Origin of the sequence: Uliginosibacterium sp. 31-16, from assembly GCF_030730865.1 — a bacterium.
Lineage (GTDB): Bacteria > Pseudomonadota > Gammaproteobacteria > Burkholderiales > Rhodocyclaceae > Uliginosibacterium.
In genome coordinates this window covers 1-56,900 of sequence record NZ_JAVALZ010000007.1, presented here as the reverse complement: position 1 = coordinate 56,900, position 56,900 = coordinate 1, and the positions used below count along the sequence as shown (strand labels likewise).

Here is a 56,900-nt window from a genome sequence, read left to right as displayed (position 1 = left end):
TCGGTTTTGCACTCGGCTGTGCAGCAGGCTGCCTGAATCACACCCTGCTTGCCGTACTGGGCGTATCCGCACTGATCGCCGCCTCGCCCATGGCCTTCAAGACCCTGCAATGGGCAGGTGCAGCTTATCTGGTCTGGATCGGCTGGCAATCATTGCGTCAGAGTTTGGGGCGAAACGCCAAAGAGCAGTCAAACACTGAAAATGACGGCCACTTCCTCCCACATTTCAAGCGTGGCCTGATCGCAAACGCCATCAATCCAAAGGTGGCACTGTTCTTCCTGGCTTTCCTGCCCCAGTTCGTGCAATCCGGAAGCTGGGGCCTTCCCCAGCAATTGGGCGTACTCGGAATCCTGTTCACCCTGATCTCGGCTCTGGTGTTCTGCATGCTGGCAGCCAGTGCTGGCGGGATCGGCAGCTGGCTCAAACGCAGCCCGCGCGCGCTTCCCTTGCTGCAGGGCGCTACCGGCCTGCTTTTCATGGCACTGGCACTCCGCCTAATACTGACGGATGGCGTGGCGCCCCCGCCAGCTCGGCCTGCTTGAAATAACGGTAGAAGTCATCCGAACCGAGTGGCCGACTGAACAGAAAACCCTGAGCCTCACGGCATCCCTCTACCCGCAGGAAAGCCAGCTGCGCTTCGGTTTCAACCCCCTCAGCCAGAGTCGTCATTTTCAGGTTCTTGCCCAGCTGGATAATGGTATGCACGATTGCAGCCTCATCCGCATCCTCGACCACATCACGCACGAATGATTTGTCGATCTTGAGCTTGTCTATCGGAAACCGCTTCAAATAGGCTAGGCTGGAATACCCCGTTCCGAAATCATCAATCGCCAGCTGCACACCAAGATGTTTGAGACGTTTCAAGGTCTCCAGAATCGCATTGGCATCTTCCACGAGAATGGATTCGGTCAGCTCCAGCTCCAGGCAGTAACCCGGCAACCCGGTTTCCTCAAGAACCTGGCGCACGGTCTCGACAGGATCACTGCGTTTGAACTGCAGAGCCGACATGTTTACCGCAATCAACATGTCCGGCAAACCGCCTTGTCGCCAGGCCTGCGCTTGCCGGCAAGCTTCGCGCAGCACCCATTCGCCGATCGGAATGATCAGTCCGCTCTCCTCGGCGACCGGAATGAAGCGCGCCGGAGCGACCAATCCAAGTTCGCTGTCGCGCCAGCGCACCAGCGCCTCGGCTCCGGTGATGCGACGCGTGCGCAGATCCACCTGCGGCTGATAGTGCAGCAACAATTCATTGCGCTCCACGGCACCGCTCAAACGCGTCTGCAAGGCAAAGCGTTCATGCGCATCGGCATTCATCTGCTCGGCAAAGAAGCGGAAGGCATTCCGCCCGGCCCCCTTGGCGTGATACATCGCCGTTTCAGCCTTGAGCAACAGATCGTCCACATTGCCCGCATCCACCGGATACAGCGCCACGCCCATTGACGCGGTCACGATCAGACCACGTCCTTCCAGTTCAAAAGGCCGGGCCAGTTCAGTCAGCATGCGTTGAAGCTTGCCACCCAGCTGTTCAGTCGCCACATCCTCGGGGATCAGCAGGATGAATTCATCTCCCCCCTGGCGACAGAACGTATCCGTCTCCGCAAGGCACGCCCTCAGGCGCTCGACCACGGCCAGCAGCAGGCGGTCTCCCGTAGCATGCCCGAGTGAATCATTGATCACCTTGAAGTGGTCGAGATCCACCATCACCATAGCCACGCGGCTACCATCCCGCGCAGCTCTTGTAATGGCCCGCTCGGCACGATCCTGGAGCAGGGCTCGGTTGGGCAGCCCGGTCAGCGCATCGTGGTTGGCCACATATTCAAGTCGTTCCTCGAAAGCGCGCTTTTCCGAATAGTCCGACAGGATGGCCACAAAGTGTGAGATGTTGCCCGCATCATCCTCGACCGCACTGATCGCCAGCCAGGCCGGAAATACCTCACCGTTTTTCTTGCGATTCAGAATGTCACCATGCCAGCGCCCGTTCTCCAGCAGATTGCGCCACATCCCTGCATAGAAGGCATAACTGTGCCGACCGGAACTGAACATGTTGGGCGTTTTGCCCATCACCTCATCCTGCGTGTACCCGGTAATCCGGCAAAAAGCATCGTTGACCGAAACAATGCGGTTATCGGCATCGGTCACCATGATGCCTTCGGCAGAATCATTGAACACAGCCTCTGACAGACGCACCTTGGCTTCGGCCTGTTTCAGCGCCGACAGGTCCACGTCCAGACAATACATTTCCTTTTCGCCCAGCGCATTTTCCAGCATCACATGGCTTGAATACACTGGCACCCGCGAACCATCCCTGCGCATCAGGAACAGCTCGCCAGGCGGGATCGCCACACCATGCCTGACCCAGTCAAGCATGGCCGCCTTCACTCCTTCACGCATTTCCGGCGGGATGATCAGATCTTCAAGCAGATGCCCCAGCGCCTGACGCTCGGGAAAACCGTACAGCCGTTCGCTGGCCGCATTCCAGAAGATCACCCGCCGTTCAGTCGTATAGCCCTGCACCGCAATCGCCGGGATGCGCTCGAAGAGCGACCGGAAACGCAATTCGCTGGCTCGCAAACCATCCAGAATCCGCTCGATGCGTGTGCGGCTGCGCCATAACACCCAGAACAGCCAGCCCGTCGTAGCCAGAACGAAAAACCAGCCCTTCCAGGCTTGCGCATGACTCAGCAACTCCTGATCATCAATCAGTCCGGAAAGAACCCGATCCGACAGGCCAAGCCACAGCACCGAAATGACGAAATACGCCACCACCACCTGCAACGCGTGGCGCACGGATACGGAGTCGAAAAATCGCCGGACTCGATGCATGAAGAACTCCATCAAGGCGGAACAGGGTTCGACCACTTCCGGCATGGGGCACCGAGAGCGGCACAAGTACTATGGATGCAGTACAGCTTGGCCTAACCTGATGTTTAGTCGACAAGCCCGGAGCCGGACGCCTGCTTTTGCCCGATGGAAGTTCCATTCATCTGACTTTGCCCGTCGGGGCAGCGCCATTCGGGGCATGTCTGGAATCCCGCACTGGACTTGCCTGTGCCAGCAGGCTACGTGCACAGCGCCGCCCCATGCGGCTCTCCAGCCGGGCCCTCAACATGGGGAGGTTTGCCTAGCGCCCGCGCTTGGTGCATGCTCGCGACCTCGCTCCGTTTCCCGGCCGATTCAATGCAGATCCATACCACCATTGCCAGCTTGCGTACCGCCCTTGCGGATGCCCGCTGCACCGCCTTCGCCCCGACCATGGGCAATCTTCACGCCGGCCACATCAGCCTGATGCAGGCCGCCCGCGTCCACGCCGATACCGTGGTCAGCAGCATCTTCGTCAACCGCATACAGTTCGGACCCAACGAAGATTTCGACAGTTATCCACGCACCTTTCAGGCTGATTGCGAACAACTTGAAGCGGCAGGCGTTGACCACCTCTTCGCTCCTGCCGAAGCCGAGCTCTACCCGGTGCCGCAGCACTATTTCGTACTGCCGGCCAGCGCCCACGACAACCTTCTCGAAGGCGCACTGCGCCCGGGGCACTTTCAGGGCGTAGCCACCGTTGTCACCAAACTCTTCAACATCGTCCAGCCGCAAGTCGCCCTGTTCGGCAAGAAGGATTACCAGCAGCTGATGGTGATCCGCAGCATGGTGCAGGAACTGAACATGCCGATCGAGATCATCGGCTGCGACATCATGCGCGCCGCCGACGGCCTCGCCCTGTCCTCGCGCAACGGCTATCTGAGCGTCGAGCAGCGCACTGAAGCCCCGCGTCTTTACGCCACATTGCAGAAAGTGGCCGCCGCAATCACCGCCGGTCGCCGGGATTTTTCTGCCATCGAGCAGGAAGCCATGCATAGCCTTGCCGCACACGGCTGGCAGCCTGACTACATCACCATCCGCCAGCGTCACGACCTGCAGGTCCCGCAGGATGACGCTGCGCTGGTCGTACTGGCGGCTGCCCGCCTGGGCACAACCCGCCTGATCGACAATCTGGAAGTCGGCTGAGCCACGTTGCGGCGGCACAACGTCCGCCGCAACATCGGCATTCCGGGCTAGAATCGGCCCGGGAGGCATCTTGCCGGGGGGAGACACAAGGCAGGTGTCGCAAGGATCAGGGCGAACCAAAAACGACGAGCATGCCGACTCAGCCAATCCGCCTCATCTGCTTCACCGCTGCCATGCTTTTTGCATCCAGCCAGGGGCTGGCTGCGCCACGTGAAGAAAAAATCCTGAATCTCGATCCGCTGCTGCATGCAACAGATCCCGATGCTCCCTTGCCACTGATTCAGTTCGATCTGGTCGAAGACGACGCCCCGCTGGCTCTCAGCCCGGCCATACCACTCGCCGAGCAACCCACGCTGCAGCCTTACGCGCTCATCAATGAGCCGCCGTCAGCGGTCGCCCCCCCCGCATCGAGCAGCCCGGTTCCAGCCACAGGCCTGCGCGCTTATCTTGAAACCGGCCTGCGCGCCCTGTGGCTGCTGACCGCCCTGCTGCTCGGCCTGCACCTGCTGCGCGAATGGAGTCGCGTCATGCGGGTGCGCGTGCGCCGCCCGCCCCGCAGCATCGCCATGGAGCACGCCCCCTGGCCCACGATTTCCATCCTCATCCCGGCGCGCGGCGATGCCGCCGCCCAGAGTCGTCAGCTTGACGCCCTGCAGTGCTGCTTCTTCGACTACCCCGTCGAGCGCATCCATTTCGTTCCCATGTTCGACCCGGCCGATGCCGAAGTCATCAGCGCCGTGGCCCGTCTCACCCAGGCCTTTCCGGAACGCGTGCACCCGCTGCCGATGATGGGCGGGCGCAACACCACCCTGGCCAGTGCCCTGCATGCCGCGGTCGCCACCTCGATTGGCAGCGCGCTGATCGTGCTTGATCAGGAAGCTCCCCTGCCACAAGCCTGGCTGCGCCAATCCGTTACCCCGCTGCTTGATCCCGCCATCGGCGCAGTGCTCAGCCGTGCCATCCCCGCCCAGACCGAAAGCGCACTGGGCGCCCGCCTGGCACTCCTCGGCGATCAGGCCGACACCCTGATCGCCACGCAAAGTGACGCGCTGAGTCTGCTGCTGTGCGGCAAGGCCCGCATCCGGGCACTGCGTCGCCAGGCCGTCAAGAGTCTCGACACCCCGGACCTGCAGCACGCCCCGGACGGCGCCGGCATCGTTCTCGGTCTCACCCGCATGGGCTGGCAATCACGCCTGCTCGGCGAGATCGTGCATTGTGGCGCCGAAGACTCGCCCGACCTGATCAAATCGCCACGCATGCGCATCTCGATAGCCTGGCAGAGCATGCGCATGGCGTCCCTGCTGCTGAACCCTCGCATCCCGCTGGGAGCCCGCTTGCAAGGTGGCGCGGCCTTCTTCTCGGCCGCCCTGCCGTTGATCTGGCTGGCCAGCCTGCTCTGTGGCATCGCCCTGTATTTCGTCGGCGCCCCGCTCAGCGCCGGCCTCGCCATGGCCCTCTGCGCCGCCACCAGCTTCGATCCGCACGGGCATCCCGGCCCCGCCTTCAGCATGGCGGCGGCCGCGCGCATGGCCGGCATACGCACCGAAATCCGGCTGCTGCCCTTGTCCAGCTTCAGCTTTGTCGATCGTCTGGTCGATGGTCTGCGCGTTCTGCTGTGTGCCCGTCTGGAACGTCCAGCGCCCCCTGCCCATCAGCCCCCCGCCATCCTCGAAGCAAAAGCCGGAGCCTCCACATGACTCCGGATCAGTTCCTGCTCAGCTTCGCCGGACTCGCTGTCCTGTGCCTGCTGCTGCCCGTGCTGCCGCTGCTGCGCACCCTGTCACGCGGCACCCCGCGCGCCACCCCGCTCGAGCAATTGCCCGAGGCGCCCGCGCGTGTCGACGAATTCCGCCGCATGGTGCGCGAGCAGTTTTCCCACCTGCTGCATCTGGCGCGCGACAGCGGCCCGATTCGCGGCGCCAACGAAAACGGCCGTCCCTTCATCGTACTCGGGGTCTCCAATCATCTCGCCGAACAGTTGCCCCCCGGCTCACGCCGCCTGCGCAGCCTCGTACTCGCCGCCGGCCACCTCGACATCCCGGGGGAATTGATCTGTGACCGCGAGATCTTCGCCGAAGGGCGCATCAACGTCGCTCACAACGCGCTGGTCAAGAGTGCCCTGTCGCAGCGCGACATCGCCATTGGCCGCCGCGCCCGGGTCACCCGCTGGGTCCGCACCGAGCGTCGTCTGGATGTCGCCGAAGCCGGCCAGCTCAAGGGCTGGGCCAGCGCCGCGCAGGAAATCGCGCTGGCCCGCCGCGTCCAGTTCGAGCAGCTGCTCGCCCCGCGCATCGTCTTTGGCCGCCTGCCTGAAGATGCCCAGCGGCCGCATCAGCTCGATACGGTTGCCCGCTTCGACCCGCCACAGCGCAGCAACGGCCAACCCGGCAACGGTCGCAACCTGAAGATCCCCGCCGGCCACACCGTCAAGGCTGACCTGCTCGTCTCCGGCCGGCTGGTCATTGGCGATGGCTGCCGCATCATCGGTGACCTGCGTGCCGACAAATCCATCGTCATCGGCCAGAACGTCATCGTCGAAGGCGCCGCCTACGCCGACGGTCCGATCAGCATCGGCCCCGGCTGCCAGATCAACGGACCGGTGTATTCCCGCAGCGAAGTCCAGCTGGGCCGTTGCTGCGAAATCGGCTCGCCTGCTCACCCCTCGACACTCGCCGCCGACACCCTGCTGATCAGCGAAGGCTGCATCGCCCATGGCAGCGTCTGGGCTCTGCGCCGGGGCGAAGTACTTGATGAGCGGAGCCCCGCATGAACACCGAAGAAACCATCCAGGTCATCGCCACCGCCCCACCACCGCGCAGCCTTTATCAGCGCCATCAGCACCTGCTGCACGGGCGTCTGGCCCAATTCCTCGGCGCCCTGCTCATTGTCAGCAGCCTCAGTGCCCTGCTCTGGCACCTGCTTCCGCTGATCTACCGCTTCTGGAATCACAGCCTAGGTCAGCTCATCACCAACCTCGCCCTGGAAGATGCCCGGCTGATCACCAGCACCATCATCGTGCCGGCCTGGAGCAATCTGGAGGCTGCCGCCATCAGCCTGCCGCTGACACCACCCAACCTCGCCGACCTCGCCTCGCACATGACCGGCGCGGGCCTGCTCTACCTCCTCGCCGGCTATCTGCACGCCCCTTTCCGCGCCCCGCTGCGCCTGCTCGCCGTCTTCCATGGCGCATGCGTACTGTTCAGCCTCGCCCTGCCCGACGGCCTGGCCTACAGCGTGGAGGACCACACCCGCACCCTGAGCATTTTCACCCAGGGCCTGCTCCTGCTGCTGCCCGCCGTCATGGCCTGCACCCACTACATCGTCGAGCGCAGCAACGAGCGCCGCATCCTCGCCACCCTGCTGATCGCCACCTACCTGATCGCCGCCCTGCCGATCAAACTCCTCGCCCACGCCCTGCTCATCCAGGCCGCCAGCAATCTCGCCATGCCCACCCTGTTCCTCGTCTTCGGCCCCGCCTTCGACATCCTCGCCGTCACCGCGCTGTATGCCTGGGCCGTGACCTGGCGGCATGGGCCGCAATATTGATCCGGCCCGATTTTGTTTGAACTTTGCGCCTCCAAAACCGTTCGTGCCGAGTGGCCGGCAAAGCCGGCTGTATCGAGGCTTAGCCCCGCCCTCGATACACGCCCTGCGGGCGCACTCGGGCCGAACGGACTTCAAACTTCACCAGGCCGGATCAATAAGAGGCGGTTCACGATCTGTAGCGAGAGGCAGTCAGCAGAGTGAAGAGCAGCGCATGAGCCCTGATAACGGCCTCGCAGCAAGATCATGAACATCCTCTAAGAGCGTTGAGCTGCAGGGGCATTTAAAGATGACGCCCTGCTCTGCCGCACGGGACGGGCATTCCGGGCACGGCATGCCGAAGAACAAGGCAGGGAGCGGCTCTGCAGACACCCAACAAAAAAGACGCCTCAGCGTCTTTTTTGTTGTTGAACGTGCAGCCTACTTCGCCGCACCCGGCCCGGTATTGTGGTATTCGCCCAGATAGGGCCTGGCTGCCGTGCCATATTGCACGGGGTTGCTGCTGCTCCAGTCGGCCCAGGGTGGGTTCTTGATCTCCGCGCCCAGGTAGGATTCGCGCACGATCATCTTGCCGATGGTGACGCCCGCGCTCGACGACTCCGGCCACTGGCGTGCCAGCGAAACCGTTGCCGCGCCCGCATCAACCGCAAACGTGCAGCCGGTGAACAGGAAACCATAGGGATGCGTGCCATAGGTGCTGGGCGCGCCGATGGTGCTGCTGTTCTTGCGCACACGGGTGAAATAGATCGTGCTCTTGTCGAACACCGCGGTACCGCGCCCGAAGATGAAATCGGTATCGCCCTCGATATAGCTGCTGGCGAAGTAGCTGCGTGCCACCACATTTGCTGCGGTCGACTTCACGTAGAGCGTGTCCTGATTGGCGATCAGGCGGGTTTTGTAAAACAAGGCCCGGTCGCCTACCACCATCAGCGCGACCGCCTGGGTTTCCCCATTCACGGATTCGCTCCAGGTGTTCTGGATCGTCAGGTTGATGGCCTCGAAGTTATCCGCATTCACAACGAACATCGACGAGCAGGTCGTGCCGATCGCGCCGCTTTTCGTGGCACAGGCATCGTAGGTGGCCTTGATCGAGCTGGGCGTGCTGCTGGTGAAGACGGCACTGCCCGGATTGGCCAGCGCGGCGAATTGCGCGCCGGTCTGCTTGGCCCCTGTGGCAAGCGCAATCACGGTTTCCTTCGGATCGGAGCCCCCGCCGTAGAGCGTGACCAGAAGCCCTTTGGGCACGATCACCAGTTCGTTATACGTGCCGGGCATCACCTTGATGTACTGCCGCGTAGTCTTGCCTGCCAGCGTCGCGGCGGTGATGGCGGCCTGAACGCTGGAATAGCTGGCGCCACTTTTTGCGACCAGATAATCCGGCGTGGCCGGCGTGTTGATGACCGTGCTGCGCGGGTTCCAGTTGTCCGTCACGAGGCTGCCAACGGTGCCGCTGGCAGCGAGAAACTGGGCAACATCGTATTGCGCGGCCACGCTATCCGAGAGCTGCGGGCGCGTCGCTGTGCTAGCCGGCCAGCCGCCCGAAGACGAACTGCTCGAACTCGATGAAGAGCTGCTCGACGACGAACTGGAACTGCTGCTGGAGGAGCTTGAAGAGCTCGACGAGCTGGATGAACTTGATGAACTGCTGCTGGATGACGAGGAAGAGCTCGACGAGCTACCTGAGGAAGACCCCGCCGAGCATTCATTCACACCGCCTGCAATACGCCCGCCAAAGGTCGCTTCGCTGCACGCGAAGCTGCCCGTAAGCGTCTTGTAGAAAAACTTGTCGGCACGGCCGAAGGCGACATTCGTCGCACTGGCAACCGAGCAGGTTTTGCCCTCGGTGCAGATCGTCACATAGCCCGCCGGCCGGTTGGCCGCCTGCGCACCGCCCGCCAGCAAGGCGGCAAGCAGCCCGAGCGCCATCATTTTCTGATTCATTGGTTTGTCTCCTGAGGGTTCCGGCTTGGCGGCGAGATTGCCGCGTACCGTGTCAGCACCTGCCATGAAGTAGCACAGGACCCCATCAACTTAGACCAACGCCATACGAAAGGCCAATACCGGTTGTCAGGGCGCCACGAACACCGCACACCCCCACACGGCCCGAACAAGCCACGACTCCGGAGACCTGTGAATCAAAGGGGGCAGGCGCGAATCAAATCAGGGAGGTCCGTCGAGATTGATGCAGGAGGCAGCCGGGCATGCGTGAGCGCCGATGAACCTCTGCGGGAATTCGAGCCGGAGCGCCTTTCCCGCCCCACCTCCAGCGCCATGCCTTTCAGGCGATTGACGCCCTGCGGAGCATGCCGGATGATTGGAGCTGTTCTGTCGTTCTGGAAGCTTTCGGCCAGGAGCGGACAGTCGTTGAGCCAAGCCAAAAGCGGACACTGGTAGGGGCTTAGGAGTAGAGCGACACCGCATTCATGACGGACTGCTTAACGATATTACCCGCCTTCCGAGTTGAGCCCCGTAGCGGGCTTTAATGCAAAGCATCTAAACCGTCGAGGACGTAGAGATGGTGAATAGCGAACTTCTGAACGTGCTTCGTTATAAAAGCGAAGGCGTCGATTTGGACTTTAAGCGTGAGCAGTATCCCTTCGCTAATGGAAGCGATCCTCAAAAAGCCGAGATGCTGAAGGATATCTTGGCTATAGCCAACGCATGGAGAGATGGAACAGGCTACATTCTGCTCGGGTTCAAAGATAATCGTCCGCACCCAGCAGAAGTGGTTGGCATCTCAGAAAGCGTTGATGACTCCAGGCTGCAACAGTTCGTTAACAGCAAAGTAGAGCCGAAGTTGATGTTCCGCTATGAAGAGCATCTGTATGAAGGAAAAACAGTCGGAATAATCGTAATTCCAAAGCAAAAACGCCCTTTCTCTCTTACAAAGGACTATGGCGGCCTGAGGCGGCATATTGCGTATGTCCGTCGCGGCAGTAGCACTGATGAGGCCGCACTCACAGAAGTTTCAGAAATGACGTTAGCTGACTCCGGACGAGGGCAGGTGCTGTTAAACCTGTCTGTGCTCACGCCAGACAATGAGCCTTTGCCGCGAAATGTCGCATTGAAGTATCTGAGTTTCCCTAAGAAGCTAGCTGACTATAAAAGTCCGCCCAGCGAGCGGCCCGGTCCGTATGAGTTCGCGCTTAGCGTTCGGCGATACGACAATGAGGACTTTTGGCGGGAGTATGCCGAGTATGTGAGTATGAAAGCCGCTCTCATCGAAATGAAATTCACATTAATAAATAGCTCTCAGACGCCGTTGTCGAACGCAAAGCTGGAAGTTTCGGTAAAGCCGCTTGATGGGCAGTCTTTCCGCATGATGGCCGGCGAAGATATTCCAAGTGAGCCGAGCGAAACATGGGATGCCCTGACGGGAGTACGTAGCTTGCCAGAGCTGCTTGATCAGCGGGATGCCCTCCTTGGTATCGACGAAAGCGGCGAGTACCCCATCTGTAACGTTCGATTTGGATCATTGCTTCCCGGCGAGGAAGGGAGGTCATCAGACACTCTAGCCATCGTGCCTTCAGGCCCCGGAAAACTACAACTGAACTTCCGTATCCTCGCCGGTGAACTCGCCGAGCCACAACAGTCAGAGCAATTGCTGGAAACAACAGGAGAGCAGGTGTGTCTTGACGTGCCTGAACTTAAAGAAATGCGTGGTCAAGCTTTGCTTGCGCGCTACGAAAGGCCGTAACCCGGAAAGCCATGTAGGGCGGGTCATTGACCCGCGCTGACAACCCGTTCGCTCTGGCAGGATTTGCCTGTTCCGCGCGGGTTACGGCTGCGCCTAACCCGCCCTACACCTGAACGCCCGCTTTTCATTTTCCCGACCGTCCGCGCCGGATCATCAAGAGCCGCACGCAGCCTCGTTCTTCAGGCACCCACCCCCTGGAACCGCACGCAACGGGCCTCTCCAGCACTCCCCGCCAGAGAAGCCCGCCCCACGCGCCTCTTCAGGCTCTTACTCTTCGAAGCTGAACACCGTGGCGCCCTGTTCGGCGCCGCTGACGGATTTTCGCAGCACGCCGAAGAGCTCGCGGCCCATGCCGAACTGACCGCTGCCGTTGAACACGGCGGGGCTGCGCGCGTCGAAATTGGTTTCGCGACTTTCCACGCGCAGGATGCCGGCTTCGGCATCGAGTTCGATCATGTCGCCGTCCTGCACCCGGGCAATCGGGCCGCCGGCCAGGGCTTCGGGGGTGACGTGGATCGCCGCCGGGATCTTGCCGGAGGCTCCGGACATGCGCCCGTCAGTCACCAGCGCAACGCGGAAGCCCTTGTCCTGCAGGTTGGCAAGCGTGGGGGTGAGCTGGTGCAGCTCCGGCATGCCGATGGCTTGCGGCCCCTGGAAGCGCAGCACGGCGATGAAATCGCGCTCGAGTTCGCCGGCCTTGGCTGCCGCCAGCAATGCATCCTGACTCTCGAAGACAATGGCCGGCGCACGGATCACACGCTGGGCGGGCTTCACGGCGGAGACCTTGATCACCGCCCGGCCGAGATTGCCGGCCAGCAGACGCAGGCCGCCATCGGCACTGAAGGGCTGGGCGGCGGTGGCGAGCACGCTGGCATCACCGCTTTCAGCAGGAATGTCCTGCCACACCAGATTGCCGCTGGCATCCAGCGCCGGCGCCTGGGCGTAGGCGGCAAGGCCCTGCCCGACGACGGTGCGCACATCGGCATGAACCAGCCCGGCAGAGAGCAGTTCGCGTACAACCCAGGCCATGCCGCCAGCGGCGTGGAACTGGTTCACATCTGCCGCGCCATTCGGATACACGCGGGCAATCAGGGGCACGACTTTGGACAGGGATTCGAAGTCACTCCAGTCGATCAGAATGCCGGCCATGCGCGCCATCGCCACGAGGTGCATGGTGTGGTTGGTGGAGCCGCCAGTGGCGAGCAGGCCGACAATGGCGTTGACGATGCTACGCTCGTCGATCATGCGGCCGAGCGGCGTGAAGGCATCACCTTGCGAGGTGATCTGCAGCGCCCGTCGGGTCGCTGCGCGAGTCAGCGCTTCGCGCAGCGGCGTGCCGGGAGGCACGAAGGCAGCACCCGGCAGATGCAGACCCATCATCTCCATCATCATCTGGTTGCTGTTGGCCGTGCCATAGAAGGTGCAGGTGCCCGGCGCATGGTAGGACTGGGATTCGCTCTCCAGCAAGGCATCCTTGCCAACCTCGCCGGCCACGTATTTCTGCCGCACCTTGGCTTTCTGATCATTGGAGATGCCGGTCGGCATCGGCCCGGCAGGCACGAAGATGAAAGGCAGGTGGCCAAAGCGCAGCGCGCCCATCACCAGGCCCGGCACGATCTTGTCGCAGATGCCCAGACACAGGCCGGCATCGAACATGTTGTGCGAGAGCGCCACGGCCGTGCTCATGGCGATCACGTCACGCGAGAACAGCGACAGGTCCATGCCGTCCTGCCCCTGGGTGATGCCGTCGCACATGGCCGGCACGCCGCCGGCCACCTGGGCGGTGGCGCCCGCCGCGCGTGCCGCACTCTTGATGATGTCCGGATACACGCCATAGGGCTGGTGGGCCGAGAGCATGTCGTTGTAGGCCGTGACGATGCCGATGTTCGGCGCCTTGATGGCCTTGATGCGCAGCTTGTCTTCAGGCGGGCTAGCGGCGAAGCCGTGGGCCAGATTGGTACAGCCGAGCGCGCCGCGATAGGGTGCGCCGGGCACGGCCGCATCCAGACGGGCCAGATAGCGGGGGCGGCCTTCGGCGCTGCGGGAAACGATGCGTTGGGTAACCGCGTCGACGATGGGGTTGAGTGACATGATGCGCGCCTTGCAAACGGTTGGACCAGAGTCTGGAAAGTAGTCGAATGCCGCCCTGCGCACAAGCAGCGCGCTGCCATTACAGGGTTTGATTTTTCCACTGCCGCGGCTGCCGCTTGCACGCTGCCCGCAGCGCCGCGCGTGACGGCCCCTGGCGCGGAGCATGCCCGGAAAGGCAATCCACAGGCGGCTCTTCAGGCTGGCAGCCGAAAAATCCGCCAGGCGCGTGCCTGAGCGGACGTAGCGTGTCGCAAATCCGGCGCCGCACGCTACACTGCCTGCATCACAGTTGCCGAGACGATTCCGGTGAATCTGAAACTTCACACCTTTGCCCACGCCAACGCCCTTGATCAGGCGCTTTCAGCCTGCGTGGCCGCCAGCCTGCGCGCCGGCATCGCGGCCCACGAAACCGCCACCCTGGTGGTTTCCGGCGGGCGCACGCCGGCGGGTTTCTTCAAGGCCCTGAGCGACGCGAACATCAACTGGAGCAAGGTCTGCATCCTGCTGGCCGACGAGCGCTGCGTGGAAGAAGACAGCCCGCACAGCAACGCCCGCAGCGTACGCAGCCATCTGCTGCAGGGTGCGGCAGCCGCAGCAGATTTCCTGCCGTTGTACCGCAAGGGCGAATCGCTGGAGGCCGCCAACCAGCGTCTCGCTGCGCTGCCCGAGCAGTTCGACGCGGTGGTGCTGGGCATGGGCGAAGACGGCCACACCGCGTCGATCTTCCCGGACAGCCCGCAGCGCGATGCTGCGCTCTTCGACACCACAGGCCAGCCTCTGCTGTTTGCCGAGGGCAAGGCGCCCGTTACGGCACGCCTGACCCTCACGGCGCCACGTCTGCTGGCCACGCGCAGCCTGATCCTACACATTACCGGCGACACGAAATGGCAGGTTTTCGGTCAGGCCATGGTCACCTCGACACCGGCCTTGCCGGTCAGTCACTTCCTGCACGCAGAAGGAGTGAGGAAACATGTTTTCTGGACCCGCTGACAGCTACCCGCGCCTGCTCGGCGACATCGGCGGCACCAATGCCCGCTTCGCGCTGATCGCGGCCCCCGGCGCGCCAATCAGCCACATTGCCAGTCTGGCCTGCGCCGATTACGCCGGGCCACTCGAGGCCATCCGCGCCTGGCGCGAGCAGACAGGTGCGCCAGCGCCGCGCAACGGTGCGGTCGGCATTGCCAACCCGATCACCGGTGATGCCCTGCGCCTGACCAATAATCCCTGGGCATTCTCGATCGAGGCGCTGCGCCGTGCCCTCGGGCTGGAGCAGCTCGTCTTCGTGAACGATTTCACCGCGCTGGCACTGTCGCTGCCGCATCTCACCGACGCCGAACGACGCCAGACGGGTCGTGGCAGTTGCGTGCCCGGCTGCGCCATCGGCGTGATCGGCCCCGGCACCGGGCTCGGCGTATCCGGTCTGGTCGTTGCCGGCACGGGCTACGTCCCGCTGGGTGGTGAAGGCGGCCACGTCAGCCTGGCGCCGCATACCGACGAAGAATTCGCGCTGACCGCCCTGCTCCTGCGCGAGCATGGTCACGTCTCGGCCGAACGCGTGCTCTCCGGCCCCGGCCTGATCAGCCTCTACCGCGCGCTGGCACAGGTGCGCGGCGAGACGGCGCAGAGCCTCGACAGTGCCGCCATCACCACCGCCGGGCTGGCGGGTACCGATGCCTTGTGCACCGCCACGCTGAGCACCTTCTGCGCGCTCCTCGGCAGCGTCGCCGGCAACCTCGCCCTGACGCTGGGCGCGCGCGGCGGCGTGTTCATCGGCGGGGGCATCGTGCCACGGTTGGGAACCTGGTTCGATCAGTCGGATTTCCGCGCCCGCTTCGAAGCCAAAGGGCGCTTCACGGACTATCTGGCACAAGTGCCCACCTATGTCATCACCGCCAGCAATCCGGCGCTGATCGGCGCCGCCGTGGCGCTGGAGCAAGCCATCACACACGCCTGACCCCTGCCCGCAGAGCCGCACACGGCGGACCTCTGCAGGCAGGCATGCTGCACAGCAAGGTGGGGAGCGGCTCTTCAGGCAGGAGGCCTCAACAGCGCCGGCCCGCCCGCCTCTCGCCAGCGTCATACACCCCGGCTATCATCGCGGGAAACCATACGAGACAAGCACACACCATGAATCCAAGCACCACGCTCGCCTGGGCACGCCTCGCGGAACACGCCGACAGTCAGCAGGGCATCCACCTGCGCGAACTCTTTGCCGCCGATCCGGCACGCGCCGAACGCTTCAGCACAAAAGCCTGCGGCATCCTGCTGGACTACTCGAAGAACCGCATCAACGATGACACCCTGCGCCACCTGATCGCGTTGGCAGACGAATGCGATCTGCGCACCCACATGTTCGCCATGTTCGAGGGCTGCAGCATCAACACCACCGAGCATCGCGCCGTGCTGCACACCGCACTGCGTGCCCAGGGCAACGTGCCCGTGCTGGTAGACGGCCAGGACGTACTACCCGGGATCCGCGCAGTGCGCGCCCAAACATACGCCTTTGCCGAACGCGTACGCAGCGGCGAATGGAAAGGCTTCAGCGGCGAAACAATCACCGATGTGGTCAATATCGGCATCGGTGGCTCGGATCTTGGCCCGCTGATGGTCTGCGAGGCGCTCAAGCCTTATGCCAGCGGCCCGCGCCTGCATTTCGTCTCCAATGTCGACAGCCTGCATCTCACGCAGGCACTGGCCGATCTGGACCCGGCGCGCACGCTCTTCATCATTGCCTCCAAGACCTTCACCACCGTCGAAACGCTGACCAACGCCCGCAGCGCGCGTGCCTGGCTGGTCAAGGCGGCGGGCTCCGAAGCGGCCGTGGCCAAACATTTCGTAGCCGTGTCGACCAACGCGGCCAAGGTCGCCGAATTCGGCATCGACACCACCAACATGTTCGGCTTCTGGGACTGGGTCGGCGGGCGCTATTCGCTGTGGAGCGCCATCGGCCTGTCCATCATCCTGAGTATCGGCGCGAAGGGCTTCGACGAACTCCTCGCCGGCGCCGCCGACATGGACCAGCACTTCCGCACCGCGCCGCTGGCCGAAAATCTGCCCGTGCTGCTCGCCCTGCTGGGCATCTGGTACGTGGATTTTCTCGGCTGCAGTTCCCACGCCGTCATCCCCTACAACCAGACCCTGCACCGCCTGCCGGCCTTCCTGCAGCAGCTGGATATGGAATCCAATGGCAAGCGCGTACGCGCCGATGGCGAAGCCGTCAGCTACGCCACCGGCCCGGTGATCTGGGGCGAGCCCGGCACCAACGGCCAGCACGCCTTCTTCCAGCTCATCCATCAAGGCACCGCCGTGATCCCGGTGGACTTCATCCTCGCCCTGTCGCAGCCGGGTCAGTTGCCCGAGCACCGCGTCAGCCAGATCGCCAACTGCCTCGCCCAGTCCGCCGCGCTGATGCAAGGCAAGGCCGGCGACGAAGTGCGCGCCGAGATGTCTGCCAAGGGAATCCCGGAAGAAGAAATCGCAGCCCTGATCCCGCACCGCACCTTCCCCGGCAACCGCCCGAGCAACACCCTGCTGCTCGACGACCTGTCACCGCGCAGCCTCGGCGCGCTGCTCGCCCTCTACGAACAGAAAGTCTTCGTGCAAGGCTCGATCTGGGGGCTGAACTCCTTCGACCAATGGGGCGTGGAGCTGGGCAAACAGCTCGCCAGCGGTATCGAACAACGGCTGACAGGAACGGGCGGGCCGGGATATGACGCTTCGACGGAGGCGTTGCTGGGTTACATCGGCGGGAAGTGAGACGCGGGGATCGCACCCACGCTCCGCGTGGGTGCGGCATCAGGACGCTCCGGCGTCCGCCCTCCGACACAGATCATCGCAAACCGGATTCCCACGCGGAGCGTGGGAACCATCCGAATCAGGGAAACAATGGACAACGAAGATCGCGCCTCTTTTTGGTCCCGTACTTGGATCATGGCCTTACTTGCCGTCCCCATCTCGACGCTGATTTTGCTCGGGATCATCTTTCCGCTGCTTCCCACGACCAAGGCCGGATGGCTAGCTTGCGCCAGCACAGGAATCCTGTTCTCGGTCTGGATTTTAACCGGAACCTTGCTAGAGGGCTGGATTGAGCGCCAACCTCGCTTCCAAGCACGCAACAAGGCAATTGCAATTCTGCCGATCATCGCAATGATGGGTGGGGCGCTCTGGTTCTACACTGAAAATCAAGCCTTCATCGCCGCCAACTTTGCGTACTGGAATTTCTGACCAAGCCCGCTTTTGAATGGACGCTCCTGCGTCCGCCCTCCGACGCAGAGCGTCGCAAACCGGGTTCCCACGCGGAGCGTGGGAGCGGTCATCCAACACCCGAAGACCCGCGCCCAGCCTTGCTCTTCAAGCATCAAAAACAAACAAAAAGCGGCCCGCAGGCCGCTTTTTACATGCACAACCCGACGCTTACTCTTCCAGCGCCTTCTTCACCCGGCGGGCGCGCACGCCTTCAGCCAGAATCTCCAGCACGCCGACCGAATCTTCCCAGCCGATGCAGGCGTCGGTCACGCTCTTGCCGTATTCCAGCGCCTTGCCCGGCACCAGATCCTGGCGGCCTTCGACCAGATGCGATTCACACATCACGCCAAAGATACGGTCATCTCCCGCGGCAAGCTGGGCCGCCGTGTCTTTGGCGACTTCGATCTGGCGTTCGAACTTCTTGCTGCTGTTGGCATGCGAGAAATCGATCATGACCTTGGCGGATACGCCTGCGCCGGCAAGCTCCTTGCAGGCCTGATCCACACTGGCGGCGTCGTAATTGGGGGCCTTGCCACCACGCAGGATCAGGTGGCAATCCTCGTTACCGGCGGTCGACACAATTGCCGAATGGCCGGCCTTGGTGACGGACAGGAAATGGTGCGGTGAGGCAGCAGCCTTGATTGCGTCGATGGCGATCTTGACGTTACCGTCGGTGCCGTTCTTGAAGCCGACCGGGCTGGACAGACCAGAGGCCAGTTCGCGATGCACCTGGCTTTCAGTGGTACGCGCACCGATGGCGCCCCAGGCGATCAGGTCCGCGATGTATTGCGGGGTGATCATGTCGAGGAATTCAGTTGCGGCCGGCAGGCCCAGCTCGTTGATCTCCCACAGCACCTTGCGCGCCAGGCGCAGGCCGTCGTTGATGCGGAAGCTGTTGTCCATGCCGGGGTCGTTGATCAGGCCTTTCCAGCCCACCGTGGTGCGCGGCTTCTCGAAATACACGCGCATCACCACCAGCAGGTCTTCCTTGAAGCGCTCGGCCTGTGCCTTGAGGCGCTGCGCGTATTCGACGGCGGCCTGGGTGTCGTGAATCGAACACGGGCCGATCACCACCAGCAGACGGTCATCCGCGCCGTGCAGGATGCGATGAATGGCGTGGCGGGCGGCAAAGGCGGTGCTGGCAGCGGCCTCGGTGGCGGGGAATTCACGCAACACGTGGGCCGGCGGGGTCAGTTCCTTGATTTCGCGAATGCGGACATCGTCGATGTGAAGTTGGTTGGAGGCGTTCATAATTCTGGCGTTGTTTTTTGTGATTTCCCGATTGTAGCCGATGCCATCCGATCCTCTGCCCCCTGACACCCTGCGTCCGCTGCTCTTTCGCGGTCGCGGCGCCGTGTCACGCCCCGACGGGCGCTTTGAATCCCAATGTCGCGAGGCCTGCGACGATGGCTGGGGCTCGCTGGAGGAAGCGCCTGCCGTACCACGTACCGAACTGCGGGTGGATCGCGCCAGAAGCATCATCAGCCGCAACGACTCGCCCGACATTCCGTTCACCCAATCGATCAATCCGTATCGCGGCTGCGAGCACGGCTGCACCTACTGCTACGCCCGCCCCACGCACAGTTATCTGGGGCTTTCAGCCGGGCTGGATTTCGAAACCAAGATTGCCTGGAAGGCGGATGCCGCCACCCTGCTGCGCCGCGAGCTGGGTGCGCGCAATTACCGCTGCAGTCCGATAGCACTGGGCATGAATACCGATGCCTGGCAGCCGGTGGAACGCGATCTGGGGGTCACCCGCGCGATCCTCGAAGTACTGGTCGAGTGCCGTCACCCCGTAATGATCGTCACCAAGGGGGCGCTGATCGAGCGCGATTTCGACCTGCTCGCCGATCTGGCACGTGACCATCTGGTGGAGGTGAGTTTCTCGATCACCACGCTGGATCGCAAGCTCGCCCGCGCAATGGAGCCGCGCGCCGCTGCGCCGCAACGCCGTATTGAACTGCTGCGCGAACTTGCGGCACTGGGGGTGCCCTGCGGCGTGCTGTTCGCCCCGCTGATTCCGGCACTCAACGATCATGAGCTGGAGACCGTTTTCGAGGCCGCCCATGCTGCCGGCGCACGCCATGCCGGAATCGGCTTGCTGCGCCTGCCGCATGAGCTGGCCGAGGTGTTCCCGGCCTGGCTGGCGCAACACGCTCCGGATCGCGCCGGCCATGTCATTAGCATTCTTCGGCAGATGCGCGGCGGGCAAGCCAGCGACAGCCAGTTCGGCCGGCGCATGCAGGGCAGCGGCGTGTTTGCCGAGCTGTACGCCAGACGTGCGCGTCTGGCCATCGAGCGCCTGGGGCTGAATCAGGCGCATCGCCAGCTCAACACCCACGCGTTTCGTCCGCCACGCGCCAATCCCCGGCAGGGCGAGCTGTTCTGAGGGGTGTGGCGCTTGACGGCGGCCGGCCGGCCCGCATATTGTCAAATCAAGCCCTGCCGCCCGGGGCGCGACTTCACGGACGCCGCCATGCCCACCCTGCCACGCTGGTTTTTGCACACTGCATCGCCTGCCCTGCCCGGCATGCTGCTGACCCTCCTGCTGAGCCTGCCGGCACACGCGGCAGACACGCCGACTTCCATCGGATCGAACAGCCCCGTGCCAACCGTGGATCTGACGCGGGCTCCGCTGCCGCCGGAAGACCTGTCGATCCCGGAACAAACCCTGCGCGCCAGCAACGCCACGTTCAGGGGGCGCTTCACTACGGATGGCAACAGCGGGCTGATCACGGGCTCGGTCACGATCAGCTGGGACAACGGTGACCGCTTCAGCGGCCGCATGCTCAACGGCAAGCGTCAGGGCCCCGGCAAGTTCGAATGGGCCAACGGCCAGAGCTACGAAGGCGACTGGCTGGACGATCAACCAGACGGACGCGGCATCCTCATTTTTGCCAATCGGGATCGTTACGAGGGCGAAGTGAAAGCCGGCGTACCGGAGGGCTTCGGCAGCAAGATCTTCAGTTCCGGGGATCGCTATGAAGGCAGCTTCAAGACGGGCGCGCCCGATGGCAGCGGCAGCTACAGCGACAAGGCCGGCAACCGTTACGACGGGCAGTGGCAGGCGGGGCTGAAGCAGGGCAAGGGAAAGTTCGTGTGGTCCAGTGGCCAGAGCTACGAAGGCGACTGGTCGCAGGATCGGCCTGCCGGCCAGGGCGAAATCATTTTCGCGAATGGCGACAAGTACCTTGGCAGCGTCGCGGCCGGCCTGCCCGATGGCAAAGGCAGCAAGGTGTTTGCCGCATCGGGCGACCGCTACGAAGGCGACTTCAAGGCCGGCGAGGCCCATGGTCAGGGCAGCTACCTGTGGAAGAGCGGCGACCTGTACCAGGGCGCCTGGGCGAAAGGGCGCAAGACCGGCGAAGGGCGTTACACCTGGGTCAACGGTGATTACTGGCAAGGCAGCTTCGCCGATGACGCCCAGATGGATGGGCGCCTGTACTTCAAGCCCATGCTGGACATCGCCCCGGCAGCGGCCGAAAAGCTGATGCAGCAGACCCGCGCCGCTTCAGATACGGGCAGCACACGCGCCAGCACGGAGCGGCCACTCGATGTCACGCGCCTGTCGGCCATTCCGATGGTGGCACTTGAACTCAAGGCCTGCGAACGTGCCGGCGCGGCACTGGACTGCCGGCAGAGCCTGCTGCGCGAAATTGAGCAGGGCACGCTGTTCAAGCACAGCTGGCAAACCATGTTCAGCGAGAAGGGCAGCGGCAACACCACGATCAACTATGAAGTCGACAGGAACAGCATCAGCGAGACCGGCCGGGTCTTCTCCTGGTTCCGCTTCCTCGATTCGGCCAGCGGCAATTCACGCAACACCGGCATCAAATACGACTGCCGCAGCGAAGCGCTGGAAATCCAGCTGCTCTACAACTGCACAGGCGGTGCACAAACAAACGCCTGCGCGCTGGACCGGAATTTTGACAAGTACGTCGGCAAGGCGATTCCGGCGGCGACGATCAAGGGCTGGTTCAAGACCGCCTGCGAGCGCCGGGGCTGACCCTCGCCAGGACCCGCACGCAGCATCGCTTTCCGGCAACCCATGCCAGAAAGCCTCGACTAGCAAGCCTCTTCAGCACGACCACCTGAAGAGGTCCGCCCGGGGCAGCTCTCCGGGCACTTCAATCAGAACAGGCACTCAGCGCGCGCCAAATATCTGGTCGAAACTGGCGCCGTCCGCAAAGTGCGTTTTCTGCGCCTTGGCCCAGCTGCCGAACAGCTCCTCGATGGTGAACAGTTTCACCGGTGCAAACTGCCTGGCGTACTTCGCGGCCACCTTTTGATCGCGCGGGCGGTAGTAATGCTTGCCGGCAATGTCCTGCCCTTCCGGTGAATACAGATAGTTCAGGTAGGCTTCGGCCTGCTTGCGCGTGCCATGGTGATCAACCACCTTGTCGACCACCGCCACCGGCGGCTCGGCAAGGATGGACACCGAGGGCGTGACGATCTCGAATTTGTCACGGCCCAGCTCGTTAACCGCCAGATACGCCTCGTTCTCCCAGGCCAGCAGCACGTCGCCGATGCCCCGCTCGGTAAAGGTGGTGGTGGCACCACGCGCGCCGGAATCCAGCACTTTCACGTTGCCGAAAATCTGCTTCACGAACGCCTTGGCGGCCAGCTCATCGCCACCGTTCTTGCGCAGGGCGTAGCCCCAGGCGGCCAGATAATTCCAGCGTGCGCCACCCGAAGTCTTCGGGTTCGGCGTCACCACGCCGATGCCGCTGCGGGCCAGATCCGGCCAGTCGCGAATGCCTTTCGGATTGCCCTTGCGCACCAGGAACACGATGGTCGAGGTGTACGGCGCTGCGTTGTGCGGCAGCCGCTTCTGCCAGTCCGGCGCAAGCAGTTTCTGGGCGGCGATGGCATCAATGTCGTATGCCAGCGCCAGTGTGACGACATCGGCCTCCAGCCCGTCGATCACCGTGCGAGCCTGCTTGCCCGAGCCGCCATGCGACTGGCGGAGCGTGATGTTCTCACCGGTACGGGCCTTCCACTGTCTCGCGAACGCCGCGTTGAAATCCTGATACAGCTCGCGTGTCGGATCGTATGAAACGTTGAGCAGCGTCGTCTGCGCCAGGCTCAGGCCATTCAGGCCCAGCGCCAGCGCAAGGGCCAAACCTGCCTTGCGAAAAATCCGGATATCCACGATAGGGCTCCTGAAAGCTTGATGGCTCCACGCTTGATGGCTCCACTTTACCCCCGGCAAAGCCGGGGAAAGAGGACGCTGGCTCATCCTGTCGGAAAAAAAAGCCGCCACTCCGGCTGGAGCGGCGGCCCCGGGCTCAGTGCGCGTGCTGCATGGCTGGCGCCGCAGCGGCCCCTACCGCCTCGATCTGCACGTCGACCGTAATCTCCCCGGCCTTCTCGAAGCTCAGCTTGAGCGGGAATTTATCGCCCTGCTTCAGCGGCGCTTTCAGTTCGATGAACATGATGTGCAGACCACCCGGCTTGAGCTCGACACTCTGGCCTGCCGGCAGTTCGATACCCTTGTCCAGCTTGCGCATGCGCATGGTGTTGCCTTCCATCACCATGGTGTGCAGCTCTACCGCGTTCGACACCTCTGCCTGCGCCGAGATCAGGCGATCGGCCGCGCCGCTGTTGGTGATTTTCAGGAAACCGCCACCAGCAGCCGCACCAGCGACCGTGGCACGCGCCCAGGGGTGGTTGATCTTGAGACTGCCCAGCGTGTAATCGTGGGCCTGGGCAGTACCGGCCAGCAGCACAGCTGCGGCCATGAGGATTTTTGCAAACATCTGACTCTCCGTAAAAATGGGATTGCATCGCCACACACCAGGCGGGCGATGAATTCAACAGGTGGAAAATCAGGCCACAGGCGGTGCGCGCGGGTGATAGCGCGGCCACACGGCAGCTCGCGCCAGCGCGGCAAGCGGAACCGGCGCCTGCACATGCAGCAGGCCGGAGAGCAGCGCCGGGCGGGCATCTGCAGGCGGCATCAGCGCAAAGAGAGTCCCGGCAAGGCAGAGCGGGCAGCGTGCCTGCAAACCCTTGTCCGGTGCGCCTTTCCCGGAGGTATCAAACTGGACGAAAACACTCTTCGCGCCCAGCGTCGAGCACATCTGCATGCTCACCCCGACCTGTACCGGCAGCGCCATCAGCAGCGGCATCAGCGCATGCATGAGCACGGCCAGCAAGGCGATCCGGATGACAGAGAGGCGGGCGAAGTGATTCATAAGCAGCGCGGGCAAAGGAAGCCGGATTATGACTGATCAGCCTCATGCGCGAAGCGTGCGAGCGCCGCAAGATGAGAATGGTTTTCATTTGCCAGAATCACAGGTAAGATTCAGCCACCCCAATCGACCCATTCAACGGAGCTTTCATGAATCGACTCCTCGCTTCCCTGCTGCTGGCCATCGCCCTGCCCGCCAGCGCCGCCGACACTGAACTGAACCTCTACTCGGCCCGCCATTACCAGACTGATGAAGCCCTCTACAAGAATTTCGAGAAGGCCACCGGCATCAAGATCAACCGCATCGAGGCGCAGGAAGACGCGCTGCTCGAACGCCTCAAGAACGAAGGCGCCAACAGCCCGGCCGACGTGTTCATCACCGTGGATGCCACGCGTCTGGCCAAGGCCGACGAGCTGGGCCTCTTCGCCGAAGTGAAGTCCAAAGTGCTGGAGAGCCGCATCCCTGCCCACCTGCGCACCGGCGAGTGGTTCGCCTTCTCCACCCGCGCCCGCGTGATCGTCTACAACAAGATCGCCATCAAGGCCGCCGACGTGCAGAGCTACGAACAGCTCGCCGACCCGAAGCTCAAGAATCAGGTCTGCGTGCGCGCCGGCATGCATCCCTACAACCTCTCGCTGGGTGCGGCAATGATTGCGCATGAGGGCGAAGCGAAAACCGAAGCCTGGGCCAAGGGCCTCGTGGCCAATTTCGCGCGCGCCCCCAAGGGTGGCGACACAGATCAGATCAAGGCCGTGGGTGCAGGTGAATGCGGCGTGGCGCTGGTCAACTCCTACTACGTGGCGCGCATGATGCGCAGCACCGCCGCGGATGATCGCAAGGCCATGGAAGGCATCAACGTGGTGTGGCCCAACCAGCAAAGCTGGGGCACGCACATCAACGTCTCTGGCGGCGGCATGCTCAAGACCGCGCCGCACAAGGAAGCAGCGGTCAAGTTCCTCGAATATCTGGCTTCCGACGAAGCCCAGATCTACTTCGCCGACGGCAACAACGAATGGCCCACCGTACCGGGCGTGAAGGTGAAGAACCCGGCGCTGGAACGCCTCGGCCCCTTCAAGGCCGACACCCTGGAAATCGGCAAGACATCCAAGGGCGCGATTGCCGCGCAGAAGATCTTCGATCGCGCCGGCTGGCGTTGAAACTCAGGCTCCGCAAATGACAAGCCCCGCTGCGTGCGGGGCTTTTTGTTGGTGGGGCGGAAGGTAGGCCTTGTTGTACGTAGGGTGCGTCGTGCGCACCACTCATTCGGCCATACCTAAGCCGTGTGTACGGTGCACATCTACCAACAAGGCTTTAATAGTGAAGCCACGCGCAAACTTCAAGAAAGCGTGGTCTCTATGAACTTTTTTCCGACACTCAGAACAAGGTCGAATGTCATATCAACTCCAGCAGTGGAAAACTTGTCTTTCACTTTCTGCCAGATACTTTCGCTACGAATCGTATCCAACAAGTTATGCCCTGAGTTGGTGAGACGAATAGCTAAAGCCACATTGATTTCGCCACTACCTGAGCTTGAGTTGAGGATTTTTGCTTCGATGTATCCGGACTCACTCAAAAGGCGCATGTTATAAGCAACCTCCTGCATCGGAAATTCTTCAAAGCTATTGGCGTTAAGGTAAACGTTCGGGGTTTTGCTGTTTTCCAAACGCACAAGTATTGCTCGAATAATCTCCCAGTCTCGAACCATGTGATGCCTCCTGGTGTATGCCTAACGAAGAGCGTTTACCCGCCGCGCAGAAACGGTTGACCGCGTACGACGCACTCCGAATACTCGGGCACGACTCGTAGGGCGTCAATGAGCAAAGCGAATTGCGCCGCATGCCTGCAAGTTCATTCCATGTGGGTGCTTGAAAAACGGGCCCGATGCAAGGCTCGAACGGGCTTTGCTCTGCGACCTTTGCCTGACGGGCTACTTTCATTCGGCGCAATTCGCTTTGCTCATTGACGCCCTACATTCGGGCCGCTTTGCGGCTGCTTATCAAGCAGCCATGCGCATGGAATCAGCGCGCCCTGCCAATCCGCCGCGACAACAGAATCACCGGCAGCAGCCCGACCAGCACAATGGCCAGCGAGGCAGTGGCGGCTTCACTCAGGCGCTCATCTGAGGCCAAGGTGTAGGCTTGCGTAGCCAGTGTGTCGAAGTTGAAGGGGCGCATCACCAGGGTGGCGGGCAGTTCCTTCATCACGTCCACGAACACCAGCAGGCCAGCGGTGAGCAGGCTGCCGCGCAGCAGCGGCCAGTGCACGCGGGCGAGCGTACTGCCGCGCCCGGCGCCAAGGCTGCGCGCAGCTTCGTCCATCGAGGGCGTGATGCGCGCGAGGCCGGATTCAACCGTGCCCAGCGCCACGGTGAGGTAGCGCACCAGATAGGCGTAGACCAACGCGGCAATGCCACCGGTGAGCAGCAGGCCGGGGTTATGTCCGCTGACTTGCTGGATCAGTGCGGCCAGCCATTGGTCGAAGCGCGTCACCGGGATCAGCACGCCGACGGCAATCACCGAGCCGGGCAAGGCGTAGCCCAGCCCGACCAGACGATTCAGCGCGGCCGGAATGCGCGAACGGGCAAGCCGCGCGGCATAACCCAGCAGCACCGCCAGCAGCACTGCACAGATTGCCGTGACGCCAGCGAGCAGCACGCTGTTGTTCACCAGTTCCAGATAGCGGCTGCCGAGCTGGCTGTCGCCATCCTTGAAGGCCATGCGCAGCAGCAGCCCGGCAGGTAGCCCGAAACCCGCCAGCAGCGGGCCTGTGCAGGCAGCCATCGCGCCGAGGGCCGTCCAGCCTCGCAGTACAGCACGCCTGCCCGGACGGGCGCGCGGGCCGGCGCTGTGGCGGGCACGTCCGCGCGAAGCCTTTTCCAGCAAGAGGATCAGGGCCACACAGCCCAGGAGCGCCGCGGCGAGCTGCGCGGCGGCGAGGCGATCACCTAGCGAGAACCAGGCGCGGAAGATGCCGGTGGTGAAGGTCTGCACCGCGAAGTAGGACACGGTGCCGAAGTCGGCCAGCGTCTCCATCAGCGCCAGACTCACGCCGGCGATGATCGCAGGGCGCGCCAGCGGCAGCGAGATGCGCCAGAAACAGGCCCATGGGTCGAGGCCGGCGGCGCGGCCCGCTTCGGTGAGGCTGCCGGCACGCTCCAGAAATGCGCTGCGGGCCAGCATGTAAACGTAGGGGTAGAGCACCAGACTGAACATCGCGCAGGCGCCGCCCACGCTGCGCACTTCGGGGAACCAGTAATCGGCGCGCGTCCAGCCGAAGAGTTCGCGCAGCCAACTCTGCAGCGGGCCGACGAACTGCAGGAAGTCGGTGTAGACGTAGGCCAGCACATACGCCGGCATGGCCATGGGCAACACCAGCGCCCACTCGAAGAAACGCCGGCCGGGGAACTCGGTCATCGCGGTGAGCCAGGCGCAGGCCACGCCCAGCAGCGTGACACCCAGCCCGACACCCAGCACCATGATCAGGGTGTTGGTGATGAATTCAGGCAGCACCGTGGCCGCCAGATGCGCCCAGGTCTCGCCCGTGCCGCCGATGAACACGCTGCCTGCCACCACCCCGACCGGCACGGCAAGCACCAGCGCGCACAGCACCCCGGCGAGGGTGAGCGGACTGAAGGCTTGGCGCAGGCGGGTCAGGGAAGACAAGAGGGGCATGTTGTGGCGTCAAGGAACAATGGCAAGGCGTTTGGCCACAGCGCAAACGAAGTCTACAGAGGTCTGCCAGATTATAATCATTCTCATCTGCGAATCTCTCAAAGCCGCCAACATGTCTGCCGCCAACTCCGTTCTCTCTGCCCGCGACCTGCGTCTGGCCTATGGCGCGCAGGAGGTGGTGCGTGGCCTGAGCTTCGAGCTGGCGCCCGGCAACATCGCCTGCCTGCTCGGTCCCTCGGGCTGTGGCAAGACCACGGTGCTGCGGGCAATTGCCGGGTTCGAGCATCTGCTGGCCGGCGAGATCCGCTTCGAGGGCCGCCTGATCGGCTCGGCGATCGAGCATGCGGCGCCGGAATCCCGCGGCATCGGCATGGTGTTCCAGGATTACGCGCTGTTCCCGCACCTCACCGTGGCGGGCAATGTCGGCTTCGGGCTGGCGAAATCCGCCCGGCCCGCGCGCGTCGCCGAAATGCTTGAACTGGTCGGACTGGCCGGCGAGGCGCACAAATATCCGCACGAACTTTCCGGTGGCCAGCAGCAGCGCGTGGCGCTGGCCCGCGCGCTGGCGCCGCGTCCGGCACTGGTACTGCTGGACGAACCTTTTTCCAATCTGGATACCGAGATGCGTGAGCGCCTGTCGCTGGAGGTGCGCGACATCCTCAAGACCGCAGGCACGGCGGCGATCCTCGTCACCCATGACCAGCACGAAGCCTTCGCCATGGCTGACGAGATCGGCGTGATGAGTGAGGGCCGCATCCAGCAGTGGGGCAGCGGCTGGCAGCTCTATCACCGCCCGGCCAACCGCTTCGTGGCGGATTTCGTCGGCCAGGGCGCCATCGTGCGCGGCGTGGTGCGTGATCCGGCCACGGTGGAGATCGAGCTCGGCCGGCTCAATTCGACAGTGCCGGTGGAGTGCTGTCATGGTTCCAGCGTGTGCGAAGTGGATGTACTGCTGCGGCCGGACGACATCGTGCATGACGACGCCAGTCCGCTGCAGGCCGAGGTGGCGCGCAAGGCCTTCAAGGGCGCCGAAATCCTCTACACCTTGCGCCTGCCCAGCGGTGCGGAAGTGCTGTCGCTGGTGCCCAGCCATCACGATCACGCCATCGGCCAGCGCATCGGCATCCGTCTGGATGTCGATCATGTGGTGACCTTCGCTCACCCCTGAGACGCGGCACACCCCGTTCCTCTTGTTGCCCTGCCCTTTCCTCCGGCCGGCAACCGGCGCACGCGCGTGACATACTGGCAGTTCAACGCCACCAGCCAGAGGATCGCCATGTTCGAATCCGCCGAAGTCGGCCACGCCATCGACAAGAAGACCTTTCGTGCAGCAGAAGAAGCTCTGCGCAACGAGTTGCTGCTGGCCCAGAACGCCTTGCGTGAGCAAGGCAGGTTTCCGGTCGTGCTGCTGATCTCCGGCGTGGATGGCGCCGGCAAGGGCGAGACCATCGCCCAGCTCTACGAATGGATGGACCCACGCTTTCTCAGCACCATGGCCTTCGTCGAACCCAGCGACGAAGAACGTGAACGCCCCTTCATGTGGCGCTTCTGGCGTGCGCTGCCGCCCAAGGGCCGCATCGGCATCTTCTCCGGCTCCTGGTACTCCCAGCCGATTGCCGGACGCATCGCCCGCGAACTCTCGCGCAACGGACTGGACAACCGCCTGGAACAGATCAACCGCTTCGAGACCATGCTCGTCAATGAAGGCGCACTGGTCCTCAAGTTCTGGTTCCACCTCTCCCGTGAAGGCCAGGTGGTGCGCCTGAAGAAACTGGAGAAAGACCCGCGTACCGCCTGGCGCGTCACCAAAACTTCCTGGGCCCGCACCAAAACTTACGACGAGCTTCAGGACGTGGCCGGCCACGTGCTGCGCGTTACCAACACCGCCGCCGCACCCTGGATCATCGTCGACGGCACCGACGACAACTACCGCAACCTGCGTGTCGGCCGGGCGCTGCTGGAATCGCTGAAGGCCCGGCTTGAAAACAGCAAAACGCCTCAGGTCGCTCCTGCCGTCCCGCTGGTGAAACGCATCGATGATCGCAACGTGCTGAGCGCGCTGGACCTCACGCAAAAACTCGACGAAAAGAAATACGAACGCGAACTCGCCAAGTGGCAGGGGCGCCTCTCAGAACTCGCCCGGCATAAAAAATTTACTGGTCGCTCGCTCGTGCTGGCTTTCGAAGGCATGGACGCCGCCGGCAAGGGCAGCAGCATCCGCCGCATCACCGCCGCGCTGGACCCGCGCCAGTTCCAGATCGTACCGATTGCCGCGCCCACCGACGAGGAGCGCGCCCAGCCCTATCTGTGGCGCTTCTGGCGGCACATGCCGCGCCAGGGCCGGGTCACCATCTTCGACCGCTCCTGGTATGGCCGCGTGCTGGTCGAGCGCATCGAAGGCTTCTGCGCCGAAGCCGACTGGCTGCGTGCCTACGCCGAGATCAACGACTTCGAACACGAACTGGTCGAAGCCGGCAGCATCGTCATCAAGTTCTGGCTGCAGATCGACAAGGCCGAGCAGATGCGCCGCTTCAAGGAGCGCGAAAAGATCGAGCACAAGCGTTTCAAGATCACCGAAGAAGACTGGCGCAATCGCAAGAAATGGAACGCCTACCAGCAGGCCGCCGTCGACCTGATCGACCGCACCAGCACCGGCAAGGCGCCGTGGGTCGTGGTCGAGGCCAATGACAAGAACTTCGCGCGGGTGAAGATTTTGAAGGCGATTTGTGAGCGGCTGGAGGGGACGCTGGGGTGAGGCTGCAGGGTGCGCATTGCGCACCATTTCGGCCGATCAAGCACCGAACCGGCTGGCTTGGAGGATCGAATCCGCGTGCGCGGTGCGCACCCTACCGGACTTGCTACATGCGGCTATTCGAGGCATGAGGTGAATCAGCGTACGGCCCAGTTGCTGGACAAACACCGTTCCGCAAGCCTCCCCGGCAGCAGCGAAGCAGCCCTTACTGTGCTATCCCGAATTCACCGATGGCAAAATCGCTGGAAGCCTGAGTGACCGTAATGGTGGAAATGGTTGAACCGCACGGCGCGGCAAAGCCGAAGCCATTTGCACCGGAGGTACCGACCACGCTGATCGGACCGCTGCTTGCACCAGAATCGGTGGTGGCGGTGATGGCCACCGTGCCTGAATTGGGTTCGGCATATAAGTAGAACGCCGCCGTGCCGGCAGGCAGCGTCAGGGTGTTCGTCGTACTGGCGGTGTAGTACACGACCCCGGTATAGCTGTGAGACCACGTCGCCCAGCCGCCGCCTGGTACGGTGCGCTTGGTGGCGCTGGCAGCCAGAGTCAGGTTACCGCCAATCGGGCTGCCGGGAATCGTCGTGACGTTGGCGAAATTAGCAACGGCGTTCTGCGCTGTCTGATCAAACGCCTGCATGGTGTAGCCGCCCATGGAGGTCGGCGGCGCGGTGGTGCCGAGATTGAACGATTGCACCGATCCGACAACGGTAGCAGTACAGCCTGTTGCCGCACCATCGTCGCGCGAGGCATCGCTCGAACCACCTCCGCCGCAGGCACTCAGCAAAAACCCTGAAGCCAGCACCAGCGCCGAAGCAATTACCGGTTTCGTGAAACTCATTTTGCCTGCTCCTTCATGCCTTAAAATATGACAATGCGCACGCTACTCCCGACCGCACAGCCCTACAAGCTGTACCTTCGGGGCCTGAGATTAACTTTCGTCATTATCGTCATTACATTGAGCTTCCATTGGCAGAGCATCAAATTGTGAAGTGATGCGTCATTGCAGACGATGTCGGCGGTGTTGACCTGTTTGTACGCAGCCGTACGTTGCTCCACACAGCCTTGCCTCATGGACTTTCCTTGATCGCCACGTCACTGGCTCCCACGCGGAGCATGAGCTCCCCACACACAACCTGCCCGAAGAACAGCCCCCCGCCTGCGTCTGCAGGCAGACCGTCTGCACAGCCGCGCCAGCCGGGCCTCTTCAGACCATCGCCGCCTGATCGAGCTCGACGGCCGATACGCGGTTGCGGCCCCGCTGCTTGGCGTCGTACATGGCCTGATCGGCGAGGCGCTGGATCTCGGCCATGGACTGTTCGCTGTGCTGGTTGCGCGCCACGCCGATGCTGGCGGTGATGCGCAGGCGCTGGCTGCCGATATCCGGCATGAGCGCCTCGATGCCGAGGCGGAGGGATTCGGCCAGACGCAGCGCGCCGGCCAGATCGGTGTTGGGCAGGAAGACAGAGAACTCCTCACCGCCCACGCGGCCGACAGCATCGCTTTGGCGCACAGTTTCCATGAGCCTGGCGGCCACGCATTTGAGCACCAAATCACCGGCCTCGTGACCATGCGTGTCGTTGATGCGCTTGAAATGATCGAGATCGACGAAGAGCACGGCATAGGGCGTGCGGTTGCGGGTGGCGAGGTGGATCATCTGGTCGCAGGCCGCGTAGTAGGCACGGGCGTTGAGCAGGCCGGTGAGCGGGTCGTGGCTGGCCATGTGGCGCAGTTGCCCATTGGATTCGCGCATGCGGAAGAAATAGGACAGGGAGCGCGCGCCATACACATGAAAGAACGCGCCGACATAGGCGAGCGCGGCCAGCAGGGTGGCCATGCCGTTCGATGAATACGGCCGCGGCAACAAGCCGTTGCCGAGCGCCAGACCAACGACACTCAGCACCGTGATGGCCAGCCCGGCACGCTGGCCGAGCAGGATGTACACGCCGGGAATGTTGGTGAAGAACCAGATGACGCGCATTTCGTCTTCGGAGACGAAATACAGGGCGGACACGTATTCGAGCAGGCAGAGGATTTCATACGGCCAGGCCACGCGCAGGAAGCGCTGTGGCTGCCCGCGCAGCAGCAACCACAACACCACGCTGAGGGTAGTGAAGACGCTCATCGAGATGACGTGGCGCGCATCGATGAGGTTGGCGCCGGAAGCGACGCCAAGCAGCAGGAGCACGGTGGTCAGCGCGCCAACTGGCAGCACGATGCACAGGAGTTTGAACTGGAAAGCCCTGAATTCTTTCGCGTCAGCAAAATGCACCGAGCCAAACAACATGTGCTCAAGAACGGACATGCATGGCCTCCACAGCAGCTAAGAGTTTTCTCATCCTCCCTGTATAGACCATGTTGCTGGAGCAGATTTGCAACAATCCATGACGACAGGCCGCACCAACGGACACTCAGGCCGGATCAAAGCCCGCCTCGGAAAGGCGCGCCACCACAGCCTCACGCGGCTGGCTGGTTTCAACCTTGACGTGCTTGGTCGCCACATCAATCTCGATTCTGGCGTTCGCATCCAGCTCGCCGAGGATTCGGGTGATGGTCTTGGCACAGCCGCCGCAGCTGATGCCGGGAACGGTGAATTCGTACATGCTTGGCTCCTTGGGTGGGTTGATGCATGAATCATCATGCTTGCCACGGGGGGAGAGTCAAGCGCCTGCTTACATATCATGCTCCGGCCTCGACACCCCCGGTCTTGCCGAACACTCGGACCGAGCGATTTGAAGCGACTCAAGCGAGCACACCCGTTCCGTTCGGTCCGGGAGCCATGCGGAGCGCAACGTATCGAGAACAAGGCACACCCCCGATACCAGACACTCGGCACCGCTTGACCTTCCCACGATGGTAGCCTCCAGACTTCAGGCATCAACCTCACACGGCAATTCATCATGAGCCAGCACTACTCCCTCCCCATCGAAGGCATGACCTGCGCAAGCTGCTCGACACGCCTGGAGAAAATGCTTCGCGCCACGCCCGGCGTGGCCGAGGCGACGGTGAATCTGGCCAGCGAACGCGCCAGCGTGAGTGGCGAAGTGGCACTCGACGCGGTGCTCACCACGATTCAGCGCGCCGGATTCGATGTGCCCGAACGCACGCTGGATCTGAATGTGCTGGGCATGACCTGCGCGAGCTGCGTCGGCCGTGTCGAAAAGGCCTTGCTGAAAGTGGCGGGCGTGACGGCGGTGGAGGTAAATCTGGCGAGTGAATCGGCGCGCGTGCACACCCGGCTGGATGCGGAAATCGAGCCCCTGCTGGCAGCCTTGCTGCGCGCGGGTTTCGACGGCATCGCCCGCGAGAACCAAGCGGGCATTGCCTCTACAGACACCATGTCTGCAAAACAAGACAGGGAGCGGCTCGCGCTGATGCTCAGTATTACACTCAGCCTGCCGCTGGTGCTGCCCATGCTGGCCGAGCTGTTCGGCGCGCACTGGATGCTGCCGGGCTGGCTGCAGCTGGCACTCGCCACACCGGTGCAGTTCGTCTTCGGCGCACGCTTCTACCGTGCTGGCTGGAAGGCCGCTCGCGCGGGCAGTGGCAACATGGACCTGCTGGTGGCGCTCGGGACCAGCGCCGCGTATTTCCTCTCGCTATGGCTGCTGCTCAGCGGGCACAGCACGCATCTCTACTTCGAAGCTGCCGCCGTGGTCATCACGCTGGTACTGCTCGGCAAGTGGCTGGAAAGCCGCGCCAAGCGCCAGACCACCGAGGCAATCCGCGCCCTGCAGGCGCTGCGTCCTGAAACCGCACGGCTGCGTACTGCAGATGGCGAACGCGAAATTCCCATTAACCAGCTTCGCGTCAATGACATCGTGATCGTGCGCCCCGGCGAGCGCATCCCGGCGGACGGGGTGCTGGCCGAGGGCGTCTCACACATCGACGAAGCGCTGATCACCGGCGAGAGCCTGCCGGTAGCCAAATCGCCCGGCGCGGTGCTGATCGGCGGCAGCGTGAATGGCGAAGGACTGATCGCACTGCGCACCACCGCTGTCGGCGCGCAGACAGCACTGGCGCGCATCATCGAGCTGGTGGAAAACGCTCAGGCCAGGAAAGCTCCGATCCAGCATCTGGTTGATCAGGTTGCGGCGGTATTCGTGCCAGCGGTGCTGGTGATCGCCTTGCTGACACTGCTCGGCTGGGGCTTTGCTGTGGGCGACTGGCAACAGGCCATCCTCAACGCCGTGGCGGTACTGGTGATCGCCTGCCCCTGCGCGCTGGGGCTGGCCACACCCACCGCGATCATGGCGGGCACCGGGGTAGCGGCGAAACACGGCATCCTGATCCGCGACGCCGAAGCGCTGGAGATCGCCCATCGCGTGCAGGTCGTGACTTTCGACAAGACCGGCACGCTGACCCAGGGCAAACCGACGCTGGCTGCCATCGAATCCGGCAGCGACGGTGCACTCGCCATCGCCGCCGCGTTGCAAACAGGCAGCGAACATCCGCTGGCACATGCCGTCGTTCTGGCCGCGCATGACCTCACGCTACCGACCGCAACAGGCGTAAAGGCCGAGGCCGGACGCGGCATTCGCGGCAGCGTCGAGGGGCGTGACTACGCGCTGGGAAGCTTGCGCTGGATGGGCGAACTGGGCTTCGATACCGCTACGCTCACGACTCAGGCCGCCACGCATCAGGCGCAGGGCCATACAGTCTCGTGGCTGGCCGAAATCGCCGCAACGCCGAAGCTGCTTGCCCTCTTCGCCTTCGGCGACACACCGCGCCCCGAGGCGCACACCGCCATCGCCGCGCTCAAGGTCGCCGGCATCCGTCCGGTGCTGCTAACCGGAGATCACGCCGCCAGTGCTGCCGCCATCGCCGCGCGACTGGGTATCGAAGACGTGCGCGCGGAAGTGTTGCCCGCCGACAAGGCACGCATCGTCACCGAGCTGCATGCGGCTTACGGCACGGTTGCGATGGTCGGCGATGGCATCAACGACGCACCCGCACTGGCTGCTGCAGATGTCGGCATCGCCATGGGCAGCGGCACTGACGTGGCCATGGGCGCGGCAGGCATCACCCTGATGCAGACCGACCCGCGCCGAGTAATGGATGCCATAGACATTTCAAGGCGAACCACCGCGAAAATCCGCCAGAACCTGTTCTGGGCGTTCATCTACAACCTGATCGGCATTCCACTGGCCGCTGCAGGACTGCTCAACCCGGTGATTGCCGGTGCGGCGATGGCGTTCTCCAGCGTCAGCGTTGTGACGAATGCGCTGTTGCTCAAGCACTGGCGGGGGCGGCAGGTCTGACACCCATTCGGGCAAGCCCCTGCAGCAATCGGGCGGGCCTGCCGAAATCCTTCAGGTGACGGGCGAGAGCACAAACATCGGGCTGCGAAATCCGCCCCGGACTCATGCCCGGATTCCCAAGGAGCCTGTCATGCCACAGCCAGCGCCCATCCGGCGGCGTTTCGCCGATCTGTCCATCGCGACCCGCCTGAGCCTGCTCACTGTCGGTCTTCTGGTTCTGGTTTTTGGGGTTGCCGGCACCTACCTGTGCAGCCAGCTCTCCAGCCGCATGCAGGCCAGTGCGACGGCCTCGCTGCAGGTGGCCAATCAGCGCATCGTGGATATGGCGGAGGTCTACGCCACCAGCCTGGAAAATGCGGCCACCCAGCTTGGTGCCGAATTCGTTTCGCGTCTCGGCAGTGCGGTGCCGGAAACGCTGCGTCAAAGCAGCGTGAAAGCCGACCACACGAGAAGCTCCGCGCTGATAGACAGCTTCACTGCCGCCTCGGGCGCCGTCGCCACGCTCTTCGTACGCGAGGGAGAGGACTTCACGCGAGTGGCCACCTCGCTGAAAGATGCTCAGGGCCAACGTGCCACCGGTACCCAGCTCGACCACAAGCACCCAGCCTATGAGCTGACACTGGCCGGCAAGCCCTACACCGGGCGCGCCAAGCTCTTCGGGCGCGACTACATCGTGCGCTACGTGCCCTTGACAGAAAACGGCCGTGTTATTGGCATCGGCTTCATCGGTATTGATTTCACCGAAGGGCTGGCTGCGCTGAAGCAGAAGATCCGCGACATTCGCGTCGGTGATACGGGCCACGTCTTTGTACTTGAGAGCAGCGAAGCCGACGCAGGCAAGGCCGTGGTGCACGCCAGCGCAGAGGGCCAGAGCCTGCTGGATCTGAAATCCGCAGATAACCAGGCGGTGATCCGCCAGATGCTGGAGCAGAAGGCCGGCAGCCTCATCTGGGACGAAAAGAGCCCGCAAGGCGGGACACAGGAAAAGCTCAGCGTGTTTGGCAGCTTTGCACACTGGAACTGGCTGGTCGTCTCCGACGGTTTCGTCGCCGAATTCACGCGTGATGCGCGCAGCATCCAGCAGCAACTGATCGTCGCCGTCCTGCTGATCGCATTATTGATTGCCGGCAGCGTCGCCCTGCTGGGCCGACGCTGGATCAGTCGCCCCCTGAGTGACGCCGTGCAGGTGTTCGAAAAAATAGCCGCAGGCGATCTGACGGTACGTGTCGAAGCGCACAGTCGAGATGAAGTCGGCAAGCTGCTTGGCTCCATGCATGCGATGAGCAGCAAGCTCGCCGGGACCATCGCCGAGGTACGCAACGCTGCCGACAGCCTGAGCGGTGCTGCAGGCCAGATCAGTGCCACCTCGCAGTCGCTGTCGCAATCGTCCAGCGAGCAGGCCGCCAGTGTCGAAGAGACCTCGGCCTCGATGGAACAGATGAGCAGTTCGGTGACCCAGAATGCCGACAATGCCCGTGTGACCGACGACATGGCCAGCCAGGCTACCAGCGAGGCGCGCGAGGGTGGCGAGGCCGTGGCACAAACCGTGCAGGCCATGAAACAGATCGCCAGCAAGATCGGCATCGTCGACGACATCGCCTACCAGACCAATCTGCTGGCGCTGAACGCGGCCATCGAAGCAGCGCGCGCTGGCGAACAGGGCAAGGGCTTCGCCGTGGTCGCTGCCGAAGTGCGCAAGCTGGCCGAGCGCAGCCAGGTGGCTGCACAGGAAATCGGTGAGCTGGCAGGCAGCAGCGTCGGCATGGCCGAAAAGGCGGGCAAGCTGCTCGATGAAATCGTGCCTTCGATCCAGAAGACCGCGGAGCTGGTGCAGGAAATCGCCGCAGCGTCCACCGAGCAATCCGGCGGTGTCGGCCAGATCAATACGGCGCTGGGCCAACTCTCACAGCTTACCCAGCAGAATGCTTCAGCCTCCGAAGAACTCGCCGCCACCGCCGAGGAAATGAGTAGTCAGGCCGAACAGCTGCAGCAGTTGATGGCCTTTTTCAAGCTGACCAACACCGGAACCACGACCGCTGGAGCCTCTCCGGAACCGCGGCAATACATCACCAGGATTTCCTGACAAATCACGCAGCAAAGAACTTCACGGCAGGACAGGCGAGAAAAGCGGCAGTGTCCATGCCCGGTGAACCACCCGGCGCCTGCTGCATCAGCCAGGTTCCATCAACCCTTGCTTTCCAGAATGCGTGGACGCAGAACCTCAAGAATGGAAGCGACGCAGGCTTCTACGGAAAAACTCGCGGTATCCAGCACGATCCGGGGAGCATCAGGCGCTTCGTAAGGAGCAGAAATGCCTGTGAAGTCGGGAATTTTTCCGGCTCGTGCCTTGGCGTACAGGCCCTTGGGATCGCGCTGCTCGCACACAGCCAGATCCGTGGCAACGTGCACTTCAATGAAACGGTCCGCACCAATGATTTCACAGGCCATTGCCCGGTCAGCGCGATAAGGTGAAATAAAAGCGGTGATCACCATCAGGCCGGCATCATTGAGCAGATGTGCCACTTCGGCAATCCGGCGGATGTTCTCTGCGCGATCCTCCGGCGAGAACCCCAGATCCTTGTTCAGACCATGCCGGACATTGTCTCCGTCCAGAACATAACACGCCCTGCCGGCATTGATCAGGGCGTGTTCAAGAGCAAAACCGATGGTCGATTTCCCGGCCCCCGAGAGGCCGGTCAGCCAGATCGTTGCAGACTCATGGCCAAAGAACCGGCTACGTGCTTCAGCCGGCACAAGGGCTTCGTGCCGGGTAATGTTGCTTGCCATGCGGCGTTTCTCCATCGATCACAAGACTGTTGCGCGCAGTATCACAAATTCAGGCCCGTTCCGCCGCAGTAAAACGGGTTTTATGCACAATTGCTTCCTGACATGCACCGACAAGGGCGTCAAATGCATGCACGACTCCATCGCAGCGGCAATTTCAAAAACAGCCTTCATCAGCCATGATCAAACAATCGCACATGTCCCGCGCAAACAGCACCCTTCCATACAGGAACAGTCATGCCCGTCCCGCTTGAACACGCCAGCGCCCTCGAAGCCGGTTTCGTCGACATCGGCGCGGCCTCGCTCGCCAGCGGCGTCTCCATCAAGATGATTCGCCACTATGAAGAACTTGGCCTGCTCGGCGCGGTGCCACGCACCGCAGCAAATTACCGCGTGTATGCGTTGCAACACATTCACACTCTGCGTTTCATCCTGCGCAGCCGCAAACTCGGCTTCTCGATGGACGAAATCCGCACCCTGCTCGGCCTGTGGCAGGACCGTCAGCGCTCCAGTGCCGCCGTCAAGAAAATTGCCGCGACACACATCGCTGAACTGCAGGCGCGCATTGGTGAGTTGCAAGGAATGGTGGACACCCTCAGCCAGCTCACCGCCTGCTGTGCCGGGGATCAGCGCCCCGACTGCCCGATCCTCGCCGATCTGGCTGGCCAGCAAGATGGCATGACAGATGGCAGCATGCCCGTGACGCCTGCCTAGCCGCTTGGCACCACGACGCACTACAATGCCCGAAATTTTGCGGAGACGAAGACGTGGGCTGGCTGATCCTGGTGGCAATCATCGGTGTGATGGGCTATTTCCTGTTACGCGCCTGGCGGGTGTGGCAGGAGCGCTTCGCCAATCGCCACGAGTTCGACGCCGACCATCTGGCGCTTCTGATGGCCCAGCGTGAAGAGATCGAGCAGCCCGCCGCGGCGCCAGCCCCTCTCCCTCAAGCACGCAGCCCCCGTCCGGCTCACAAGACCGTTCGCACAGCCCCGATGGCGGCCGATCTGCAGACGCCGCACCGCCCCCCCGCGCCCGCCAACGATTTTCATCATGGACGCCGCAAACCCTTGCTGGATGCGGCTGCACAGGAGGTTTTCCTGCGGCTGCAGACCGACATGCCGGGCTTCCCTGTCATGGCCGGTGTGGATATCGCCACGTTGCTTGATCCGCACGCCCCACCGCCACCGCGCGTGCCGGCAGATTTCGTGCTGTGCAAAAAGGATTTCACGCCGGCCGTGGTGATCTTCATCGAACGTCAGCATGCCGACCCGATGCTCGACCGCGCCGAAACCCTGCTGCGCCAGCACCGCCTGCGCGTGCTGCGCTGGCGCGCCGATGCCCTGCCCAAGCGCGAGGACATGCGGCACCAGATTTTCAAACCGAAAAGCGCCTGAACGCCGGGAGCGGCGGACCGACCTCCCAAGACCCGCGCCTGTAAAGCTTTTCAGGCACACCTACCCCAAGACCCGCAACTGACAAGCCTCTTCAGCACACCTGCCTGAAGAGGCGCTCCAGAAGCGGCTTGCCGGACATGCCTTGCAGGAAGGTCGCCTCGGGTAGCTTCAGATCCCGGCGCCCAGATCGAAGGTCTGGCTGCTCACCATCTGTTCGCCCTGGAACACACGCAGGTTACGCGGACGCAGCCACACGGTTTCGCCCGCCACCAGAGCCAGCTGGTTGTGGCGTTCGCGGGTCAGCTCGACCTCGAAGACTTCGCCCTGATGTTCGACCTCGACGCGCACCAGCGGACCGATGGCCTGCACGTGCAGCACACCGGCTGACAATGCACCGTCCGACGACTCCCGCTGAATCTCGATGTCATGCGGGCGCACAAAGGCCAGCGCCTCGTCTTTCTCGACATGCGCAGCCCGGTCGACATCTGCCCATTGTCCGTGCACGCGGCTGTGAAATACGTTCACGTTGCCCAGGAAGCGGTACACAAACGGACTGGCCGGAGCCGAATAAACCTGATCCGGCGTACCCATTTGCTCGATTCGCCCCTTGTTCATCACCACCACGCGGTCGGCCACCTCCAGCGCCTCTTCCTGGTCGTGGGTCACGAACACTGATGCAATATGCATTTCATCGTGCAGTCGACGCAGCCAGCGGCGCAGCTCCTTGCGTACCTGCGTGTCGAGCGCGCCAAAAGGTTCGTCGAGCAGCAAGACCTTGGGTTCCACCGCAAGGGCGCGGGCCAGCGCAATCCGCTGACGCTGGCCACCCGAGAGCTGCGAAGGATAACGCTCGGCCAGCCAGTCCAGCTGCACGAGCTTGAGGAGCTTCATCACCCGCTCGCGAATCTCGGATTCGGAAGGGCGCGTCGCGCGCGGCTTGACACGCAGGCCGAAGGCCACGTTCTCGAATACGCTCATGTGGCGGAACAGCGCGTAATGCTGGAACACGAAACCGACCTGCCGCTCACGCGTGTGCACGTGGGTGGCCTCTTCACCGTGGAAATGCACCGATCCCTGATCGGCAGACTCCATGCCCGCGATGATTCGCAGCAGCGTGGTCTTGCCGCAGCCGGAGGGGCCAAGCAGCGCCACCAGTTCGCCGGTAGGAATTTCCAGCGAGATGTTATCGAGCGCGGTGAAATTGCCGAAGCGCTTGCTGATGTTCTTGACTGCAATACTCATTTTTCAATCCTTTCCGGAGAACGCCGGGCCGCCTCAAGTTTTCCGTCCCCCGCTTGAGAGGCTGCTTGCTGCACAACCGCAGCCAGGGGCGCGCGCTCAGGTGGCAACTCCGCGCTGAGCATCTCGGTCTCTTTCTGCATCCGCCATTCCACAAAGGTTTTCGCCACCAGCGTGACCAGCGCGAGCAAGGCCAGCACCGAGGCGGCGGCAAAGGCACCGACGGTGTTGTACTCGTTGTAAAGAATCTCGACGTGCAAGGGCAGCGTATTGGTTTCGCCACGGATGTGCCCGCTAACCACGCTGACCGCGCCGAACTCCCCCATGGCACGGGCGTTGGCCAGAATCACGCCATACAGCAAACCCCATTTGATGTTTGGCAGGCTGACGCGCCAGAACATCTGCAAACCCGAAGCGCCGAGTGAAACGGCAGCCTCCTCTTCGTCCTTGCCCTGTGACTGCATCAGCGGAATCAGCTCGCGTGCAATGTAGGGAAAGGTGATGAACATGGTGGCGATCACCATCCCGGGCAGCGCGAAGATAATCTTGATGTCATGCGCCTGCAGCCAGGGGCCGAGCCAGCCCTGCCGACCGAAGATCAGGATGAACAGCAGGCCGGCCACCACCGGACTCACCGCGAAGGGCAGATCAATCAGGGTGGTCAGCAGGCTCTTGCCCCGGAACTCGAACTTGGCAATGGCCCAGGCTGCCGCCAGACCGAACAGCAGATTGAGAGGCAGGACCAGCAAGGCAATCAGCAAGGTCAGCCCCAGCGCGGAGAGCGCATCCGGCTCCATCAGCGCATGCCAGTACGGCCCGAAACCTTGCTTGAACGCCTCGGCAAACACCGCCAGCAGAGGCAGGCCCAGGAAGAAGAACAGGAAGCCCAGTGCCAGCACGATCAGTACGCAGCGCACCAGCAGGGACTCGGTATTCACGCGACGGACTGTGCTCATGCCTGCACCCCGTTCTCGATGTGGCGACCGCTATGCCGGTTGGCCGTCCACCACTGCAGCAGGTTGATCGCCAGCAGCAGCACGAAGGAGATCACCAGCATCACCACCGCCAGCACCGTGGCACCGGGCAAATCATATTGCTCCAGCTTGGAGATGATCAGCAGCGGCGTGATTTCGGACACCATCGGCATGTTGCCTGCGATGAAGATCACCGAGCCGTACTCACCAACGGCACGCGAGAACGCCAGCGTGAAACCGGTCAGCAAGGCCGGAAAAAGTGCGGGCAAGAGCACCCGGAAGAAAGTCTGCCCGCGTGTGGCGCCAAGGCTGGCGGCGGCCTCCTCGACTTCCTGCTCGATATCCTCGATCACCGGCTGCACCGTGCGCACCACAAAAGGAATGCCGATGAAGATCAGCGCCACGACAATGCCGGCGGGCGTGAAGGCCACCTTGAAACCCAGCACGCCTTCAAGGAACTGCCCCACCCAACCTGTGCTGGCATACAGCGTGGTCAGGGTGATCCCTGCTACGGCAGTAGGCAGCGCGAAGGGCAGATCGACAAAGGCATCGACCAGCCGCTTGCCGGGGAAGTCATAACGCACCAGTACCCAGGCGACAATCAGGCCGAACACGCCATTGACGATGGCTGCGATCAACGCACAGCCAAAGGTGATCTTGTACGCGGCAAAGGCCCGCTCAGTGGTGGCGATTGCCCAGAAATCCGCCAGCGAGAGTTGCGCGCTCCTGGCGATCAACGCCCCCAGCGGAATCAGCACCAGCAGCGAAAGGTAGACCAGCGAGTAGCCCAGAGACAGGCCGAACCCGGGCAGGACACGATGTGATTTTCTTGTCATGATGAAAAGGGGCCGGCATGGCCGGCCCCTTGCAGTCCGGTTGGATCGCTTACTTTACCTGATAGACCTGATCAAACGAGCCACCGTCTTTGAAGTGCGCGTTGAAAGCCTTGTCCCAGCTGCCAAAAACTTCTTCAACCGTGAAGGTCTTGATCGGCGGGAACTGCGCGGCATATTTCTTCAGGACATCCTTGTCGGTCGGGCGCAGATAGTTCTGCGCAGCATTCTCCTGGCCATCCTTGCTCCACAGATATTCCAGGTAAGCCTGAGCCTGCTTGCGGGTGCCACGCTTGTCGACCACCTTGTCGACCACGGCCACCGGGAATTCGGTCTGCAGGGTCTGGGTCGGATAGACCACATCGAAATTGCCGCGGCCGAATTCACGCGCGATCAACTCGGCTTCGCTCTCGAAGGTAATCAGCACATCACCCTGACCACGCTGGATGAAGTTGGTCGTTGCATCCCGCCCGCCCGGCGCGAAAGCCGGCACATTCTTGAGGAAGGCGCCAACGAAAGCGGCGGCAGTCTTCTCATTGCCACCGGGTTGGCGCTGCGCCCAGCCCCAGGCAGAAAGATAGGTATTGCGGCCGTTACCCGTGTTCTTGGGGTGTGGCAGGGTGATCGTCACGCCTGGCTTGACCAGATCGCTCCAATCCTTGAAACCCTTGGGATTGCCCTTGCGCACGATGAACACCATGGCGGAGGTGTAAGGCGAGGCGTTGTTCGGAAATTTCTTGTTCCAGTCGGCCGCAAGCAGGCCCTTCTCGGCGAGAAAGCTCACATCGGTCGGCTGGTTCATGGTCACCACATCGGCTTCCAGACCATCAGCGACGGCGCGTACCTGCTTGGAAGAACCGCCATGCGACTGCTTCACCACCAGCTCTTCGCCGGTCTTGGCTTTGTATGCCGCGATGAAGCGCGGGTTGTAATCCTTGAACACGTCGCGCGCGACATCGTAGGAGACGTTGAGAATTTCCTTCTGCTGGGCCTGGGCGGCACTCACGGCACCGATCAGAGCGGCGGCGGCAAAAGCAAGTTTGAGGGTTTTGTGCATGTTCTGGCTCCGTTGGTACTTGGGGGTGAGGCCAGTATGCAACGTCTTCATATCCAGAATTAGCTCAATACATGATTGATTTAGAAGAATTAGGAATATATCGCCAATAGAGAAGCCGCTTCATCGCAAGAGCCGCCATCCTGGAAGCGTGCCCGAAGAGCCGCACCTGGCGGGCCTCTTCAGACAAACCTGTTGCACACTCAATATCCATCTGCTTCAGCAGCATGCCATGCCGGAGATGCCCGCCAGAAGCGGCTCTACAGCCACCCGGCTTAAAGCACCTTCAGCGAATCGCCCATCTGCTGACGATAAAATTCGTGAAAGTGCTGCATGCCGTCTTCCATCGGCGACTGGTAAGGGCCGACTTCATTGATACCTTGTTTGAGCAGCGCGGCGCGGCCGCGATCCATGCGTTCGCCGATCTCGTCATCCTCAATGGCGGTTTCCATGTAGGCGGCACGCTCGGCTTCGATAAGTTCAGGCTCAAAGGCGGCAATTTCTTCGGGGTAATAGAACTCGACCACATTGAGGGTCTTGTCCACAGCCAGTGGTTGCAGATGACTGACCACCAGCACATGCGGATACCACTCGACCATGAGATTGGGGAAATAGGTCAGCCAGATCGCGCCATGCTTGGGCAACTCGCCGCCATTGAGTTCCAGCACGGCTTTCTGCCAGCGCGCATAGGCCGGGCTGCCGGACTTCTGCAACGAGGTGACGCCAACGCGCTGCACGGAATACCAGTCACCAAACTGCCAGGTCAGATCATCACAGGTGACAAAGTTGCCCAGGCCCGGATGGAAGGGCGCAACGTGATAGTCCTCCAGATAAACCTCGATGAAAGTCTTCCAGTTGTAGTTGCAGGTGTGATGCTCGACATGCCCCAGCACATAGCCGGAAAAATCCAGCTCCGGCGCCAGCTTCATGCCAGCCAGATCGGCATTCGCACTGCGCGGCCCCTTGAACTGCAGGCCTTGCCAGGCTTCGAGCTTCTGCCGCCCCAGATTCAGGCAGGGGTTCTGCGGAAAATGCGGCGCTCCGATCAGTTCGCCCTCATTGGTGTAGGTCCAGCGATGCACCGGGCACACCACATTGCGCGCCTTGCCACGCCCCTCCAGCATGACAGCCTGGCGATGACGACAGATGTTGGACATGGCATGCACACCGTCCTCGCCGCGCACCAGCATGCGGGCGTGGTCCTGCCAGCCCAGCGTGTAGTAATCAGACAGTTCCGGCACCATCAGTTCATGCCCGACGTAACCCGGCCCGGCATCGAAAAGCAGGCGCTTCTCCACTTCAAACAAAGCCGGATCAAAGTAAGCCGACACCGGCAGTTGCGAGACTGCAGGAGCCAGCAGGCGGGATGATGCGTTATCGGACATGCAGGACAATCCTTTTCAGCCGGAAACCTGAGGCTGTTGTTATACATTCGGCGGATCGGCGAATGTATAACAACAGCCCCTTAGCAATAAATTATAATCACGAGTTTACCCCGAGCCAGCCTCAGAAAGCCCGCCCCCACGCCATGGTCAAGAGCAAACACGCTGAACAGCCCGAAAGCTTCGAGAAGGCCGTCGCCGAGCTTGAATCCATCGTAGCCGCCATGGAGCGCGACGACCTTCCCCTGGAGCAGGCGCTGGCCAGCTATCAGCGCGGCATCACGTTGCTGCGCCAATGCCAGGGCACACTGACAGCAGCAGAGCAGAAGATCAGAATGCTGGAAGACGGCCAGCTCGTCGATTTGCCTGCCGGAGACACCCAATGAGCGAAACGAACTTCAAGGACTGGATGCGCCGCCAGCAGCAACGCGTGGAAACCGCTCTGGAACAGGCTCTGCCCGCGGCCAGCATTGCGCCGGAGCGCCTGCACGAAGCCATGCGCTACACCACTCTGGGCGGTGGCAAGCGTGTCCGCCCGCTGCTCGCTTTCGCCGCCGGCGAGCTTGCCGGCGCCCCTGTCGCCACTCTGGATGCCGCAGCTTGTGCCGTGGAGTGCATTCACGTCTATTCGCTGGTGCACGACGACATGCCCTGCATGGACGACGACGCGCTGCGCCGGGGCAAACCCACCGTACACGTTCAGTACGACGAAGCTACCGCCCTGCTGGTTGGCGATGCACTGCAGACGCAGGCCTTTGACATTCTCTCCGCGCCCGGCCTGTTTGCCGCCCCTATCCGCCAGTTGCGCGCCATCCACACTCTTGCACAGGCTTCAGGTTCGCGCGGCATGGCTGGCGGCCAAGCTATCGATCTGGCATCGGTCGGCAAGGATCTTTCGCGTGTCGAACTGGAAGTCATGCACTTGCACAAGACGGGTGCCCTGATTCGCGCCGCAGTGCTGCTCGGAGCCCTTTCCGGCGAAGTCAGCGACGAAGAACTGCAGCATCTGGATCGCTACGCCAAATGCATCGGCTTGCTGTTCCAGGTGGTCGATGACGTGCTCGACGCCGTTGCCGATACCGCCACGCTGGGCAAGACAGCCGGCAAGGATGCCGCCAATAACAAACCCACTTATGTGAGCATCCTCGGCCTTGCCGAGTCCAAAGCTCTGGCTCACGAACTGGCCGAAGAAGCCACGGCGGCGCTGGCTGGCTTTGGCGAGCGGGCGTTGCGCCTGCGTGAGCTGGCTCATTACATCGTCAGCCGCCAATTCTGATTCGCCACACACACGGATAATTACAGGGCAATCCCCCGACCCATGAACTCCTACCCGCTGCTGAAAACGATCAATGCACCAAGCGAGCTGCGCGAGCTTGATCGCAAACAACTGCCACAACTGGCCGATGAACTGCGTGCATTTCTGGTGGAATCCGTATCCAAGACCGGCGGCCATCTGTCATCGAACCTTGGCACGGTCGAGTTGACCATTGCCCTGCATTACGTTTTCGACACCCCCGCCGACCGCATCGTCTGGGACGTAGGCCATCAGACCTACGCTCACAAGGTCCTCACCGGCCGCCGTGAAGCCATGGCGGGACTGCGCCAGTACAAGGGGATTTCAGGCTTTCCGCGTCGTTGCGAGAGCAAATACGACACCTTTGGCACTGCTCACTCGTCCACGTCGATCTCCGCCGCACTGGGTATGGCCGTAGCCGCCCAGCACAAGGGAGAGAACCGCCACGGCATCGCCGTAATCGGCGACGGAGCCTTGTCTGCCGGCATGGCTTTCGAAGCGCTTAATAACGGGGGCGTACTGGATGCCAACCTGCTCGTCGTCCTGAATGACAACGAGATGTCAATCTCACCTCCGGTAGGTGCGCTGACCAAGATTCTTGCCCGCCTGCTCTCCGGCCGCACCTATGCTGCAGCCCGCCGTGCAGGCGAGAAAGTACTCGGCGCTTCGCTGACCAAAAAGGTGGAAGAGCACGTCAAGGGACTGGTTACGCCAGGCAGCACGCTGTTCGAGGAGTTTGGCTTCAACTATATCGGACCGATCGATGGTCACGATCTGGACGCCCTGATCCCGACACTACAGAACATTCGCAAGCTCAAGGGACCACAGTTCCTGCATGTGATCACCCGCAAGGGCCAAGGCTACAAACTGGCGGAAGCGGATCCGACGCTTTACCACGGGGTTGGAAAATTCGACCGTGCCGCAGGCATCCAGGCCGGCAATGGCAGCAGCAAACTGACTTTCACTCAGGTGTTCTCTGACTGGCTCTGCGACATGGCCGCACAGGACGACCGGTTGATGGCCATAACACCCGCAATGCGCGAAGGCTCGGGCTTGGTGCGCTTTGAACAGGAATTCCCGCAACGCTACTTTGACGTCGGGATTGCCGAGCAGCATGCTCTCACTTTTGCCGCCGGTCTGGCCTGCGAAGGCATGAAACCGGTCGTGGCAATCTACTCCACCTTTCTGCAGCGCGCCTACGATCAGCTGATTCACGACATTGCGCTGCAGAATCTGCCGGTCATGCTGGCGGTTGATCGCGGTGGTCTGGTCGGCGCAGATGGCGCCACACACCACGGAGCTTTTGATCTGTCCTTCCTCCTGTGCGTTCCAAACATGGTGGTCATGACGCCCAGCGACGAAAATGAATGTCGCCAGATGCTCTATACCGCCTACCGGCATGACGGCCCTTCTGCGGTGCGCTATCCGCGGGGCAGCGGCAACGGCACCCTGCCCCAGCCAACAATGCAGGCTCTGGATATCGGCAAGGGAGAAGTCCGCCGCAAAGGCAAAAAGATCGCTCTGCTGGCTTTTGGTACGCTGCTGCACGAAGCCCTGAAGGCTGGCGAGATTCTGGATGCCAGCGTTGCCAACATGCGTTTTGCCAAGCCTCTTGATGCCGGGCTGGCCTGTGAATTGGCAGCATCGCACGACCTGCTCGTGACACTGGAAGAAAACGCAGTAATCAGCGGCGCTGGCAGTGAAGTATCGCGCGCACTGGCAAATGCAGGCATGACAACAGCAGTCATGCACCTTGGACTGCCTGACCAGTTTGTGGATCACGGCGATCAGGCACAGCTTCTGCATGATATGGGCCTGGATACCCATTCAATCGTCGAGAGAATCCTTAACCATCCGGCAATAGCCAAAACCTAAAGACACGCATAGTTGAGCTTTTTGCTCAGGATTTATAGACTTCGTCCCTCGACTGACACAAAAAACGCCCGCCCCGTCAGGGTCGAGGCACATAGACAAGGCCCCCGCATGAACACCCTAGACAATACGATTCCTGACGTCCAAGGCTTTGAAGATCGCCGCCATCTGGCCATCAACAAGGTCGGCATCAAATCCATCCGCCACCCTGTACGCGTCATGGACCGCGGCCAGGGCGTACAACACACCATAGCGACCTTCGACATGTATGTCGGCCTGCCCCACAACTTCAAGGGCACCCACATGTCACGCTTCGTAGAGATACTGAATAGTCAGGATCGCGAAATTTCGGTCGAATCCTTTGAGCCGATGCTGCGTGAAATGGTCAAACGCCTCGAAGCCGAAACCGGCCATCTCGAAATGCGCTTTCCCTATTTCATCAACAAGAAAGCACCCGTCTCCGGCGTAGAAAGCCTGATGGACTACGATGTCCGTTTCGTTGGTGAAATCAAGGATGGAGGGCACTTCACGCTGACCATGCAGGTAATCGTGCCGGTCACCAGCCTGTGTCCATGTTCGAAAAAGATCTCGGCCTACGGAGCGCACAACCAGCGTTCGCACGTAACCATCACAGCACAAACCAATGCACTGGTGTGGATTGAAGAGTTGGTCGAACTTGCCGAGGCCGAAGCCTCCTGCGAACTGTTTGGCCTGCTCAAACGCCCGGACGAGAAATACGTAACCGAACGCGCCTACGACAATCCAAAATTTGTTGAAGATCTGGTGCGTGACGTAGCTGGCCGCCTCAACTCAGAAGACCGCATCGACGCTTATGTAGTGGAATCTGAAAACTTTGAATCGATCCACAATCACTCGGCTTATGCTCTGATCGAGCACGACAAGCGCCTATAGAAAACGTAAGCGTTCAGAAAAAAGGGCCGCCATAGGGCGGCCCTTTTTATTAACCCAAGCCCAGGAACAGGACAAAAAACAAAAAGCCCGCCAAAGCGGGCTTTTTGCCGACAATCCACCAGCGCTTAGCGCTTGGAGAACTGTTTACGCCGACGAGCCTTGCGGAAGCCGACTTTCTTGCGCTCAACTTCACGTGCATCACGGGTAACAAAACCTGCTTTTTTCAGCACAGGCTTCAGTTCCGGGCTGAAATCAATCAGGGCACGAGTAATGCCATGACGCACAGCACCAGCCTGACCCGACTCACCACCACCGATCACGTTGACCATGATGTCAAAGCTCGTAGTGTTTTCGGTCAGCTGAAGCGGCTGACGCACAATCATGCGGCCGGTTTCGCGGGAAAAGAACTCGTCAACCGGCTTGCCATTGACAACGATCTTGCCGGAACCTGCCTTGATGAAGACACGGGCGATAGCCGTCTTGCGACGACCCGTACCGTAATTATATTGACCGACGGGCATTACTCTCGCTCCTGATTAGATGTCCAGCACCTTGGGCTGCTGCGCAGCGTGCGGGTGAGCCGCACCAGCGTAGCACTTGAGCTTCTTGAGCATGGCGTAGCCGAGCGGCCCCTTGGGCAGCATGCCCTTGACAGCCTTCTCAAGCACGCGCGCCGGGAAGCGCTGCTGCAGCTTGGTGAAGTTGGTTTCGTAAATACCGCCGGGATAACCGGAGTGACGGTAGTACTTCTTGTCCAGCGCTTTGTCGCCGGTAACGCGCAGCTTTTCAACGTTCGTGACGATGATGAAGTCACCGGTATCAACGTGCGGCGTATAGATAGCCTTGTGCTTGCCACGGAGGCGGCGAGCAATCTCGCTAGCCAAACGACCGAGCACCTTGTCAGTCGCATCGACGACGAACCAGTCGTGCGTCACTTCATGCGGCTTGGCGGAAAAGGTCTTCATCAGAGTTTCCTCTAGTCTTGTCTTGTGTTGTGCGTCGTACGGACACCCGTACGCGGAAAGTCGGCAAGTATATGCCTTTTAAAATAGTGCTGTCAAACAAGATCAGCACATTCGGCAAAACACTCACGAGCCAAACGCTACCAGCTTCATTCGCGCACCACCGAGGATTTGCAATAAAAAAACGCAGCCCTTGTGGGGCTGCGCCAAGTCCACACCAAAGGAGGAGGGTGGAGGAGACAAACTTCTGACCCAGACTTGCTTGGCAAATCGATCAGCACGGTCTGATTATGACCAGCCGTATGGTGCATTGCAAGATTTATTTGTTTGACAAACGGAGAATGTTTCTATTGAAACATTGGTTTTATTTATCTTCCAAAAAGCCTTGCCGTCACGAACCTGAGCAATTGCTCGCCCCCCCCTCCTCGCAAATCACCCCTCCGCTGCAGTGCAGCGCGAACTCTGCGCCAAATTTGAGAGGCTCGTGTTCAGGCGCTACACTCACCACCCCAAACAGGAGGACCCCGATCATGGAATGCAAAATCAGATGGGATGGCGACGCCCGATTTCTCGCCGTCACAGGCAGCGGACATCAAGTCGCCATGGAAGGCGCTGCCGAACTTGGCGGCAAGGATCAGGCCCCACGTCCGATGGAAATGATTCTGGCAGGCGCAGGCGGATGCACCGCATACGACGTGGTGCTGATCCTGAAGCGTGGCAGGCATGCGATCACCGGCTGCGAGGTCCAATTGCGCGCAGAGCGGGCCGAAACAGATCCGAAGGTATTCACGCGCATCCACTATCACTACGTGGTCAGCGGCGAGAGCCTGAAACACGAAGTCGTCGAGCGGGCCATCAAACTTTCGGCAGACAAGTACTGCTCCGCATCAATCATGCTGGGCAAGACGGCCGAGATCACTCACGACTTCGAAATAGTGAGCACGCCAGCAGCCTGAGCACCTTCTACACGCGATAAGCCAGCGTAGTCATTACACGCGAGGCGAGGCGCATAGCCCCCCGCACGGGCGGGGGCAGTGCGCTGCCGCCAAGATTGACGGCCATTTCGGCATGCACAGTTTCATCCGTCTTCATCTGACTGAGGATGCTGCGGGAGCGAAGGTCCTCGGGAGCGACTTTCGCAAGATGCAAGCTCAGATGCGCCTCAACTTGCCGCTCCGTTTCTGCCAAGAACCCCAAGCTCCAGCGATCTCCTGCCAGCCCTGCCGCTACGCCGATCGACAGAGACCCTGCATACCACAAAGGATTGAGCAGGCTGGTTCGCCCACCCAATTCCTGAATACGCTGCAGCGTCCATGCAAGATGCTCGGTCTCTTCATTGGCAGCCTGCTCCAGCGCGACACGCGCATGGCTCGTTCGCGCCGTGATGGCCTGTCCCTGATACAGGGCCTGAGCGCAGATTTCGCCGACATGGTTGATCCGCATCAGCGCCGCCGTATGGCGCCTCTCCGCATCGGACAGCACAGTTTCCGGCTCATCGCATCCGGGCACAGGCCGTAAGGAACGTGGTGGCGCGGCCAGCGTACGCAATGCTCGGTCGAAATTCAGGATCGCGCGATCAAGCAGGGAGAAAGACATCATCACACCCCCGCCGCATCGAGCGCGTAGGCGCGAGGACGGGACTGCAGGTCGCCATGAAACAGCATGTCTGCAAGTTCGTTCAACGCCAGACGATAGACGCCGCGTTTGAATTCAATGACGGACTCCAGCGGCACCCAGAAATCAGTCCAGCGCCAGGCGTCGAACTCCGGATGCCCGCTCGCGCGCAGACTGATATCCGTATCGCGCCCAACCAGACGCAGCAGGAACCAGATCTGCTTCTGACCACGATAGGTGCTGCGCCATTCGCGCTTGATCCAGTGTTTGGGCACGTCATAGCGCAACCAGTCACGGGTCCGGGCGAGCACGCGCACATGCTCGGGACGCAAGCCGACTTCCTCGTAGAGCTCGCGGTACATCGCCTGCTCGGGTGATTCACCCTGCTTGATGCCACCTTGCGGAAACTGCCAGGAATGTTCGCGGATGCGCTTGCCCCAAAAAACCTCGTTATTCGAGTTGACGATGACGATGCCGACATTGGGGCGATAACCGTCCCGGTCGAGCATGAGAATTCACCTGAATGTTGAACGTTTGACACGATTCTTTCACAGATCATCGGGCAAGGAAACCACCCTTCCCCGCAGCGCCCGCCATTACTGACGCTCAGGTACAATCCCGGCTTATTTAACGAATACGTCTAGCCTCCGATCATGCGTGCCAGCCAGTTTTACATATCAACCCTCAAGGAAGCTCCCTCCGATGCAGAAATCATCAGCCACAAGCTGATGATGCGTGCGGGCTTCATCAAGAAACTTTCCGCAGGCATCTACAACTACATGCCGATGGGGCTGCGAGTGATCCGCAAGATCGAGAACATCATCCGCGAGGAAATGAATCGAGCCGGCGCAGTGGAGCTTTCCATGCCCATCGTGCAACCCGCCGAGCTGTGGCAGGAAACCGGCCGCTTTGACAAGATGGGGGACGAACTGCTGCGCTTCAAGGACCGCCATCAACGCGACTTCGTCATGCAGCCAACCTCGGAAGAGGTCATCACCGACATCGTCCGGCAGGACCTGCGCAGCTACCGCCAACTGCCGAAAAATCTGTACCAGATCCAGACCAAGTTCCGCGACGAGCGCCGCCCGCGCTTCGGCATCATGCGCGGTCGTGAATTCACGATGAAAGACGCCTACTCCTTCCACAAGGACTTCGACGATCTAAAGCGCGAATACCAGAACATGTTCAGCGCCTACTCCTTGATCTTCACTCGTCTCGGTCTTGAGTTCCGCGCAGTAGCGGCCGATACCGGCGCTATCGGCGGCACCGGCTCGCATGAATTCCACGTGATTGCAGAGACCGGTGAGGACGCCATCGCCTACAACCCGGACTCGGAATACGCAGCCAACGTCGAGCTGGCGGAAGCCCTGATACCCGCGACGTCGCGCCCGGCTCCATCAGCCGCACTGACGAAGATTCACACGCCTGGCGCCAAGACCATCGAACAGCTCGCCGCCTTCCTCAAGATCGACGCCTGCCAGACCGTCAAGTCCGTCATCGTCGATGGCGACGCAGGCGTACCGGTACTGCTCCTGCTACGCGGCGATCATGAGCTGAATGAAGTCAAGGCCAGCAAGCTGGCGGGCGTGTTCTCGCCGCTGCGCTTTGCCTCACCCGCCACGATCCGCGAAGCTTTCGGTGCCGAACCAGGCTCCATCGGCCCGATCGGCTTCCAGGGCAAGGTTTACATGGACCGCTCCGTTGCCGTGATGGCCGATGCTGTCATCGGCGCCAACGAAAACGACTACCACTACACCGGCGCCAACGTCGGTCGCGACTTCCCGGAACCCAAAGTTGCCGACATCCGCAACGTCGTCGCCGGCGATCCGTCGCCCGACGGCAAGGGCACTCTCGCCATCTGCCGCGGCATCGAAGTCGGCCACATTTTCCAGTTGCGCACGCGTTATTCCGAAGCCATGGGCTGCAAGTTCATCGGCGAGGACGGCAAGGAGCAGGTGATGGAGATGGGCTGTTACGGCATCGGCGTGACCCGCATCATGGGGGCCGCCATCGAGCAGAATTTCGACGAGCGCGGCATCATCTGGCCGGACGCCATTGCACCTTTCCAGATCGTCATCTGCCCGATGGGCTGGAGCCGCTCGGAGACGGTGCGGGAAGCCGCGACAGCTCTCTATACCGAACTTCAGACAGCCGGCTTCGACGTGATCCTTGACGATCGTGACGAGCGACCTGGTGCGATGTTTGCTGACTGGGAACTGATTGGGGTCCCGCACCGTGTCGTTATCGGCGAACGTGGTCTGAAGGAAGGTATGGCGGAGTACCAAGGGCGCCGCGATGCAGAGGCATCCAAAATCGCCATTGCCGAAGCCGCCACATTCGTCAAATCGCAGCTTGGTTGAAGCAGATGCGCTACTGGCTTGCCCCTCTTACTTACGCCCTGCTTTGTACGCCTGCTTGGGCCGGCGCACAAAAGGAAGAGGCTCTTGCTGCAAGCGTGCAAGCGGCGCTTCACTCGGCGGTAAGTGATCGGGCATCTCCTGAGCCCATCTTTTCATCGTTCGATGAAAAGCTTCGCTGGCTCAACGAGATGGTGCCACGCTTGGGCCGCAAGATCCCGGATACCCGCGAGCGCATCGAACTGCTTAAAACCGTATATTACGAAGCTCAGCGTGCAGGGCTTGACCCCCAGTTGGTACTCGGCTTGATCCAAGTTGAAAGCGGTTTCCGAAAGTACGCGGTGTCCAGTGCTGGCGCTCGTGGCCTGATGCAGGTAATGCCCTTTTGGGTAAAACAAATAGGGACAACAGATCAGGACTTATTCCATTTGCGCACAAACCTGCGTTATGGTTGCACCATCCTGCGCTACTACCTGGACATTGAAAAAGGTGACTTATACCGTGCGCTGGGGCGCTATAACGGCAGTTTGGGGCGCCCTGAGTACCCCAATGCAGTGCACGCCGCATGGCAAAGCAACTGGAAGTTCATGCCTGACAAAGTAGCGCAATCATCACCCACTACAATTACTCGTTGAGAAAGGTCGTAGTACTTGGAATAATGCTGTTTGGCGTCAATGAAGACCCCAGAGTTTGCTTGACAACACACTAGGAGGACAAACCCATGAAGCATCAGCTTAGCCTCGTCGTTGCATCACTCTCGCTCGCATTGCTCTCTGCTTGCAGCTCTGCGCCAACCTACACCCCCCCCGCTACACCAGCCGTTGTCAAAGATGGCGTCTTGGTGGACCACAATGGCATCACGCTTTACACCTTTGACAAAGATATCACTCCGGGAAAAAGCGTCTGTAACGTCAAGTGCCCGTTCAATTGGCCGCCGCTCTTCGCTACCCCGGACGACGTAGCTAAAGGCGACTGGACAATTTTTGAACGCGACGATGGCATGACACAGTGGGCTTACAAGGGGAAACCTCTGTACAACTACTTGGAAGACAAAAAGCCTGGTGATAGAAAAGGGGAAAGCAAAGCAGATTGGAAAGTTGCCAAGCCCTAACTGACCACAAGGTTTCCCAAAGAAAAAGGCCGCTAACGCGGCCTTTTTCTTTGGGGCTCACACGCATGTGTCCAGCATCAATACCCTGTTTGAGCATAATTTTCGAAACGCGTGTACTCACCGATAAAGGTTAGCGGGACCATCCCCGTCGGACCATTACGATGCTTGGCGATGATTAACTCCGCTTTACCCTTGTCTTCTGTATCTGGATGGTAAATTTCGTCACGATACACAAACATAATGATATCTGCATCCTGCTCCAAGGCGCCAGATTCTCGCAAATCAGATGCCATCGGACGCTTGTCAGTTCGCTGCTCAAGACTGCGATTCAGCTGAGAAAGTGCCATGATTGGCACATGCAGCTCCTTGGCCAGCGATTTAACCGAGCGCGAAATTTCTGACAATTCAGCCGCACGGTTGTCCGTCTCTTTGTGTGATGTCATCAATTGTAGATAGTCAATAACAATCAAACCCAGCTTCCCTCCGCATTGACGATGCAGCCGTCGAGCCCGTGCCCGCAAATCAATGGGATTGAGCCCTGGCGTTTCATCAATGAAAATCGGGGCTTCATGTAATCGCCCAAGGGAGTAAGACAAGCGTTGCCACTCATCATCATTGAGTTTCCCTGTTCTCAATCGATGCTGATCCAATCGCCCTACAGACGAAATAAATCGCATCACCAATTGCGTCGCCGGCATTTCCATTGAGAAAACAGCAACAGGCAGTTGAGCCTCAAGGGCGACACTTTCTGCGATATTCAGAGCAAACGATGTTTTACCCATCCCCGGACGACCAGCGACAATGATCATGTCTGTGGCCTGAAGTCCAGACGTTATCTTGTCCAAGTCTGCCAAACCAGTTGGTACTCCAGTAACTGCTGCCGGATTATCCCTGTCGTACAACTCCTGAATTCTGTCTACGACTTGGCCCAATACCGGCTGGATTGGAACAAACCCACTGTTGTGACGACTTCCCTCATCACGGATATTCAGAATGTTCGCTTCGGCCTCATCAAGAATCAGGCTTGCATCCCGACCGGATGGAGTCAAGGCTTTGGCCGCAATTTCATCTCCAACCGTCACAAGCTTTCGCAGAATTGCTCGTTCACGCACAATCTCTGCATAACGCCGAATATTCGCAGCAGACGGAGTGTTATTGGCAATCTCTCCGATGTAGGCCAGGCCGCCAACGTGCTGTGCGTCACCGCTTTTGTCCAGTGATTCGAAAACCGTCACCACATCGGCCGGCTTTCCCTGCTCAATCAACTTGGCAATGTGATGAAAGATTCTTCGGTGCTCATCCCGATAGAAGTCTACCTCGCTAACCAGATCAGCAATGCGATCCCATGCCGAGTTGTCGAGCAGTACGCCACCGAGCAACGACTGCTCCGCTTCGACCGAATGTGGTGGAAGCTTCAAGGCTGCCATTTGCATGTCTTCAATGGGCGGAGTAGAAAAACCGGTGTCGCGGGGGTGTGCCATAGGAGGAGGATCTACGCAGTAGAGAAGGAAGTTTACTTCAGGGCAGATCGAATTAGAAAGTAAAACGCCCCCCTCTGATGCAGAGGGGGGCGTTTTGTATAGATAGTCTGACGATGACCTACTTTCGCATGGGCAATCCACACTATCATCGGCGCGGTTTCGTTTCACGGTCCTG

The 56,900-nt window shown here is 61.4% G+C and carries 50 protein-coding genes (1 of these 50 running past the window's edge); 27 read left to right on the top strand and 23 right to left on the bottom strand.

Features of this window, described 5'->3' with window-relative positions; genetic code table 11:
* Window positions 1-542, top strand: the 3' portion of a protein-coding gene (locus Q9Q94_RS17865; protein WP_305981491.1) for a LysE family translocator. 118 nt of this gene lie to the left of the window's left edge; the window shows 542 of its 660 coding nt (coding positions 119-660); its start codon lies beyond the left edge, outside the window; it ends in the stop codon at window positions 540-542.
* On the opposite strand, the gene Q9Q94_RS17860 is transcribed toward Q9Q94_RS17865, so the two are convergent.
* Window positions 475-2,823, bottom strand: coding sequence for a bifunctional diguanylate cyclase/phosphodiesterase (locus tag Q9Q94_RS17860; RefSeq protein ID WP_305981490.1), 2,349 nt, complete (start codon window positions 2,821-2,823; stop codon window positions 475-477). The two genes, Q9Q94_RS17865 and Q9Q94_RS17860, sit on opposite strands and share 68 nt — an antisense overlap.
* 354 nt (window positions 2,824-3,177) lie before the next feature.
* Between Q9Q94_RS17860 and panC the strand changes: the two genes are divergently transcribed.
* The 4 genes from panC (at window position 3,178) to Q9Q94_RS17840 (ending at window position 7,551) form a co-directional block, all read left to right on the top strand.
* Window positions 3,178-4,005 (top strand): pantoate--beta-alanine ligase, encoded by an 828-nt coding sequence (gene panC / locus Q9Q94_RS17855; protein ID WP_305981489.1) that lies wholly within the window; start codon window positions 3,178-3,180, stop codon window positions 4,003-4,005.
* 131 nt (window positions 4,006-4,136) lie between these two features.
* Window positions 4,137-5,702: a hypothetical protein gene (locus Q9Q94_RS17850; protein ID WP_305981488.1), complete on the top strand. Its 1,566-nt coding sequence runs from the start codon at window positions 4,137-4,139 to the stop codon at window positions 5,700-5,702.
* Complete coding sequence (locus Q9Q94_RS17845) at window positions 5,699-6,775, top strand: hypothetical protein (protein WP_305981487.1); 1,077 nt, start codon at window positions 5,699-5,701, stop codon at window positions 6,773-6,775. Before Q9Q94_RS17850 ends, Q9Q94_RS17845 begins: the two co-directional genes overlap by 4 nt.
* Entirely contained in the window at window positions 6,772-7,551 is a 780-nt protein-coding gene (locus Q9Q94_RS17840) for a hypothetical protein (RefSeq protein WP_305981486.1), read from the top strand. The genes Q9Q94_RS17845 and Q9Q94_RS17840 overlap by 4 nt, the downstream gene beginning before the upstream one ends.
* A gap of 417 nt (window positions 7,552-7,968) precedes the next feature.
* On the opposite strand, the gene Q9Q94_RS17835 is transcribed toward Q9Q94_RS17840, so the two are convergent.
* Window positions 7,969-9,489, bottom strand: a complete 1,521-nt coding sequence (locus Q9Q94_RS17835) for a pectinesterase family protein (RefSeq protein WP_305981485.1) — start codon at window positions 9,487-9,489, stop codon at window positions 7,969-7,971.
* A 574-nt stretch (window positions 9,490-10,063) separates the two neighbouring features.
* Here Q9Q94_RS17835 and Q9Q94_RS17830 point away from each other — a divergent pair.
* Complete coding sequence (locus Q9Q94_RS17830) at window positions 10,064-11,245, top strand: helix-turn-helix domain-containing protein (protein WP_305981484.1); 1,182 nt, start codon at window positions 10,064-10,066, stop codon at window positions 11,243-11,245.
* Window positions 11,246-11,512: 267 nt separating this feature from the next.
* Here Q9Q94_RS17830 and edd read toward each other — a convergent pair whose 3' ends face one another.
* Window positions 11,513-13,336 carry a phosphogluconate dehydratase gene (edd, locus tag Q9Q94_RS17825; protein WP_305981483.1) on the bottom strand — a complete coding sequence of 608 codons (1,824 nt, stop codon included), beginning with the start codon at window positions 13,334-13,336 and terminating at the stop codon, window positions 11,513-11,515.
* A 306-nt stretch (window positions 13,337-13,642) separates the two neighbouring features.
* Here edd and pgl point away from each other — a divergent pair, with 306 nt between their 5' ends.
* The 4 genes from pgl (at window position 13,643) to Q9Q94_RS17805 (ending at window position 17,560) form a co-directional block, all read left to right on the top strand.
* Complete coding sequence (gene pgl, locus Q9Q94_RS17820; RefSeq protein ID WP_305981482.1) at window positions 13,643-14,326, top strand: 6-phosphogluconolactonase; 684 nt, start codon at window positions 13,643-13,645, stop codon at window positions 14,324-14,326.
* Window positions 14,307-15,290, top strand: coding sequence for a glucokinase (locus Q9Q94_RS17815; protein WP_305981481.1), 984 nt, complete (start codon window positions 14,307-14,309; stop codon window positions 15,288-15,290). The genes pgl and Q9Q94_RS17815 overlap by 20 nt, the downstream gene beginning before the upstream one ends.
* 173 nt (window positions 15,291-15,463) lie before the next feature.
* On the top strand, window positions 15,464-17,092 hold the full coding sequence (gene pgi, locus Q9Q94_RS17810; protein WP_305981480.1) for a glucose-6-phosphate isomerase: 1,629 nt from the start codon (window positions 15,464-15,466) through the stop codon (window positions 17,090-17,092).
* A 129-nt stretch (window positions 17,093-17,221) separates the two neighbouring features.
* Window positions 17,222-17,560, top strand: a complete 339-nt coding sequence (locus Q9Q94_RS17805; RefSeq protein WP_305981479.1) for a hypothetical protein — start codon at window positions 17,222-17,224, stop codon at window positions 17,558-17,560.
* A 189-nt stretch (window positions 17,561-17,749) separates the two neighbouring features.
* Here Q9Q94_RS17805 and aroG read toward each other — a convergent pair whose 3' ends face one another.
* Window positions 17,750-18,832 (bottom strand): 3-deoxy-7-phosphoheptulonate synthase AroG, encoded by a 1,083-nt coding sequence (gene aroG, locus Q9Q94_RS17800; protein WP_305981478.1) that lies wholly within the window; start codon window positions 18,830-18,832, stop codon window positions 17,750-17,752.
* A 40-nt stretch (window positions 18,833-18,872) separates the two neighbouring features.
* Here aroG and Q9Q94_RS17795 point away from each other — a divergent pair, with 40 nt between their 5' ends.
* Window positions 18,873-19,970 (top strand): PA0069 family radical SAM protein, encoded by a 1,098-nt coding sequence (locus Q9Q94_RS17795; protein WP_305981477.1) that lies wholly within the window; start codon window positions 18,873-18,875, stop codon window positions 19,968-19,970.
* A gap of 87 nt (window positions 19,971-20,057) precedes the next feature.
* The gene (locus tag Q9Q94_RS17790; RefSeq protein WP_305981476.1) at window positions 20,058-21,587 is read left to right on the top strand and encodes an MORN repeat-containing protein; all 1,530 of its coding nucleotides are present in this window, start codon (window positions 20,058-20,060) and stop codon (window positions 21,585-21,587) included.
* Window positions 21,588-21,725: 138 nt separating this feature from the next.
* On the opposite strand, the gene Q9Q94_RS17785 is transcribed toward Q9Q94_RS17790, so the two are convergent.
* The 3 genes from Q9Q94_RS17785 to Q9Q94_RS17775 form a co-directional block, all read right to left on the bottom strand.
* Window positions 21,726-22,733, bottom strand: coding sequence for a sulfate ABC transporter substrate-binding protein (locus Q9Q94_RS17785; RefSeq protein WP_305981475.1), 1,008 nt, complete (start codon window positions 22,731-22,733; stop codon window positions 21,726-21,728).
* 136 nt (window positions 22,734-22,869) lie between these two features.
* Window positions 22,870-23,340 (bottom strand): copper chaperone PCu(A)C, encoded by a 471-nt coding sequence (locus Q9Q94_RS17780; protein ID WP_305981474.1) that lies wholly within the window; start codon window positions 23,338-23,340, stop codon window positions 22,870-22,872.
* A 69-nt stretch (window positions 23,341-23,409) separates the two neighbouring features.
* On the bottom strand, window positions 23,410-23,778 hold the full coding sequence (locus Q9Q94_RS17775; RefSeq protein ID WP_305981473.1) for a DUF2946 family protein: 369 nt from the start codon (window positions 23,776-23,778) through the stop codon (window positions 23,410-23,412).
* Between the two features lie 146 nt (window positions 23,779-23,924).
* Here Q9Q94_RS17775 and Q9Q94_RS17770 point away from each other — a divergent pair, with 146 nt between their 5' ends.
* Window positions 23,925-24,932 carry an extracellular solute-binding protein gene (locus Q9Q94_RS17770; protein ID WP_305981472.1) on the top strand — a complete coding sequence of 336 codons (1,008 nt, stop codon included), beginning with the start codon at window positions 23,925-23,927 and terminating at the stop codon, window positions 24,930-24,932.
* Window positions 24,933-25,111: 179 nt separating this feature from the next.
* Here the strand turns inward: Q9Q94_RS17770 and Q9Q94_RS17765 are convergent, their stop codons facing one another.
* Both Q9Q94_RS17765 and Q9Q94_RS17760 read right to left on the bottom strand, forming a co-directional pair.
* On the bottom strand, window positions 25,112-25,480 hold the full coding sequence (locus tag Q9Q94_RS17765; protein WP_305981471.1) for a DUF2513 domain-containing protein: 369 nt from the start codon (window positions 25,478-25,480) through the stop codon (window positions 25,112-25,114).
* A gap of 313 nt (window positions 25,481-25,793) precedes the next feature.
* Complete coding sequence (locus Q9Q94_RS17760; RefSeq protein WP_305981470.1) at window positions 25,794-27,446, bottom strand: iron ABC transporter permease; 1,653 nt, start codon at window positions 27,444-27,446, stop codon at window positions 25,794-25,796.
* Window positions 27,447-27,558: 112 nt separating this feature from the next.
* Between Q9Q94_RS17760 and Q9Q94_RS17755 the strand changes: the two genes are divergently transcribed.
* Together Q9Q94_RS17755 and pap are read left to right on the top strand one after the other, a co-directional pair.
* Window positions 27,559-28,614, top strand: a complete 1,056-nt coding sequence (locus tag Q9Q94_RS17755; RefSeq protein WP_305981469.1) for an ABC transporter ATP-binding protein — start codon at window positions 27,559-27,561, stop codon at window positions 28,612-28,614.
* 108 nt (window positions 28,615-28,722) lie between these two features.
* Complete coding sequence (gene pap / locus Q9Q94_RS17750; protein WP_305981501.1) at window positions 28,723-30,201, top strand: polyphosphate:AMP phosphotransferase; 1,479 nt, start codon at window positions 28,723-28,725, stop codon at window positions 30,199-30,201.
* Between the two features lie 202 nt (window positions 30,202-30,403).
* Here pap and Q9Q94_RS17745 read toward each other — a convergent pair whose 3' ends face one another.
* The 3 genes from Q9Q94_RS17745 to Q9Q94_RS17735 all read right to left on the bottom strand — a co-directional run bounded on the left by Q9Q94_RS17745 (window position 30,404) and on the right by Q9Q94_RS17735 (window position 32,801).
* Complete coding sequence (locus Q9Q94_RS17745; RefSeq protein ID WP_305981468.1) at window positions 30,404-31,039, bottom strand: hypothetical protein; 636 nt, start codon at window positions 31,037-31,039, stop codon at window positions 30,404-30,406.
* Between the two features lie 366 nt (window positions 31,040-31,405).
* Complete coding sequence (locus tag Q9Q94_RS17740) at window positions 31,406-32,503, bottom strand: GGDEF domain-containing protein (RefSeq protein WP_305981467.1); 1,098 nt, start codon at window positions 32,501-32,503, stop codon at window positions 31,406-31,408.
* Between the two features lie 106 nt (window positions 32,504-32,609).
* Window positions 32,610-32,801: a heavy-metal-associated domain-containing protein gene (locus Q9Q94_RS17735; protein ID WP_305981466.1), complete on the bottom strand. Its 192-nt coding sequence runs from the start codon at window positions 32,799-32,801 to the stop codon at window positions 32,610-32,612.
* 297 nt (window positions 32,802-33,098) lie between these two features.
* On the opposite strand from Q9Q94_RS17735, the gene Q9Q94_RS17730 reads away from it, so the two are divergent.
* Window positions 33,099-35,459, top strand: a complete 2,361-nt coding sequence (locus tag Q9Q94_RS17730) for a heavy metal translocating P-type ATPase (protein ID WP_305981465.1) — start codon at window positions 33,099-33,101, stop codon at window positions 35,457-35,459.
* 130 nt (window positions 35,460-35,589) lie between these two features.
* On the top strand, window positions 35,590-37,542 hold the full coding sequence (locus Q9Q94_RS17725) for a methyl-accepting chemotaxis protein (RefSeq protein ID WP_305981464.1): 1,953 nt from the start codon (window positions 35,590-35,592) through the stop codon (window positions 37,540-37,542).
* A gap of 101 nt (window positions 37,543-37,643) precedes the next feature.
* Here the strand turns inward: Q9Q94_RS17725 and cysC are convergent, their stop codons facing one another.
* Window positions 37,644-38,246: an adenylyl-sulfate kinase gene (cysC, locus tag Q9Q94_RS17720; protein WP_305981463.1), complete on the bottom strand. Its 603-nt coding sequence runs from the start codon at window positions 38,244-38,246 to the stop codon at window positions 37,644-37,646.
* 234 nt (window positions 38,247-38,480) lie between these two features.
* Here cysC and cueR point away from each other — a divergent pair, with 234 nt between their 5' ends.
* Together cueR and Q9Q94_RS17710 are read left to right on the top strand one after the other, a co-directional pair.
* Window positions 38,481-38,957 (top strand): Cu(I)-responsive transcriptional regulator, encoded by a 477-nt coding sequence (gene cueR, locus Q9Q94_RS17715; RefSeq protein ID WP_305981462.1) that lies wholly within the window; start codon window positions 38,481-38,483, stop codon window positions 38,955-38,957.
* A gap of 53 nt (window positions 38,958-39,010) precedes the next feature.
* Window positions 39,011-39,640 carry a hypothetical protein gene (locus Q9Q94_RS17710; RefSeq protein WP_305981461.1) on the top strand — a complete coding sequence of 210 codons (630 nt, stop codon included), beginning with the start codon at window positions 39,011-39,013 and terminating at the stop codon, window positions 39,638-39,640.
* 168 nt (window positions 39,641-39,808) lie between these two features.
* Here Q9Q94_RS17710 and Q9Q94_RS17705 read toward each other — a convergent pair whose 3' ends face one another.
* The 5 genes from Q9Q94_RS17705 to Q9Q94_RS17685 all read right to left on the bottom strand — a co-directional run bounded on the left by Q9Q94_RS17705 (window position 39,809) and on the right by Q9Q94_RS17685 (window position 45,125).
* Entirely contained in the window at window positions 39,809-40,882 is a 1,074-nt protein-coding gene (locus Q9Q94_RS17705; RefSeq protein ID WP_305981460.1) for a sulfate/molybdate ABC transporter ATP-binding protein, read from the bottom strand.
* The gene (cysW, locus tag Q9Q94_RS17700; RefSeq protein ID WP_305981459.1) at window positions 40,879-41,835 is read right to left on the bottom strand and encodes a sulfate ABC transporter permease subunit CysW; all 957 of its coding nucleotides are present in this window, start codon (window positions 41,833-41,835) and stop codon (window positions 40,879-40,881) included. The genes Q9Q94_RS17705 and cysW overlap by 4 nt, the downstream gene beginning before the upstream one ends.
* The gene (gene cysT, locus Q9Q94_RS17695) at window positions 41,832-42,689 is read right to left on the bottom strand and encodes a sulfate ABC transporter permease subunit CysT (RefSeq protein WP_305981458.1); all 858 of its coding nucleotides are present in this window, start codon (window positions 42,687-42,689) and stop codon (window positions 41,832-41,834) included. The genes cysW and cysT overlap by 4 nt, the downstream gene beginning before the upstream one ends.
* A gap of 49 nt (window positions 42,690-42,738) precedes the next feature.
* Window positions 42,739-43,743: a sulfate ABC transporter substrate-binding protein gene (locus Q9Q94_RS17690; RefSeq protein WP_305981457.1), complete on the bottom strand. Its 1,005-nt coding sequence runs from the start codon at window positions 43,741-43,743 to the stop codon at window positions 42,739-42,741.
* Window positions 43,744-44,015: 272 nt separating this feature from the next.
* Window positions 44,016-45,125: an aromatic ring-hydroxylating dioxygenase subunit alpha gene (locus Q9Q94_RS17685; protein ID WP_305981456.1), complete on the bottom strand. Its 1,110-nt coding sequence runs from the start codon at window positions 45,123-45,125 to the stop codon at window positions 44,016-44,018.
* Window positions 45,126-45,187: 62 nt separating this feature from the next.
* Between Q9Q94_RS17685 and Q9Q94_RS17680 the strand changes: the two genes are divergently transcribed.
* The 4 genes from Q9Q94_RS17680 (at window position 45,188) to folE2 (ending at window position 49,200) form a co-directional block, all read left to right on the top strand.
* Complete coding sequence (locus Q9Q94_RS17680) at window positions 45,188-45,508, top strand: exodeoxyribonuclease VII small subunit (protein WP_371929876.1); 321 nt, start codon at window positions 45,188-45,190, stop codon at window positions 45,506-45,508.
* Window positions 45,505-46,398: a polyprenyl synthetase family protein gene (locus tag Q9Q94_RS17675; RefSeq protein WP_305981455.1), complete on the top strand. Its 894-nt coding sequence runs from the start codon at window positions 45,505-45,507 to the stop codon at window positions 46,396-46,398. The genes Q9Q94_RS17680 and Q9Q94_RS17675 overlap by 4 nt, the downstream gene beginning before the upstream one ends.
* Window positions 46,399-46,440: 42 nt before the next feature.
* The gene (gene dxs, locus Q9Q94_RS17670) at window positions 46,441-48,291 is read left to right on the top strand and encodes a 1-deoxy-D-xylulose-5-phosphate synthase (RefSeq protein WP_305981454.1); all 1,851 of its coding nucleotides are present in this window, start codon (window positions 46,441-46,443) and stop codon (window positions 48,289-48,291) included.
* A gap of 108 nt (window positions 48,292-48,399) precedes the next feature.
* Window positions 48,400-49,200: a GTP cyclohydrolase FolE2 gene (folE2, locus tag Q9Q94_RS17665; protein WP_305981453.1), complete on the top strand. Its 801-nt coding sequence runs from the start codon at window positions 48,400-48,402 to the stop codon at window positions 49,198-49,200.
* A 125-nt stretch (window positions 49,201-49,325) separates the two neighbouring features.
* Here folE2 and rpsI read toward each other — a convergent pair whose 3' ends face one another.
* Both rpsI and rplM read right to left on the bottom strand, forming a co-directional pair.
* Window positions 49,326-49,721 (bottom strand): 30S ribosomal protein S9, encoded by a 396-nt coding sequence (rpsI, locus tag Q9Q94_RS17660; protein WP_305981452.1) that lies wholly within the window; start codon window positions 49,719-49,721, stop codon window positions 49,326-49,328.
* 15 nt (window positions 49,722-49,736) lie between these two features.
* The gene (gene rplM, locus Q9Q94_RS17655) at window positions 49,737-50,165 is read right to left on the bottom strand and encodes a 50S ribosomal protein L13 (RefSeq protein ID WP_305981451.1); all 429 of its coding nucleotides are present in this window, start codon (window positions 50,163-50,165) and stop codon (window positions 49,737-49,739) included.
* A 527-nt stretch (window positions 50,166-50,692) separates the two neighbouring features.
* Between rplM and Q9Q94_RS17650 the strand changes: the two genes are divergently transcribed.
* Window positions 50,693-51,118 (top strand): OsmC family protein, encoded by a 426-nt coding sequence (locus tag Q9Q94_RS17650; protein ID WP_305981450.1) that lies wholly within the window; start codon window positions 50,693-50,695, stop codon window positions 51,116-51,118.
* A gap of 7 nt (window positions 51,119-51,125) precedes the next feature.
* Here Q9Q94_RS17650 and coq7 read toward each other — a convergent pair whose 3' ends face one another.
* Together coq7 and Q9Q94_RS17640 are read right to left on the bottom strand one after the other, a co-directional pair.
* The gene (gene coq7 / locus Q9Q94_RS17645; protein ID WP_305981499.1) at window positions 51,126-51,746 is read right to left on the bottom strand and encodes a 2-polyprenyl-3-methyl-6-methoxy-1,4-benzoquinone monooxygenase; all 621 of its coding nucleotides are present in this window, start codon (window positions 51,744-51,746) and stop codon (window positions 51,126-51,128) included.
* Window positions 51,747-51,760: 14 nt separating this feature from the next.
* Window positions 51,761-52,285: an RNA pyrophosphohydrolase gene (locus tag Q9Q94_RS17640; protein ID WP_305981449.1), complete on the bottom strand. Its 525-nt coding sequence runs from the start codon at window positions 52,283-52,285 to the stop codon at window positions 51,761-51,763.
* Between the two features lie 144 nt (window positions 52,286-52,429).
* Between Q9Q94_RS17640 and Q9Q94_RS17635 the strand changes: the two genes are divergently transcribed.
* The 3 genes from Q9Q94_RS17635 (at window position 52,430) to Q9Q94_RS17625 (ending at window position 55,244) form a co-directional block, all read left to right on the top strand.
* A complete protein-coding gene (locus Q9Q94_RS17635; RefSeq protein WP_305981448.1) occupies window positions 52,430-54,136 on the top strand; it encodes a proline--tRNA ligase in 1,707 nt (568 codons plus the stop codon).
* A 5-nt stretch (window positions 54,137-54,141) separates the two neighbouring features.
* Window positions 54,142-54,768: a transglycosylase SLT domain-containing protein gene (locus Q9Q94_RS17630; protein ID WP_305981447.1), complete on the top strand. Its 627-nt coding sequence runs from the start codon at window positions 54,142-54,144 to the stop codon at window positions 54,766-54,768.
* 86 nt (window positions 54,769-54,854) lie between these two features.
* Window positions 54,855-55,244 carry a hypothetical protein gene (locus Q9Q94_RS17625; RefSeq protein WP_305981446.1) on the top strand — a complete coding sequence of 130 codons (390 nt, stop codon included), beginning with the start codon at window positions 54,855-54,857 and terminating at the stop codon, window positions 55,242-55,244.
* Window positions 55,245-55,321: 77 nt separating this feature from the next.
* On the opposite strand, the gene dnaB is transcribed toward Q9Q94_RS17625, so the two are convergent.
* Window positions 55,322-56,725 carry a replicative DNA helicase gene (gene dnaB, locus Q9Q94_RS17620; protein ID WP_305981445.1) on the bottom strand — a complete coding sequence of 468 codons (1,404 nt, stop codon included), beginning with the start codon at window positions 56,723-56,725 and terminating at the stop codon, window positions 55,322-55,324.
* Window positions 56,726-56,900: the final 175 nt, after the last annotated feature.

Coding starts and splice junctions, on each gene's coding strand:
- Q9Q94_RS17775 (WP_305981473.1), bottom strand. CDS start 23,778: ATGAATCACTTCGCCCGCCTCTCTGTCATCCGGATCGCCTTGCTGGCC.
- cysW (WP_305981459.1), bottom strand. CDS start 41,835: ATGAGCACAGTCCGTCGCGTGAATACCGAGTCCCTGCTGGTGCGCTGC.
- Q9Q94_RS17830 (WP_305981484.1), top strand. CDS start 10,064: ATGGTGAATAGCGAACTTCTGAACGTGCTTCGTTATAAAAGCGAAGGC.
- edd (WP_305981483.1), bottom strand. CDS start 13,336: ATGTCACTCAACCCCATCGTCGACGCGGTTACCCAACGCATCGTTTCC.
- Q9Q94_RS17635 (WP_305981448.1), top strand. CDS start 52,430: ATGCGTGCCAGCCAGTTTTACATATCAACCCTCAAGGAAGCTCCCTCC.
- rplM (WP_305981451.1), bottom strand. CDS start 50,165: ATGAAGACCTTTTCCGCCAAGCCGCATGAAGTGACGCACGACTGGTTC.
- Q9Q94_RS17735 (WP_305981466.1), bottom strand. CDS start 32,801: ATGTACGAATTCACCGTTCCCGGCATCAGCTGCGGCGGCTGTGCCAAG.
- Q9Q94_RS17770 (WP_305981472.1), top strand. CDS start 23,925: ATGAATCGACTCCTCGCTTCCCTGCTGCTGGCCATCGCCCTGCCCGCC.
- dxs (WP_305981454.1), top strand. CDS start 46,441: ATGAACTCCTACCCGCTGCTGAAAACGATCAATGCACCAAGCGAGCTG.
- Q9Q94_RS17860 (WP_305981490.1), bottom strand. CDS start 2,823: ATGCATCGAGTCCGGCGATTTTTCGACTCCGTATCCGTGCGCCACGCG.
- Q9Q94_RS17760 (WP_305981470.1), bottom strand. CDS start 27,446: ATGCCCCTCTTGTCTTCCCTGACCCGCCTGCGCCAAGCCTTCAGTCCG.
- Q9Q94_RS17805 (WP_305981479.1), top strand. CDS start 17,222: ATGGACAACGAAGATCGCGCCTCTTTTTGGTCCCGTACTTGGATCATG.
- Q9Q94_RS17705 (WP_305981460.1), bottom strand. CDS start 40,882: ATGAGTATTGCAGTCAAGAACATCAGCAAGCGCTTCGGCAATTTCACC.
- Q9Q94_RS17780 (WP_305981474.1), bottom strand. CDS start 23,340: ATGTTTGCAAAAATCCTCATGGCCGCAGCTGTGCTGCTGGCCGGTACT.
- Q9Q94_RS17685 (WP_305981456.1), bottom strand. CDS start 45,125: ATGTCCGATAACGCATCATCCCGCCTGCTGGCTCCTGCAGTCTCGCAA.
- cysT (WP_305981458.1), bottom strand. CDS start 42,689: ATGACAAGAAAATCACATCGTGTCCTGCCCGGGTTCGGCCTGTCTCTG.
- rpsI (WP_305981452.1), bottom strand. CDS start 49,721: ATGCCCGTCGGTCAATATAATTACGGTACGGGTCGTCGCAAGACGGCT.
- folE2 (WP_305981453.1), top strand. CDS start 48,400: ATGAACACCCTAGACAATACGATTCCTGACGTCCAAGGCTTTGAAGAT.
- Q9Q94_RS17740 (WP_305981467.1), bottom strand. CDS start 32,503: ATGTCCGTTCTTGAGCACATGTTGTTTGGCTCGGTGCATTTTGCTGAC.
- dnaB (WP_305981445.1), bottom strand. CDS start 56,725: ATGGCACACCCCCGCGACACCGGTTTTTCTACTCCGCCCATTGAAGAC.
- Q9Q94_RS17795 (WP_305981477.1), top strand. CDS start 18,873: ATGCCATCCGATCCTCTGCCCCCTGACACCCTGCGTCCGCTGCTCTTT.
- Q9Q94_RS17650 (WP_305981450.1), top strand. CDS start 50,693: ATGGAATGCAAAATCAGATGGGATGGCGACGCCCGATTTCTCGCCGTC.
- cueR (WP_305981462.1), top strand. CDS start 38,481: ATGCCCGTCCCGCTTGAACACGCCAGCGCCCTCGAAGCCGGTTTCGTC.
- Q9Q94_RS17725 (WP_305981464.1), top strand. CDS start 35,590: ATGCCACAGCCAGCGCCCATCCGGCGGCGTTTCGCCGATCTGTCCATC.
- Q9Q94_RS17845 (WP_305981487.1), top strand. CDS start 5,699: ATGACTCCGGATCAGTTCCTGCTCAGCTTCGCCGGACTCGCTGTCCTG.
- Q9Q94_RS17815 (WP_305981481.1), top strand. CDS start 14,307: ATGTTTTCTGGACCCGCTGACAGCTACCCGCGCCTGCTCGGCGACATC.
- Q9Q94_RS17755 (WP_305981469.1), top strand. CDS start 27,559: ATGTCTGCCGCCAACTCCGTTCTCTCTGCCCGCGACCTGCGTCTGGCC.
- Q9Q94_RS17840 (WP_305981486.1), top strand. CDS start 6,772: ATGAACACCGAAGAAACCATCCAGGTCATCGCCACCGCCCCACCACCG.
- pgi (WP_305981480.1), top strand. CDS start 15,464: ATGAATCCAAGCACCACGCTCGCCTGGGCACGCCTCGCGGAACACGCC.
- panC (WP_305981489.1), top strand. CDS start 3,178: ATGCAGATCCATACCACCATTGCCAGCTTGCGTACCGCCCTTGCGGAT.
- Q9Q94_RS17630 (WP_305981447.1), top strand. CDS start 54,142: ATGCGCTACTGGCTTGCCCCTCTTACTTACGCCCTGCTTTGTACGCCT.
- Q9Q94_RS17675 (WP_305981455.1), top strand. CDS start 45,505: ATGAGCGAAACGAACTTCAAGGACTGGATGCGCCGCCAGCAGCAACGC.
- Q9Q94_RS17835 (WP_305981485.1), bottom strand. CDS start 9,489: ATGAATCAGAAAATGATGGCGCTCGGGCTGCTTGCCGCCTTGCTGGCG.
- Q9Q94_RS17765 (WP_305981471.1), bottom strand. CDS start 25,480: ATGGTTCGAGACTGGGAGATTATTCGAGCAATACTTGTGCGTTTGGAA.
- Q9Q94_RS17625 (WP_305981446.1), top strand. CDS start 54,855: ATGAAGCATCAGCTTAGCCTCGTCGTTGCATCACTCTCGCTCGCATTG.
- Q9Q94_RS17690 (WP_305981457.1), bottom strand. CDS start 43,743: ATGCACAAAACCCTCAAACTTGCTTTTGCCGCCGCCGCTCTGATCGGT.
- Q9Q94_RS17680 (WP_371929876.1), top strand. CDS start 45,188: ATGTATAACAACAGCCCCTTAGCAATAAATTATAATCACGAGTTTACC.
- Q9Q94_RS17850 (WP_305981488.1), top strand. CDS start 4,137: ATGCCGACTCAGCCAATCCGCCTCATCTGCTTCACCGCTGCCATGCTT.
- aroG (WP_305981478.1), bottom strand. CDS start 18,832: ATGAACGCCTCCAACCAACTTCACATCGACGATGTCCGCATTCGCGAA.
- pap (WP_305981501.1), top strand. CDS start 28,723: ATGTTCGAATCCGCCGAAGTCGGCCACGCCATCGACAAGAAGACCTTT.
- Q9Q94_RS17745 (WP_305981468.1), bottom strand. CDS start 31,039: ATGAGTTTCACGAAACCGGTAATTGCTTCGGCGCTGGTGCTGGCTTCA.
- Q9Q94_RS17640 (WP_305981449.1), bottom strand. CDS start 52,285: ATGCTCGACCGGGACGGTTATCGCCCCAATGTCGGCATCGTCATCGTC.
- Q9Q94_RS17790 (WP_305981476.1), top strand. CDS start 20,058: ATGCCCACCCTGCCACGCTGGTTTTTGCACACTGCATCGCCTGCCCTG.
- cysC (WP_305981463.1), bottom strand. CDS start 38,246: ATGGCAAGCAACATTACCCGGCACGAAGCCCTTGTGCCGGCTGAAGCA.
- Q9Q94_RS17730 (WP_305981465.1), top strand. CDS start 33,099: ATGAGCCAGCACTACTCCCTCCCCATCGAAGGCATGACCTGCGCAAGC.